Genomic DNA, 57671 nt, shown 5'->3' with positions numbered 1-57671 from the left:
GAGCACGGTCTCGAAGGCTCCCCCACCTTCGTGTTCCACACCACCGATCCGGCCGCCGAAGACAGCCCGTTCCGCTGGCTACTTGCCATCAATCCGCTGCCTTCGCGCAAGGCGTTCGCCGAGGGCGGGCTGCTCAGCCACCTGCATTTCCAGTACGCCAACGATCTGCACACGCTCGTCGCCACGGATGAGGCCACCGGCGTCGAGACCTTGCGCAATCCGCGTTGGTACGCCACCATGTGCGCCAACGAGGGAACCGTCGAGGACCGTTGCGCCATCATCCGTGCGTTGCACCACTTGCAGTAGACCTGGCAACATACGGCAGTATGGCGGCTCCCCGCTAGTGAAACTAGCATCGCTTCAGTAGCCGTGCGAGTGCAGATACTCGTCATCGAAGCCGAAATAATGGCCGATTTCGTGCAACACGGTTTTGCGGATCCGTTGGCGCAGCTCGGCCTGTGTTGAGCATACGCGTTCATGCGGCCCCTTGAACAGGGTGATGACGTCCGGTATCACGCCGCTGTAGCCCGTAGTTCGCTTCGTGATGGGTATGCCCTCATACAGTCCGAGCAGTTCACCGCACGGATTGCTCATTGTGGCCAGTTCGCGCTCATTGGGTTCGTCCGCAACGACGATGCCGACATTCTCCAGCACCCGCGCAAACCGTTCAGGCAAATCATCCAACACCTGTTCAATTGCCCGTTCAAACTCATCGTCACTGATGTGCATTCGCTCTCCACACGCGAAATGCCTTGGCACCAAGTATGTACCAAGGCGCTGAAATCTCAGACTAGCAGGCTCAGCTGTTGCGGTTGATCTCGATGTCGGTGACGGTGAGGTTGGCCTCGTTGATCAGGTTGAAGAGGATGACTTCAGCCAGCGGGCCGGGCTGCATGAAGGTGTGCTGCTTGGCCTCGGAGACGTAGTCGCGACTGTCACGGTAGAAAGCGGTATCAATGCCGCCCGGATAGACGGCGACCACCTTGACACTGGTGCCCTTGTATGCGGCCTGCAGGCTCTTGGTGTAGCCTTTCTCACCCCACTTGGTGGCGCAGTACACGCTTTCGTTCGCGTTGCCGCGTGTGGCGGCGGTGCTCATAATCTGGGCGATTTTCACGTTCTGCTCGCCGCAGGCCTTGAGGGTTTCCACCGTCCACAGAATCATGCCTTTGAGTCCCTTGAGACATTTGTCGACGTCGGCGGCCTCGTAGGCGGTGGGCACCTTGAACGAAGGCTGGCCGGCGTTGTTGATGAGCAAATCGATGTGGCCGAGCGTGGCGATATCCGCCACGGATTCCTTCACGAACGCTTCGTCGGTGATGTCGCCGACGTAGGCGCGGTAGGAGTCATCGGGCCACTGCGCGGTCAGTTCGGCCTGACGTTCGGCATTGAAGTCGACACCGGCCACCAGCCAGCCGTTGGCGATGAGCTGGCTGGCGAGCTCGTAGCCCAAGCCCAGCGCGCTGCCGGTGACGATGGCGATTTTCTTACCTGTTGTGGTTGGCATGGCAGACCTCTCCTACTACTATTCTTCGGCTACGAGTTTACTACTATTCTTCAGCTACGAGTTCGAGATACGAATCATTCCAGAGGTCTTCGTCGCCGTCGGGCATGAGGAGCACGCGCTCGGGGTTGAGCGCCTCGACGGCGCCCTCATCGTGGGTGACGAGCACGATGGCGCCCTCATACTTGGCAATGGCCTTCAGAATCTCCTCACGGGAAGCGGGGTCGAGGTTGTTGGTGGGCTCGTCGAGCAGCAGCACGTTGGCTCGCGAGGTGACCAGCGTGGCCAGAGCCAGACGGGTCTTCTCACCGCCGGAAAGCACGTGAGCCGGTTTCATCGCGTCGTCACCGGAGAACAGGAACGAGCCGAGAATCGAACGGGCCTGCGTGTTATCGAGCTCGGGCGCCACATGCTGCAGGTTCTCCAACACGGTGGCGTTCAGATCCAAGGTGTCGTGCTCCTGCGCGAAGTAGCCGATCTTGCAGCCGTGACCGTATTCCACGGAACCGGTGTCCGGCTCCTCGATGTGGGCCAGCAGGCGCAGCGTGGTGGTCTTGCCGGCACCGTTGTAGCCGAGGATCACCACACGCGAGCCCTTGTCGATGGCCAGGTTCACGCCGGCGAACACGATGTTGGAACCGTAGGCCTTGGAAATATCCTTGGCCATGATCGGCGTGCGGCCGCAGGGCGCGGGCTCGGGGAAACGGATGTCCGCCACCTTCTCGGCCTTCTGCGCCTCGGAGGTGTTTTCCAGCAGCTTTTCGGCACGGCGCATCATGTTCTGCGCCGCCACGGCCTTGGTGGCCTTGGCGTGCAGTCGAATGCCTTGCTTCATGAGACGGTCGGCCTTCTTCTCGGCCACTTCGCGTTCGCGGCGGCGGCGCTCCTCGTCCACCACGCGCTGGTGCAGGTAGGCCTTCCAGCCAAGCGAATACATGTCGATCTGGCCGAGCTGCGCGTCCAGATGCCAGACCTTGTTCACCACTTCGTCCAGCAGTTCGGTGGAGTGGGAGATGACCAGGAAGCCGCCCTCGTACTTCTTCAAGTAGCCGCGCAGCCATTCGATGGAATCGGCATCCAAGTGGTTGGTCGGCTCGTCGAGGATCAGGGTGTCGGCATTGGAGAACAGGATGCGCGCCAGCTCGATGCGGCGGCGCTGGCCACCGGAGAGCGTGCCGAGCTGCTGCTCCATGACCTCCTGCGGCAGGCCGAGCGAGGCGGCCATGGAAATCGCCTCGGACTGGGCCGCGTAGCCGCCGGCCTTGTCGAAGTCCTGCATGGCCTTGTCGTACCGGGTCATGGCCTTGCTCATCACGTCCGGATCCGGGTCGGTCATATCCTTTTCGGCCTTGCGGATGCGGTTGATGATGGTGGCGATGTCGCGCGCGCTCATCATGCGGTCGAGCGCGGTCTGTGTGGGATCGGAGGCATGCGTGTCCTGCGGCAGGTAGCCGAGCTTGCCGGAGACGCGCACCTTGCCGGCGGTGGGCAGCATGTCGCCGGTGATCACGCGGGTCAGCGTGGTCTTGCCGGCGCCGTTGCGGCCCACCAGACCGATCTTGTCTCCCTTGGCCACATGGAAGTTGGTGGGGTGAAGCAGCGTGCGCGCGCCGATCTGAATTTCAAGTCCCTGCACCTCAATAGCCATGAATAACCTACTTGCCTGTTACGAATACTGTCTCTTACCAAAGTCCGACTGTCCATCATAGCGAACACCATGCCGACCGGGCTCAGCCGACGCTCATGTGTCCATACGCAGCCGCGCAACTGATCGGCAAGGTGAAGAATGCGACGCCCGGTATGGTGATCGCCCTGTATGGTGTGATGCGTCTCGTGTCCGCCGCGTTCAACGTGAGTTTTGGTGGCGTGGCCGGGTTCGTGCGTCCGGTCATTATGCCGATGGCGGTGGGTGCGATTGAAGCGTCCGGTCACAAACCGAACGGCACGCCGACCATGGAAATCGCGACCATGGCGCACGGTATCGAAGCTGCCATCGAAGCCGCTGTGAGCACCGAAACCGACGCCACCGACATCATGGGCGAAACCCACTAACGTACAGACAGCGATGCCCCCGCCGACAACTTCTGTCAGCGGGGGCATCGCTATGCGTTGAACGTTACAGTTCGCGCAACTGGGCGGCGATCTGGATGGATTCGACGCTGGCCTCGGCCTTGTTGCGCGTCTCCTGCCATTCGGTGGCGGGCACGGAGTCGAGCACAATGCCGGCACCGGCCTGCACGCTCGCCTCATGGTCGCGCAGGAACGCGGTGCGGATGGCGATGGCCATGTCCATGTTGCCGGAGAAATCGAAGTAGCCGACGGTGCCGCCGTAGATGCCGCGGTCGGCCGGTTCCAACTCGTCGATGATTTCGACTGCGCGCGGCTTAGGCGCGCCAGACAGCGTGCCGGCCGGGAACGCGGACTTGAACACATCGAATGCGGTCAGCGAGGGGTCGACCTTGCCGGTGACCGTCGAGCAGATGTGCATGATGTGGCTGAAACGCTTGATGTCCATGAGCTGCACGACTTCCACGGACTGCGGCACGCACACCTTACTCAGGTCGTTGCGAGACAGGTCGACGAGCATGATGTGCTCGCTGCATTCCTTCGGATCGGCAAGCAGCTCCTTGGCGAATTTCTCGTCTTCCTCAGGGGTGGCGCCGCGAGGGCGGGATCCAGCAATCGGGAAGGTCATCGCGTGGCCGTTGTCCACCTTGATGAGGGTTTCCGGGCTGGAGCCGATCACGTTGAAGTCGCGGCCCTGAGCGTCGGTCAACGCCATGAAATACATGTACGGGCTCGGGTTCAGCGTGCGCAACACACGGTACACGTCGAACGGGTCAGCAGGCGAATCGATGTCGAGGCGCTGGGAGATGACCACCTGGAACACGTCGCCGTCGACGATGTACTGCTTGGCTCGTTCGACGGCCTGCTCGTAGTGGCTCTTCTCGGTGCGGAAGCGCAGCTCGGGTTGGGCGACCGTTTCGTCCAGGATGTTGACGCGGGACTCGTCCGGAGCCGGGGTGGCGGCATCGCGCTGCATCTGGTCGAGTCGAGCGACGGCCTCGTTGTAGGCAGCGTCGGCGCGAGTGGATTTATCATCCACATTCACCGCATTGGCGATGAGCCATACCGAACCGGATACGTGGTCGACCACGGCGATATCGGTGGCCAGGGCAAGCACGGTCTCAGGCTGGCCGGTCTCGTCCGGAGCTTCGGCGCGCAGGGTCGGTTCCCAGTGGCGGATGGCATCCCAGCCGACCGTGCCGACCAGACCGCTGGTCAGGTTCGGCAGGCCTTCCACATGCGGGGCCTTCAGAGTCTTCAACGTGGCGTGAGCGACTTCGACTACATCACCGGTGACGGGCACGCCGACCGGGACCTTGCCCAGCCAGTCGGCCTGACCGTTGTTGGAGCGCAGCTGGGCCATCGAGTTGACGCCGATGAAGCTGTAACGGCTCCACGTGCCGCCGTATTCCGCCGATTCGAGGATGAAGGTGCCGGATCGGCCGCCGGCGAGACGCTCGTAGAAGCCGACCGGGGTGAGCGAGTCGGCGAGCAGACGGCGCACGATCGGAATCACACGGTAGCCGGCGTCGGCCAGTTCGTGGAACTGGCCGCGACTGGGCCAGGTGGCGCCCCACTTCAGGTGTTTGACGCTGCATTCGCTCATATTCGCTCCTTTGCTTACAACTCGATGTCTTGTTTCGTAGTACGCGGTCGTTCGGCTTCCCCCAGTCAGGGAAGCCCGTTCTACTGCTCGGCCGGGCGATGGCCTTCGACCACGGACAGGGGGCCGCCTTCGAGGAAGCAGCTGCGCTTGCCGGTGTGGCAGGCGGCACCGACTTGGTCTACTTCGACGAGCAGTGCGTCTCCGTCGCAATCCAGGGACACGCCCTTGACGTATTGCACATGGCCGGAGGTATCACCCTTGCGCCAGTATTCCTGACGGGACCGGGACCAGAAGGTCACGCGGCCGGTGGTCAGCGTGCGGCGTAATGCCTCGTCGTTCATGTAGCCGACCATCAGCACCTCGTGTGTGTCGTACTGCTGGATGACGGCAGCGACCAGGCCCTTGGCGTCACGCTTCAGGCGTGCGGCAATACGGGGATCGAGTTCAGTGGAATTGTCGTATGTAGTGTCTGTCATACCTATCTTCTTTTTGTGGACCACCCTCAGTCAGCTTCGCTGACAGCTCCCGGATTATGTGCGACGTGCGCATAGCGCACTGCCACGAACAATTCACTGGATTGTTCGTCCAGCGGGAGCAAGGTGTATTCGTTTAGCGAACGGTGTAGCCGTGCTTCTTGAGTTCCGCCTTGACATCGGCGATGGTCAGGATGCCGTAATGGAATACGGATGCGGCCAGCACCGCGTCGGCACCTGCTTCGATGGCGGGCGGGAAGTCCTCGACCTTGCCGGCACCGCCGGAGGCGATGATCGGAATCTTGACTTCCTTGCGCACGGCGCGAATCATCTCGAGGTCAAAGCCTTCCTTGGTACCGTCGGCGTCCATCGAGTTAAGCAGAATCTCGCCGGCGCCAAGCTGCTCGGCGCGCTTGACCCACCAGATGGCATCAATGCCGGTGGATTTGCGGCCGCCCATCGTGGTGACCTCGAAGCCGGATTGCGTGTGTTGCTCGCCCTTTTCGCGGCGGGCGTCCACGGAGAGCACCAGCACCTGGTTGCCGAAACGGTCGGCCACGCGGCTGATAAGCGACGGGTCGTTGATGGCCGCCGTGTTGACACCGACCTTGTCTGCACCGCAGCGCAGCAGCGAGTCGACGTCCTCGGGCGTGCGTACGCCGCCGCCCACGGTCATCGGAATGAACACCTGTTCGGCGGTGCGGGAGACCACGTCAATCATCGTGTTGCGGTGGGAGCTGGATGCGGTCACATCCAGGAAGGTGATCTCGTCGGCGCCCTGACGATAGTATTCGGCCGCCAGCTCCACCGGGTCGCCCGCATCCTTGAGGTTTTCGAAATGCACACCCTTCACCACGCGACCGGCGTCAACGTCCAGGCACGGGATGACTCGTACCGCCAACGACATGCTTCACTCCCCTGTTCGGCTTTGCATTACAGTCCTTCAGACTACCTACCGCCCGTTACATGCGCCGCACCTGTTTCTGGAATATGAGAATCATCATATTGAGCACCGGTATGGCAGCCGCTCGGCATGAGAGAATGGCTCGTGGAAGTTGTTCGCCGAATCAAGGAGATTGACATGGCTGTCGAAAACAGCAGAGTACTGATCATCGTCAACAACTGGGGTATCGAGGAGACCGAGCTGACGCGCCCGCTGCGCGATCTCAAGGCCGCCGGTGCCAAGGTGACGCTTGCCGCCACTACCTTGGACCCGTGTGAGACGGTGCAGCACGACCGCTACGAAGGCGAGACGCTGACGCCGGATGCGCTGCTGAGCGACGTGCAGACCGCTGATTATGACCTACTGGTGGTGCCCGGTGGTACCTGCAATGTGGATCGTATCCGCGTCAATGAGGATGCGATCGCGCTGGCGCAGGAGTTCGCGCACGAAGGCAAGCCGATCGCCGCGATCTGTCATGGCGCGTGGCTGCTGGTCAACGCGGGTCTGGTGGCTGGCAAGACCGCCGCGCCCTGCCGCTATATCGCCGCTGATATCGAGAACGCGGGCGGCCATTACGTCGACGAGCAGCTGCACGTGGACGACGCCAACGGCTTCAAGCTCATCACGTCCCGCAAGCCCGACGATCTGGGCTACTTCGTGGACGCAATCAAGGATGCGCTGAAGTGACGGAATCGCCGCAGGCCGATTCCGTCACCGAAACTACCGCTCCTTGGCAGCAAGCTGGCCGCAGGCGCCGTCAATATCCTGACCGCGGGTGTCACGCAGTGTGGCGGTGATGCCCGCGCGGTGCAGGATCTCCAGGAACCGCTGTTCGTCTTCCGGCTTGGAGGCGGTCCACTTCGAGCCCTCGATGGGGTTGAGCGGAATCGGGTTGACGTGGGCCCAGTTGTCGCCGTAATGGTTAAGCCTCTTGGCCAGCAACTGCGCATGCTCGGCCTGGTCGTTGATGCCGCGCATCAGCGCGTATTCGATACTGACGCGGCGCTTGGAGGCCAGCCAATAATCGTGCGCGGCATCCAACACCTGCGCGGTGTTGAAACGCTTGTTCATCGGCACCAGCTCGTCACGCAGTTCGTCGCTGGGGGCATGCAGGGAAACGGCCAGACGCACGGGAATGCCTTCGGCAGTGAGCTTCTTGATGCCGGGGACCACGCCCACCGTGGATACGGTGATGTTGCGCGCGGAAATGCCGAAGCCTTCGGGAGGCATGGCGGAAATCTGTCGTACGGCGGACAGCACGGAGTTGTAGTTGCCCATCGGCTCGCCCATGCCCATGAACACGATGTTGCTCAGGCGGCCCTCTCCCCCGGCCACTTCGCCGTCGCGCATCATCTTGGCGGCCACACGCACCTGTTCGATTATTTCACCGGTGGACATGTTACGGGTCAGGCCAAGCTTGCCGGTGGCGCAGAACGGGCAGCCCATGCCGCAGCCGACCTGCGAGGAGATGCACAGCGTGGTGCGGGTCGGGTATCGCATAAGCACCGATTCGATGAGGGAGCCGTCGAACAGCTTCCACAAGGTCTTGATGGTGGTGCCTTCGTCCGCCACTTGGCGGGTCACCTCGGTGATGAGCCGCGGGAAAAACGCGGCGGCGGCCTCGCTGCGCTTAGCTGCCGGAAAATCAGTGAATTCGGCGGCATTCACATCGAAATGGCCAAAGTAATGGTTGGCGAGCTGCTTGACTCGGAACTTCGGCAATCCGAGTTCGGCCGCTTTCTCGACGCGCTGCTCGGGCGTCATATCCACAAAGTGCAGCGGCGGCCTACCACGGCGGGCATGGTCCTTGGATAGCACGTCACGGAAGGCACCTGATGTGCCGCCGGGAGTAATGCCGGTTTCCGGAGTGTCAGGATGCTGTGTGGTCATGATGGGTTCGCTTCGCTCTCAATATCAGAAAATAGTCAAACATGCAATAGAAATATCAGAATCCACCATACGGCGTGCCGCATACGAATCAGATGGCCCATGTCTTAGCCCATAGCGAACGCATATTGAACGATGATTTCCCCATATATGGCATGTGGCACCGTGCGATATACACACGATGCCACATTGTTCATGCACGAGACATGCGAATCACAGTCCGGTGATCCACAGCAAGGCGCAGGTGAACGGTGCACTCATCAAAATGGAATCCACACGATCCATCACACCGCCGTGCCCCTTGAGCAGATGGCCCATGTCTTTGATACCGATATCGCGCTTGAGCATGGAAGCACACAAATCACCGAACGTGCCCACGGCACCGATGAGAATACCCGCCACGATCGGCACCCACCAACGAGGGGCCCATTTCGAGGCATCATACGTGCATGCGAATACGGCAAATGCGCCAGCCATGGCGAAGAGCATCGAGCCGACAAGGCCCTCAACGGACTTCTTCGGCGAGATGCGCGGGCTGAGCTTGTGTTTGCCGAGCCAGGCACCGGCAAACAAACCGCCCGTATCGGATAGGGCGGGTAGGAACACCAGCATGATGGCGTGTGCAATCGGATGCCCATTAAAAGTCAGTGAGATGATGACGCAGCTGGCCAACAACGGAATATACAACACGGTAAGCACGGACACAGCCACATGGCTGAGCCGGGAATGATGCTGTTCCCCGCCCTCATGATTAAACGAGGATTCGAGGCGCGCGCTGGCATCCGTGTTGGACAGTTTGCCGGCAACCGCCAGAGATAGGCGGTTGCCGACGCTGATTTTTGCGCTGGCCGCGATGGCGACCAGAATAATCGACACGATGATACTCAGCGACATCGTGATGAGATGGTACGGGGAATAGTAGGTGGCAATGAGGGTGAAGGACGAGCACAGCCACAGCATAAACACCGGGAGGTGCAGGCCTACGGTGGCGAAGTCCACCCTGAGCTCCCACAGCGCCAGAATCATGAACACGACTACCAGCAGCACGAAGAGGTCGACGCTGAGCAGCAGGCACGCGACAATAAGGATGACCAGTGCCGCGCCTGTGGCGATGGCCTGCGGCATGTTGCGGCCGGTCTTCTTGTTGATCTGGTCGAGCGTCTCCTCGGCCTCTTCATGGGGTTGTTCGTTGCGTTCCATAATTCTCCGGACCTGGTCTGAATCAGACCTCCATGATCTCCTTCTGCTTGGTCTCCAGCAGAGTATCGATCTCGTCGGTAACGGACTTGGTGACCTTGTCAAGATCCTTCAGCAGGCGATCGCCTTCGTCCTCACCCATCTCGCCGTCCTTGACGGCCTTGTCGATGGTTTCCTTGGTCTTACGGCGAATGTTGCGCACGGCGACCTTGCCATCCTCGGCCTTGCCCTTGGCGAGCTTGACGTATTCCTTACGACGATCCTCGGTGAGTTCCGGCATGGTCAGACGGATGACGTTGCCATCACGGTTCGGGCTGATGCCGAGATCGGAGTTGCGCAGGGCCTTTTCGACGGCACCGGCCTGGGAAGCGTCAAACGGGGTGACGGACAGGGTGCGCGGTTCGGGAACGCCGATGGAGGCGACGGCCTTAATCGGGGTGGGGGCACCATAGTAGTCCACGGTGATGCCGTTGAGCAGGGCCGGGTTTGCGCGACCGGTGCGGATGCCGGAGAAGTTTTCCTTGGTGTTTTCCACGGTCTTGGCCATCTGTTCCTTGGCCTGGTCGATAAGAGACATATTCACTCCTTGTGTGTTGGTGTTCGTCAGTGTTGTTCGTCTATGAACGCTTGATTCGATTGTGGGCGTTTGCGGCTTACTCGGCCACGCGCGATTCGGCGGTGGAGACCAGCGTGCCGATTTCATCGCCGACGAGGGCGCGGGTCACGTTGCCCGGCTCTTCGAGGCCGAAGACGCGGATGCGCTTCTTGTTGTCGCGGGCCATGGACAGTGCGGAGGCGTCCATGACGGCCAGATTGTCCACGAGGGCGCGATTGTAGCTCAGGGTTTCAAAACGCTTGGCGTTCTCGTCCTTGCGCGGGTCGGCGGTGTAGACGCCGTCGACGCCGTTCTTACCCATAAGTACCTCGTCGCAGTGGATTTCGAGGGAACGCTGGATGGAAACCGTGTCGGTGGAGAAGTACGGCATGCCGGCACCGGCGCCGAAAATCACCACGCGACCCTTTTCAAGGTGACGGATGGCCTTGAGCGGAATATACGGCTCGGCGACCTGTCCCATGGTGATGGCGGTCTGCACGCGGGTGGCCTGCCCCTCCTGCTCCAGAAAGTCCTGTAGAGCGAGGCAGTTCATCACCGTGCCGAGCATACCCATGTAGTCGCCACGGGAACGATCGATACCGGCCTGCTGCAGTTCGGCACCGCGGAAGAAGTTGCCGCCGCCGACCACGATGGCCACCTGCACACCCTGTTGTACGGCCGGAACGATCTCCTCGGCAATGCGACGAATCACCTGGGTATCGATGCCGACCTTGCCACCACCGAATGCTTCGCCGGACAGCTTGAGCAGAACTCTGCGCGGATTGTCGCTATCAGTCATATTGTGCCTTTCTCAAAACCGAAAGTGCGAAATTATCCGTAGACAAGCGTATCGGTTTACGACGACACCCCCTAGCAACGACACCCTTGGAATAGCGAAACGCCATCCGATTATTGAATAACCGGATGGCGTTTCGTTGAAATTACGCTAAGCGCGTGGAGTAAGCCTTAGGCTCACTCCTCTTCGCCCTTGCCGACCTCGACACGAGCGAATGCGGTGGCGTTGCCACCGACTTCCTTGAACAGGTCGCCGACGGTCTTGGACGGGTCCTTGACGAACGGCTGCTCAAGCAGCACGACTTCCTTGAAGAAAGCGTTGAGACGGCCTTCGACGATCTTCGGAACGATCTTCTCCGGCTTGCCCTCGGCCAGGGACTTCTCGGTGGCCACGCGACGCTCGGACTCGACCACATCGGCCGGAACGTCCTCGCGGGTCAGCCACTTGGCGCCCATGGCGGAGATCTGCAGAGCAGCTTCGTGAGCCACGGCGGCGCCGGCCTTGTCGGTGGCGATCATGGCGACGATGCTCGGCGGCATCTCGGCGGACTTCTTGTGAGCGTAGACTTCGACGTGCTCGCCGGAGATCTTGGCGAACTGGCCGACCTTGACGTGCTCACCGAACAGGGCGGCGGCCTCTTCGACAGCCAGCTTGACGGTGGTGTCGCCAGCCTTGGCCTCGAGCAGCTCGTCAGCGGAGTTGGCGTCGGCGTCCACGGCGTAGCCGAGAACTTCCTCGGTGAACTCGACGAACTTCGGGGTCTTGGCCACGAAGTCGGTCTCGGAGTTCAGCTCGACGGCGTAGCCGGTCTCGCCATTGGCGGTCTCGACGACCTTGGAGGCGATGGTGCCTTCCTGAGCCTTGCGGCCTTCACGCTTGCCGGCTGCGGCGATACCCTTGGCGCGGATGATTTCCTTGGCGCGGGCGACGTCGCCTTCGGCTTCGGTCAGAGCCTTCTTGACGTCGAGCATGCCGGCGCCGGTGTCTTCACGAACCTGCTTGATCAGTGCGGCGGTAATTGCTGCCATTGATTATTCTCCTTGAGAAATTTTGCTTACCCGTGAACGATGGGAAGCGCTTATTCAGGCACTTCCCATCGTAGAGCATCACTCGGCCTTGGGGGCCTCGGCGGTTTCGCCCTCGGCGGCAGCCGGAGCGGCGGCTTCAGCGGAAGCCTCGGCAGGAGCCTCATTGGTCAGGAGTTCCTTCTCCCAAGCGGCCATCGGCTGCTCGGCGGCTTCGCCCTCGGCCTTGTTGGCGCCGGAGCGCTCCAGCAGACCTTCGGCGACGGCGTCAGCCATCAGGCTGGTCAGCAGTTCGATGCCGCGGATGGCGTCATCGTTGGCCGGGATCGGGTACTCAACGGTGTCCGGGTCGGCGTTGGTGTCGACGATGGCGACAACCGGGATACCCAGCTTGTGAGCTTCCTCAACAGCCAGGGCTTCCTTGGTGATGTCGACGACGAACATCGCGGACGGGGTGCGGTTCATGTTGCGGATACCGCCCAGCTGCTTGTTGAGCTTGTCCTTCTCGCGCTCGAGCAGGAGGAGCTCCTTCTTGGTCAGGCCGGAGCCGTGCACGTCGGTGAAGTCCATTTCCTCAAGTTCCTTGAGGCGGTTGACGCGCTTGGAGACGGTCTGGAAGTTGGTCAGCATGCCGCCGAGCCAACGCTCGGAGACGTAGGGCATGTTCACGCGGGTGGCCTGGTTGGCGATAGCTTCCTGAGCCTGCTTCTTGGTGCCGACGAAGAGCACGGTGCCGTTGTGGGCCACGGTGGTCTTGATGAAGTCGTACGCCTTGTCGATCATGTCGAGCGACTTGAACAGGTTGATGATGTGGATGCCGTTGCGCTGGGTGAGGATGAACTGCTTCATCTTCGGGTTCCAACGACGGGTCTGGTGGCCGAAGTGCAGGCCAGCCTTCAGCATATCGCTCATAGTGATCTGAGCCATGGTATTACTACCTTTCATTGTCGGTTCTTGCCTGGCCATGCGCACCTGCGTGCAGCTGCTCCCCCGGTTTCACGAGTTGTGCAGCCGACCGACACAAGCCGTCGCGAGCATGACGCGAATTTGTTGTGTGCCGGTTGACAATATTGGGTGGCTCTGGACACCAGCGACTGCGTCCGTTGCCGGGTGGCACACGAGTTTCGAGAATAGCACGGAGCCGGTACTAAAAAAACAGGCTCCCCTCTCTGAGGGGAGCTGTCGCCGTAGGCGACTGAGGGGAGTCACGGGCGGTACCGGCAGAACCACCCTCAGTCTCACTACGTTCGACGGCTCCAGCCAGCGGGAGCCGAGTATGGACTACTTCGCCTGACGATTGCGCATGTAGCGCAGGGCTTCGCGGCGTTCTTCCTTTTCCAGGCGATCCAAATACACGTGGCCATCGAGGTGGTCGCATTCGTGCTGAAGCATACGGCCCATCAGCCCGGAGCCCTCGAGCACGACCTCGTTGCCGTCCAAGTCGATGCCACGCACGCGAGCGTAGTCGGCACGACGGGTCTTGTACCACAAGCCGGGCACGGACAGACAACCTTCATCGCCATACTGCTCGCCGGACTTCTCCTCGAGTACGGGGTTCAGAACGTAGCCGACCTTGCCGTCGATGTTGTAGGAGAAGGCCCTCAGGCTCACGCCGATCTGGTTGGCGGACAGGCCCGCTCGGCCCGGATCGTCCACGGTTTCCAACAGGTCGTCAACCAGGCGGCGCACGGCCGGGGTGATTTCCTTGATCTCATCGCAGGGGGTGCGCAGGACTGGGTCGGGCACGACCCTGATCTCACGGATGGCCACTTCTCGTTACTCCTCATTCTTCTCGTCAGCCGGCTGGTCCGGCTTGCTGCCGGTGTCAGCGGCATTGTCAGCGGAATCGCCGGTCTCGCCCTCTTCGGGTTCGGCCTTCGACTTCTTGATCTTCTCCGACACGCTAGCAATCGAATCAGACACGCTGGTTTTCATCTGTTCCGAGGCCTGTTTGACCTGTTCGGACGCCTGCTTGACCGATTCGGAGGATTTCTTGACGGTCTCCAGCGTGCTGTCGATGATCTTGGCAGTGGCGGGCAGCGGCTTGTTGGATGGCTTGGGCGCGTACAGATCCTCCTCGATGACGGTGGCGTAGCGCTGCAATACCTTGGGACGCACCACTTTCATGCTCGGGGTGAGTGTGCCGTGCTCCTGACTGAATTCCTCATCCAGCACCGCGAATTTGCGCACGGACTCAGCGCGGGAGACATTGGCGTTGGCCTGGTCGATGTACTGCTGGATAAAGGCGCGCACCGCGTCGTTGTCGCTGGCCTCGGCGAGTGTCATGTCGGCATTGAGGCCCTGACCTTCCAGCCAGGAATGCAGCATTTCGGGGTCGAGCTCGATAAGTGCGGACACGAACGGCTTGCCGTCGCCGACTACTACTGCATGAGCCACGATCGGGCAGGTGTCGATGACATCCTCCATCGGGGCGGGGCTGATGTTCTTGCCGCCGGCGGTGATGATGATGTCCTTCTTGCGTCCGGTAATGAAGGTGAAGCCGCGGTCGTCGATACGACCCAGATCGCCGGTTTTGATCCAGCCGTCGGCAGTCATCGTCTGTGCGGTGAGTTCGGGCTGCTTGTAGTAGCCAAGGAACACGTTCGGGCCGGTCAGCTCAATTTCATCGTCTTCGCCAAGACGCACGCCCATGCCAGGCCCAGGCTTGCCGACCGAACCGATCTCGTTGTCGTCCTCCCAATTGACGAGCATCGGAGCGGCGGTTTCGGTCATGCCATAACCCTGGATGAAGGTGATGTCATTCATGCCGTTGAAAAAGTGGGCCAAATCCACGTTGAGCGGCGCACCACCGCAGGCCAGCCATTTGAGGTTCGGTCCGAGAGCGGAACGAATGGATTTGCCCACCGTGGCCATGTAGAACGAATGGCGCATGCGCTCGATGAACGAATGGCCGCGACCGGCCTGCTCATCCTTGCTCCACTTGACGAAGTGCTTGACCGACTGGGCGAAGATATGCCCCTGGATGCCGGCACCAGCCTTCTGCGAGGCCGCGTTATACACCTTCTCGAACACACGTGGCACGCCCAGCAGGTAGGTGGGCTTGAAGCTGCGGATATCGGCGAGCAGTCGCTTGGCGTCGGGAATGTATCCGACCACGCCGCAGCCACCGATGCACACGTACTGGATGTAGCGGGCGAAGCAGTGCGCCAGCGGCAGGAACAGCAGCAGACGGTTGTCGTCGTACAGCATGCCACGCAGAATCTCGTAGCCGTTAAGCACGATGTGCGTGTAATTGCGGTTGGAGAGCATCGCGCCCTTGGGCTTGCCGGTGGAACCGGAGGTGTAGACCACGGTGAGCAGATCATCGGCTTTGATACGAGCGATAGCCGCATCCAACGTCTCATCGGATACGCCATGCCCGAAGTCAACGACAGCGTCAAGGCCATCGGCCTTGAAATTGAACACGTATTTCATGCCCGGATGATTGACACGGATCTGCTCAAGCGTCTGTGCGCGCTGGAAGTCGCCGGCAAAGGCGATGGCGGGATCGACTTCCTCGACGATGCCCGCGGTCTGACGGGCGGAATCGGTCTCATAGACGGGCACAACCACAGCGCCGATTGCCGCGCAAGCGAAATCAGCCACACCCCACTCATAGCAGGTAGGCGAGTAAATCAGCACCATGGTGCCGGCTTTGACGCCAAGTCCCAACAGGCCCTTGGCCACCTCGCGTACGCGGGACAGCATTTCAGTAGCTGTGGCGCTGCGCCATTGGTGGGTGTTGTCATCCTGCCATTCCGCGATGATGTCATCCGGCGTGCGAGCTGCTCGTTTGGACAGCAGCGAGTAGACGGTGTCGTCATCGGTGGTGACATATCTGGGTTCTTCTACATGTTCACGCATGGTCACTACTATAGGCGAACCAGCCTATGACACGGCAGAACCGTCTTCCGCTACCAGCGTAGGAATCGGTGTGCGGGCGGGGCCGTCTGGTCAGCCCAAATCGGCATAGATGCACATCCATCGAGAACCGATGTACTTCAGTTTGAGGTTGACTCGCAGATTTTCCTGGCCGATGGTCATGAATACCGCCATTTCCAGCGTGTCCTTGCCGGTGATCATGCCGTCGATCAATGTGGGGACAGTGGGCAGATAGCAGAATTTCGCTTTGAGCTCCGGATGAGTGACCATGTGGATGCCGAGCAGGTATTGCATGGTTTGCAGCCGGTCCAGGCATGGTTTTGTCATGGCTCTGTTGAGATGTGCGACGCTGAGTTTGCCACGTATCGCGTCCGCCGATGTGCAGGCGATGCGGCATGCAGCCATGGCCATGGAATGACATTCCTTCGCATTCAGCCCGCCTATGAATGTGGGTTGGATGTGATACCGCACCGGGCGATCCGACAGCTCCACAACGATGAATCCGTCATAACTCGGCAACGGCCCGTACTGATATGTGCCGTGGAAAAATCCCGAATACTCCATGATGACCCCCTTCAAGCCCCCTTGCAACTCACCATCATCGGCGAGCGTCTGTACTACAACATCACGAAAGGCGCGCCAAGTCAAACTACTTGAGCGCGCCTTCGGGCAAGTTAAGCCTCCTGCATGGAGGGCAAACCCCCATTTTCAGGGGGCAATCGGGATTATCGTGCGGAATACGGGTTGACCACCATGCCGCAACGCTGGAAGTTCTTCACGTCGACGTAGCCGGTGGAGGCCATCGCGCGCTTGAGGGCGCCGATGAAGTTGGTCTTGCCGTCCGCCTGGTGGCTCGGTCCGAACAGCACCTGTTCGAGCGGGCCGACCGTGCCGACCGTGGTGCGGTAGCCACGCGGCAGCGTCTGGTGGCGGGCTTCAGAACCCCAGTGGGTGCCCTTGCCGGGGGCCTCGGTGGCGCGGGCCAGCGGCGCGCCGAGCATGACCGCGTCGGCGCCGAGGGCCAGGGCCTTGACGAAGCTGCCGGAGTCGCCCATGCCGCCGTCGGCGATGACCTGCACGTAGCGGCCGCCGGATTCGTCCATGTAGTCGCGGCGGGCCTCGGCCACGTCGGCGATGGCGGTGGCCATCGGGGCCTGCACGCCGATGGTCTGGCGGGTGGCGGAGACCGCGCCGCCGCCGAAGCCGACGAGCACGCCGGCCGCGCCGGTGCGCATCAGGTGCAGGGCAGCGGTGTAGTTGGATGCGCCGCCGACGATGACAGGCACGTCAAGGTCGTAGATGAACTTCTTGAGGTTCAGCGGTTCCTGGCCGGAGGAGACGTGCTCGGCGGAGACCACAGTGCCGCGGATCACGAACAGGTCCACGCCCGCGTCCACCACGGTGGAGTAGAACTGCTGGGTGCGCTGCGGGGAGAGCGCGCCGGCCACGGTGACACCGGCGGCGCGAATCTCGTGCAGACGTTGCGTGATGAGCTCCGGCTTGACCGGCTCGGCATAGATCTGCTGGATACGCTCGGTGGCCTGATCGGCCGGCAGTCCGGCGATTTCGTCCAACAGCGGGGTCGGATCCTCGTAACGGGTCCACAGACCTTCCAGATCGAGCACGCCGAGCGCACCCATCTTGCCCATGGCGATGGCGGTGGCCGGGCTGGTCACCGAATCCATGGGGGCGCCGATCACCGGCACATCGAACTCATAGGCGTCGATCTGCCAAGAGGTGGAGACGTCCTCGGGGTCGCGGGTGCGACGGGAGGGGACGATTGCCACATCGTCGAGTGCGTAGCCGAGACGGCCTTTTTTGCCCAAACCGATTTCAATTTCCTGAGACATGGTTTCCAGCCTATTGCCCGGGTGGGACGCCAACAAGGCCGTTTCCCACGGACCGGACGATTGCTTCAAGTCGTTACAAACATGCGCTATGACTAAATCATCTTCACACCATCTATCAGGAGGAAGCATGGCCAAAATCAAGGTCGAAGGCACTGTCGTCGAACTCGACGGCGACGAGATGACCCGCGTGATCTGGAAGGACATCAAGGATCGTCTGATCCTGCCGTACCTCGACGTGAACCTCGACTACTACGATCTGGGCATCGAGCACCGCGACGAGACCGATGACCAGGTGACCATCGACGCCGCCCACGCCATCCAGAAGCACCATGTCGGTGTCAAGTGCGCCACCATCACCCCCGATGAGGCCCGAGTCAAGGAATTCGGTCTCAAGAAGATGTGGAAGTCCCCCAACGGCACCATCCGCAACATCCTGGGCGGCACGATCTTCCGCGAGCCGATTGTGATGAGCAACGTGCCTCGTCTGGTGCCCGGCTGGACCAAGCCGATCGTCGTAGCCCGTCACGCATTCGGCGACCAGTACAAGGCCACCGATTTCAAGGTTCCGGGAGCCGGCCAGCTGACCGTCACCTTCACTCCGGACGATGGCTCCGAGCCGATTCAGCACGTGGTCTACAACTACGGCGAAGACGGCGGCGTGGCCCAGGTGCAGTACAACGTCAACGATTCGATCCGCGGTTTCGCTCGCGCCTGCTTCAACTACGGCCTGATGCGTCATTACCCGGTGTACTTGTCCACCAAGAACACGATTTTGAAGGCCTACGACGGCCAGTTCAAGGACATCTTTGCCGAGGTGTTCGAGACCGAATACAAGGACAGGTACGCCGAGGCCGGCCTGACTTACGAGCACCGCCTGATCGACGACATGGTGGCCAGCTCCCTGAAGTGGCACGGCGGTTACATCTGGGCCTGCAAGAACTACGATGGCGATGTGCAGTCCGACTCCGTGGCCCAGGGCTTCGGTTCGCTGGGCCTCATGACCTCCGTGCTCATGACCCCGGACGGCCAGACCGTCGAGGCCGAAGCGGCGCACGGCACCGTGACCCGTCACTACCGCCGCTGGCAGAAGGGCGAGAAGACCTCCACCAACCCAATCGCATCCATCTTCGCGTGGACCGGCGGCCTTAAGCACCGCGCCGATCTGGACGGCACGCCCGAAGTCCGTCACTTCGCCAAGACGCTGGAGAAGGTCATCGTCGACACCGTTGAAGGCGGTCAGATGACCAAGGATCTGGCCATGCTCATCGGCCCGGACGAACCGTGGCTCGACACCGACGGCTTCATGAACGCGCTGGACGAGAACCTGGCCAAGGCTCTGGCCGAGTAAATCATCGAACACATCGTGCGGACCTACATGGGTCATGTCATGTCGCAAACTGTCATGATTGTCGTGCTTCATCTGGAATGTTCCTCAGCACGATAATCATGACAGTTGTTCGATGCACGCACGTAATACCTCTAATTGTTCCCGGATATGTGGCGATTTGTCCACTGGTCCGGGACTTTTTCGTATACGGCCTACTAGAATCGTGATTCAGCTTGTTTTCACGCCCGCTTGAGGAGGTTTCGCCGCTTATGGTGTTCGCACGCCGCTCAACCACCCTGCTCGCCGCCATTATCGCATCCTGCGCGATGGTGCTGTCACTGACCGCGTGCACCTCAGACAATAAGACCGTTGTAGATGGTCAAACCACGGTGACGTCCAATTCTGCCGGCGGCGTGGCCGTGTTCACACCTTCGGACGGCATTACGCTGAACCAGCAGACGCCACTGAACAAATGGGCGAAGCTGGTGCCTGACCTAGCCAAGGCTCTGGCCGACGCCGGTTTCAAGAAAGGCGATATCGATCATACGACGTCCGACTCGTTGGCCAAGCAAAGCCGCGCCATCCAAGACTTTGTGGTCGATCATCTTTCGAATAACACCACGGACGATTCCGGCATTGCCATCGCGCCCGACAACATGACATTGCTCGTGGCTCCAGTAGTCGAGGCCGACGCTTCCACTCGCCAATACGGCGATTACATCAGCCAGAACCTGAGCACCAACGATGCCACGGATGGGGAAGCTACTTCTGACGGTGAATCTTCCGAAGACGACTCGTCCAAAGACGATTCGTCCAACACTGAGAGCGACAGCACTGCATCGGACGAGCAGGCGCAGGCCGTGGACCGGCTGGTCTCATCGCTCAAGCTGGCCAAGGAATCCGGCATGCATGTGGTATTGCTCGGCAACAGTATCGAGGGATATAAGCCGGACGCCTTCGTCAAGTTCTCGGACGCCCAGACCATCGGCAAGCTACAGGCGGAAAAGATGGTGTCCAAACTCAAGTTGGATAAGGCCAGTAAAGACAACCCCAAATACATTGAGGTGCTGCTGCCATACACCGCCGTGGACGAAAAAGGCAACGCCAACGATTCCACGTTCGCCCAAGAGGCGTTCCGTGGTATCTGGCAGGTACTGGGCTCCTACTATCAGAAGGGCGTTGTGGAAAGCCCTTCAGGCACCTTGGACGGCAAATCCACGGAAAACGATTGGCAAGCCGTGGCCTACGATGCCGCTAAGGAAGGCTCCACTGCGAAAGTGCTTGACAAGCGTCTGGCAAAAACCGACGGACAGTCCACACTCACCCGTATTGACGGCATCATCACGATGAACGACTACATCGCCTCCGAGGTCGTCAAGGAATTGGACGATCTGGGATACACCGGCTCTGCCGCCGATATCAATCCGCAGATCACCATCTCGGGCATTGTCGGCAATATCACCGGCAAGAAGGATCTCAGCCGCGACGCCGTGCCGGACCCGATCAAATCCCCTGAAAACGACAACGCAAACGACTCATCCAGTTCCGATGACGATGCGGACGAGGACACCTCCGCTTCCGACAAGGACCGTGACTCGCAGTGGCCTCTAGTAACCGGATACGGCGCGTATGTCTCGAACATCCCATCCATCGTCAATGGCAAGCAATGGATGACCGGCATGGAAGACAGACAGACCATCGCCACGGATATCGCTCAGGCCTGCGCCAAGCTCAACAAGGACGAAGCGCTGAATTCCATGCCTTCAATCAGGAACTCCGAGGTAGGCGGCGTGAAGAAGATCCCGACCATCAGCGAACCGTTGCTGGCTGTCAGCGCCAGCAATCTCAAGTCCGCGCTGATCGACCCCGGATATATTTCCTTGGCCGATGCCGGTCTGTGATTCATACTCGTCACGCCGCTAGCCGCCTGCGATGTCTCTTCCGTACGGCCCTGTTCCGGCCGACAATCACCGTTAAATCATGACGGTTTCAGTACGATTTTTCGACTCCCCGCATATTGCTGTGGATCAAGATAATCGGCCGTTCCTCGCTTGAGGCCCCAATGCAGGCAACGGTCTTCGCAATGGTCCGAGCTGCCTTCAACGATGCCTACGGGCTGTCTGCGGGAGATCGTATCCCCCACTGAGAGCTCGGTAACGGCCGGTTCGAATGTCGACGTGACACCTCCACGATGCCGTACACTCACCACATCTTTGCCAGCTACTTTGCCAGCAAAACTCACGGTCCCTGCCTGTGGTGACAGAATTACGGTACCTTGCTCCGCAACAAGATCCACTCCACGATGACCTGGTGCCCACGGGTTGATCGGCCGCTCGAACTGTTGTTCGACCTGTGGATCGTCGACCGGCCAGTCGAATCGGGATTCGCACTGATTGCCATTGCGCCACGCCAAATCAGACATATCGGTGAAATCCTCCACCGTGTATGCCGCATCTCCGGTCACCGCAGTATCCGCATGCGCAACATGCTGAGGCGTGGATGCCAGCCCTACTCCCAAGGCAAGCAGCAGGCCGATAACGGCGGCCAACGCGATTATGGCATCCATACGCCGTTGCCGTTCCTGAGCCCGCTGACGCGCCTGCTGACGCCGCCGGCTGGCACGTCGGGCTTCGTCGCGACGCCAATCAAACAACAGTGGTGCATTCATGAGATTCCTCCCCATAGTGTGAGTGTGATGTGATTCCGGCTTCTTTGCCGGTGATACCCACCTTGAGGGGTCCGAAACAGGATGTCCAGCCAAAACGACCTATGTGGTTCTAGCTTCCGAAGTTATCCACAATGAAATTTCGCGTGACAGTATCGCCGCATCGTCATGTTGTTCGACCTTCAGCCGCGGCCGATCCATGTCACAACCGCTGCCATGCAGTGACAGCGGAACATCAGAACTCTTGTGATTGTTCCCACTGGGTTCGCATACTCAGACGGTTGTTCCGTTTCACCGATTCCAGTATTTGCCAAGCAGACACCAGCTCCTCTACCGTTAGTCGCTAGTGTATATCCGTGTTCGGTTTTTGGCTGTATGAGATAGTATTCGATGAGTCCGATTCTGCGGAATTCAGCGCGACATGCCCTACACGCATGTAATTTGCTTTTTCGTGGCAGGCATGTAAGATATGTGACTTGTGCGCGAGAGAAATCTCAAACACAGCAGACATTCCTGCGTAGCTCAGTTGGCAGAGCATCCGACTGTTAATCGGACGGTCACTGGTTCAAGCCCAGTCGCAGGAGCTCACCTGAACGGGTAACTCCGGTCGGGATGAAAATTGAATATTCCTGCGTAGCTCAGTTGGCAGAGCATCCGACTGTTAATCGGACGGTCACTGGTTCAAGCCCAGTCGCAGGAGCCATCGAAAGCCTCGGTTCTCCGAGGCTTTTTTATTTTCATCGTATTGGTGGCCAGACACGACACCCCATCATCAACCGGGAAATCCATGGCGAAGACCTCACCACTACTCACATCAGGCAGACAGGTCACTGTCAATTCACCGATGAGAGGCACGGTATTCCCAGTATCAGTTTGGGAATACCGCGCAAATCTTACATCGAGACCTTGGTCAGGGGCATGGCGGAGTCAATCGGGAAGTCGGGGGCGCTGGGGGCCACGCCGGCTTCGACCAGGTTCACGCCGAGCATGGCGACCATGGCACCGTTGTCGGTGCAGAGCTTGATTTGCGGGATACGGACGTCGACGCCGTAGTTCTCGCCGAATTCGAGCAGTTTGGCGCGCAGCTGCGAGTTGGCGGAGAAGCCGCCGCCCACGATCAGCGTGTTGGAATCGTACTGCCGGCAGCCGCGCATGGCCTTACGGGCCAGCACGGTGGCCACGGAATCGGCCAGGGATGCGCACACGTCGTCCACCGGAATCTCATGGCCGGCGGCCTGCTCGCTTTCCACCCAACGGGCCACGGCGGTCTTGACACCGGAGAAACTGAAATCATACGGGTGCGCGGCACCGGCCTTGCCTTGGGTCAGACCCATCGGCACCTTGATGGCGTGCGGGTCGCCGTTCTGACCATGGCGGTCGATGTGCGGGCCGCCCGGATACGGGAAGCCGAGCAGGCGGGCGACCTTGTCGAAGCACTCCCCCGCCGCGTCATCCAGCGTGGTACCAACCACGTCGATTTTGCGCGGCATGTCTTCCACGTGCAGCAGCGAGGTGTGGCCGCCGGAGACGATCAGCGCCAGCGTGTCCTTGGGGAACGGGCCGAACTGCAGCTGAGTGACGGCGATGTGCCCGATCACATGGTTGATGCCGTAGATCGGCTTGTTCGCAGCCCAGGCCAGCGCCTTGGCGCCGGACACGCCCACGGCCAGGCAACCGGCCAGTCCGGGACCGGCGGACACGGCGATGGCGTCCACATCCGCCAACGTCATGTTCGCGTCGGCGAGCGCCTTGGACACGCATGGCACGAAGGCCTCGGCGTGCGCACGGGAGGCGATTTCGGGGATCACGCCGCCGTATCGCGCGTGTTCCTCCATGGATGAGGCCACGACGTTGGAGAGCAGTTCGCGGCCGCGTACGATGGCGGCTGCGGTTTCGTCGCAGGTGGATTCAATACCCAGTACAACCGGTTCGCTCATCGTGCTTCTCCGTTCTTCTCCGTTTGCTTGCTGGTGATGTCTTCAATGTCCGCCGATGCCGTCTGCGGGGCGGCAAAGCCCACGACCCTCGGCTTCAGGTCCAAGCTCATGGTGTATGCGTCGATGCCTTCGGGCTGGTAGTAGCGTTTGCGCAATCCCATGCGTTCGAATCCGAACCGCTGATATAGGGCCAGCGCAGGGTCGTTATCCACACGCACTTCGAGCAGCATGCGCGAGGCGCCCTGACGTTTCGCCTCGTCGACCAGTGCCTGAAGCAACGCAGCGGCGATGCCTTGCCGCTGGTATGCCTTGCCCACGCCGATGGTCATGAGCTCGGCGTCCTCGCCGTCATACCAGAAGCCGGCGTAGCCGCGGACAACCGCCTGTTCCGCCTCCCCCAGCACATCCAGCAGATACGTGCGGGCCGGTGCGTCCAGTTCCTCTCGCACCATGTTCGCATTCCATGCGCCGCGGCCGAACAGTTCGCCTTCCAACTGTGCAATGGAACGAACCGCAAGATCACGACTTACGGCAGTGATATCAACAATCATCGGACACAACCCGCCTCACGCTTTATCGGCACCGGCATGGCCGAGCACGTGCTTCAGCGGGTTCGGCACTTCGGCGTCCGGCCGGCGCAGGTACAACGGTTCGATCGGCACGACCTGGTCGCCGCGCAGTTCGCAGCTCAACGCGGTGGTCGCAAAGACGGCGAGCCCGGCTTTCCCGGCATCCAATACCGATCCGTCCACCACGGAGCCCAGCGCACGCAGTCCCTGCCAGACGGACGCGTATTTGGCCGCGCCGTGGCCGGCCACATCCACCACATAGCTGACGCCGTCGCGTTCGCCGTGTTCCGCGAGCGCCGCGTTCACCCGTTCGACGATATGCTCCGGGTAGTCGATATCCATCTCGATCCAGCGTCGTTCGGCGGCGTCCTCGTCCGGCAGGCTGATGCTGCCGTGGTTGAGCGAGAAGTACAGCTGCTTGCGGCGCGCATCGTTGACGCACAGCGTGACGTGGCGGTCGAGTTCGTGTTCCTTGGCCTCGGCGTCCGGGACGTCACCATCCGATTGGCGCGAACTCAAGCGCGGCACGTCGGCCAGGAAATCGATGCCGTCGAACATGGCGCTGTCACCCAGCACGAAGCTCATCATCTCGCCTTGCGGGTCGAGTACGTTCTGTCCGACGAGCTTGGCCCCGGTGGCGAAGGCCAACGCCTTGGCGGCCACGATGCCGGCGCGCAGGCCGGTGAATGGCGCCGGGCCGATGCCCACGACGATCTCCTCGATATCGGCAGGAGTCAGGCCGGCCTCCTCGACCGCGCGCGCGATATTGACCTGCAGTTTCTCCACATGGGTGCGCGAATCGGTCTCTACAATGGGCTCGCGCCCCACAATGCCGACCGTCGAGCCGAATGAGGTGTCAATCACCAACGTGCAACCCATGAATCCTCCTAGTCGTAAAGCCTCTAGAGAGTGTACATCGAGGAGTCTATGGGCGCATGGCTTATTGCAGGTCGAACGCGGCCCATCGCTTGCCGACTGGGACGAATGCGACGGTACGAGTGCCGTTGCTGGTGAGTTCGCCGTCTGATCCAGCGGATGCGACATCGGAGGAATCGAGAGGTCGATCGATATGGATTTCAAGTCGTTCTGGTGCCAAGGCGGTGGCCATTTGTTCGCCCCACTCCATAAGCACCACCGTGTTCTCGCCGGGGTCTTCAAGTTCTTCGTCCAATCCCAGCGATTCCAGCTCGTCCAACAAACGCCCGATGGCGTCCTGCCCCGGCGCATAGGCTGAGCCGCCCAGACGGTAGGCATCCACATGCACCAGATGAGCCGGAGTGCCGTCGGCGAAATGCCCGTCAAGTTCGCGGGCAATGGTGAATGTAGGAGACACGATGGGTTCGGTAATGTCCAGCCCCGCGCCGAAGCCCTGGGCGAATGTGGTTTTGCCGGCACCAAGAGGGCCTGAGAGCAGCAATACATCGCCGCCGTGTACCATTCCGGCCACGCGGCGGCCGAGCTCCTGCATGGCCTCGCTGGTGGGAGCCGCAATAGTGTGTTCGCTCATAAATACCCCTTTATCGACTTTTACCGACCTTTATGACTGATGTCTTCAATGCAGCGTTCCAGCGCATATACCGGGTCGCCGCCGTTCGTTTTGCTTTGCTCATCCGCCCAGGCGAGCATACGGATGCAATGCGCGAGTCCTGCCGAAGTCCAGCCGCCAAGTTGGCGCATCGCATTCTTCAGCACCCACGGATTGGTTTTCGCTTCGGCCTGTGAAATCGTGCCGGCCCGGACCGCCGAGGCTTTGGCAATGGTACGGAGCTTCATGGCCAACGCGCCGATCAGCGCGATGGGATCGGTCCCTTGTTCCACAGCTGCACGCATCATGACGATGGCTTCTGCGGTTTTGCCTTCCACGGCCTTGTCTGCCACGGCAAAACCGGTGACCTGCGGATTGGCGGTCAAATACTGGTTGACACGGTCGAGCCCCATCGGATTATCGTCAAAGTCGAAACACAATTGCTCGCACATGGCGGCGAGTTCGCCGGTTTTGCCGCCGAGCACGGATACCAGCTGCTGCGCGGCCATCGGTTCGACTCTACGACCGCGTTTCTCGAATTCTCCGAGTACGAAATTGAGTTGGGCATCCGGTTTCTTCAAATCCGGCACGTCCTCTTTGCGAGCGCCGGCTTTCACCAGTTGGTCGATGATCTTGCGCCCTTTGACGCCGCCCTCGTGCTGGCAGATCACCACGCTGGAGCCGTTCGGATCCTTGGCGGCCTGCTTGGTGTACGTCACCAGAGCTTCGGCGAGCTTTTCGTCGGCATTCTGCAGGTTGACGAGTTTGACCACGGCAACGTCGGAAAGCAACGATGGGCTGACGGCTTCATCGAAGGCATATTGGTCGGCCGATGTGGCGTCGAGCTCGATGAGTTCGGCGTCGGGTCGCGCCTTCAACGCTTGTGCGCACAGTGCCTTGGTGCGCGCGTCGTTCAAATACGAGTCGCCTCCGGGCACCACGGTTACCGGTACGTTCGCTGCTGTTTTCGCCATGCCCCCATCTCGCCACACAGGTTGGACAATGACCTGCCGGCATAACGGCCCGGCAGCACTCCGCGATTAGGCGTATGCCTCATCCAACAGGGCGTCGATATCCGCGAAACGCTTGGGAGCGGGACGCCATACCGGGTGACCGGCCGCGATGACCAGTGCCGGGTGTTCCAACGCGCGCAGGTCGTCCAGCGGATTGGCATTCAGCACAAGCAAATCAGCGGATTTGCCGACTTCCAAAGAACCGGTCTCGGCATCGACGCCGAGAATGGAGGCGTTGACGGCAGTGACTGCGTGCAGGGCCTCAGCCGGGCTGAAACCGGCGTATGCGACCAGCAGCTCCAGCTCACGCCATGTGGCGTACTGCGGCACGAATGTCATGCCTGTATCGGTGCCGACGCCTATCATCAATCCGGCCTCGTGCGCTTGACGGGCACCTGAAACCATGCCGCCGACCACATTCTTGGAATTCTCCAATTGGATGTCGGTGATGCCGGTCGCGTCCTGTCCAAGCAAGGTCAATGGCAGGCCGGCGGACAGTGTCGGAATCAATGCCGAGTATCCGCGCAACGCATTCGGATTGTGCCGGAACATGCCGATCAATTCGTCGTCGAGCACGCTGCCGTGTTCGATGGTATCGACGCCGGCCAGCAGCGAACGCCGCACGCCTTCCGGGCTTTGCGCGTGCGCGCCGACAATAACACCGTACTGATGCGCCTCATCGCAAATCGCCCGCATCTGTTCCACGCTCATCTGCGGGCTGCCGGCCTCGCCGATTTCCTGTGCATCGGTTACGCCGCCGGTCGCGGCGATTTTGATGGCGTTGACGCCAGCCTTGAGATTCTGCGCGACTGCGGTACGCGCCTCTTCCGGGGTGCCGCTGGTCAGTGCGATAAGCGGGGCGCCATGGCCTTCGGGAATCGCCATCAGCGGTCCGGACGCCAAGATACGCGGTCCGAGGATTTGGCCTGCATCAATCTGATCGCGTAATGTCACGACTTCATATCCCACGTCGCCAAGCGTGCGGATCGTCGTAACGCCGGACTCCAGCAATGTTGTGGCGTTGTGTTTTACGGTTGCGGCCATGTACGGCTTGCCCAATGGCGAATGCGCGAATGTGGCGACCATACGTTGGCCTTTGGGCGTCGCCAGCTTCGGATTGAGCGGCTTGCCTTGGGAGAACAGATGGGTATGCGCATTGATCAGCCCCGGCATCACGATTTTGCCGGTGCCGTCAAGATAGTGGTATTCGGCTGGGATACTGGTTTCGATGCTGGGTGCAACCTGTTCGATACGTCCGTCGGCTCCGACCACGATCGTCATGTTACGCAGTATGGTTCCGGCTTTATCTCCGGTGACGATGGTGGCGTGGGCCAATGCAAATGGTTCGACTATCGGATTATGAGACAACATCATCGCCGGCACTCCTTCATGCAGCTGGTTGAACTGGTCTCAACTGTATCGCAGTTTTACCGGCTGATGGTTTATGCCGCGCGGCCTATCGCATAGGTTCGGCTGGCTATTGCGATGGTTGCTGCACCGAATACCGCATTGGCTATTCGGCTTGCCGCCGCGTAAAGAGACGTCTCGTCTCCTCGCACCAGAGACTGAGGCGGACATGCCAAGCGGAACCGAAGCGCACGCCAGGCATTCCGGCCTCATAACGACGGACATGCTGGAGGCAACGGCTGACGAACACCAGTAGCATGCCGATACCGATTTCCACCGCCACAATCAGCACGGCACCCGTAACGCCATCTTTCCATGGGATGACGGCCATCGTGCTGCCACCCAGCCACAACGCCACCCGTTCCATCACCAGCGTGCCCCATGACGATATCCACGCGAATACGCCGGCCAGCCATGGCTCGCACCATGCGCAGGCCAATGCCATCAATCCCGCCATCGTGGCCAATCCCACAAACGGCGACACCAACAGGTTCGCCGGCACGGACAGCAACGGCAACTCCGGTTCCATCAACACCTGAATCGGCAGGGTGAACAACTGCGCGGCCACGGTCATCGCCATCATTTCGGCGATGCCGTGCGGCATCGCTCGCTCAAAGGCACCGGCCAGCCGCCCCGCAAACAGCACGATACCCAGTACGGCGGCCGAAGACAAGGCGAATCCGTAGCTGGCCGACATATCCGGATTCACCGCCAATACACCGATTACCGTCCAGCACAGGGCGCTCAACGCTTGCGTACGCCGCCCCATCGCATACGTCAACGCACCTATCAATCCCATGATGAACGCGCGGGTGACCGAATCACTGGGGAACATCGCCAATGCCAGCAGCACATATACTCCAGAGACCAGCAACGCCGTCAGCCGCCGATCAAGCAGCATCCACATGCATAACCGGCGCACCAATCCCGCCACCAGTACAAAGTGGCCGCCGGATACGGCCATGAGGTGCATGATGCCGGACTGGCGGAACTGATTCTCCAACGTTTGCGCATACGTGCTGTTGACCGGCATCGGACCGGTCTCGCCGCCGATATAATCCTGGCCAAGCACACCCATCGTCAATCCCGGCACCAACACACGCCCCTGATCGGACAATTGTTCGGTCACGGTGAAAAACGCCTCCTGCACATGCGCAATCGCGGCGAGATGCCACGGCGGAGCCCGCACCTGTGCTACCGGCTGTTTTCCTTCCAAGAGCAGCCATAGTGGTATGCGTCCATATCGCGCTTGCTGCAATACGCCTGTCAGCAGATAGACCGCGCCTCGACGCAACTGCCCACAATACGATTCGTCGGCGTATACACGCACAGCGACCGTGGAACGTACATCCGTACCATCCACAGTGATGCCGCTCAGCCGTATGTCCGTCTGACAATCGTATGTGCGTTGGTCCGAAGCGATCACGGGCGTCGTCACCGTGGCCATGACTTCGTGGTATGAACTGGATTGGCGAGCTTGTGCGGAGGCAGGATCATGCCAGGCAATGGTGTCCGACGCGATTGCCGTCATACTGCCGATGCACGCCACCGCAACGCATACGGTCAATGTTCCCGTCCACCGGATCCGCAGGCGGAAAGACACCACAATCATCGCCGCCACGGCAGCACATGACGCCACTGTTATAGGCAATATTCGTGTGACAGGCCATTCCATGCCGATTATGGTGACGTCAATGCCAGCTCCGGCATCAGCCTTTGCCTGACCGGTGCCGAGTCCATCAGACATCCTCCATGCGAATAATGCGTGCGCTCCCAGACTCGCCGCCCACATCACTATGGCGATCGGCAGCATCCTCCAATCGCGGCTCCCCTGCTCGCGCAGTATCCAATCCCTGCTCATCCGACCGTCACCTGCCCTCGCATGGTCTCCAACGTCTTGGAGCCGATGCCTTTGACATCCAGCAGCTGATCGACTGATGTATACCCGCCAATCGCCGTGCGATGATCAATGATCCGCTGAGCGGTAACCGGCCCAATACCTTTGATGGATTGCAATTCCTCAGCGGTAGCCGTGTTGAGGTTGATAAGACCATGCGTGGAAGCGCCGGCATCGCTGCCGTCCGTCTGCATGTGCGGAGATTGCGTGGTATCCGATTCGGGGTTCGCTGTGGCATCGGAATGCTCCGACTGCTGCGGATCCGTGCGTTTCTCGTCCGTGGTGTTCTGCGATGGCATCGTCTGATCTCCAGCGGAGCCGCCCGTGGTCTGCATGGCGGTCGGTTGAGACAGCATGGCCATATTCATCGACTGTTGGACCAGCAATGCCAAGCTGATGCCAAGGGCGACGATCAGCAGCAATATCACGGCCAAGGCATGCCCAATGGTGAACGACAATCGCGGCTGATCCCGGGTGAGTCTGGCTGATTCGCCGACGGCATCGGCGGAACGTACGCCAATCAGATCCGATAACGCACGTTTGTCACGGGTCGCCTGCCGCAGGCCGCTCTGCGCCCTTTGGGGCGGGTGGCCAGCCGGACGGATCCGTGCATGGCCAGGAGGCGGCGGAGGCGTCGTGGGCCGTTCCACTCGCGGTTGGGGCATGGCTGCGCTCTGCCTGCTGAATGCGCGCAAACGGTTGGCGGCATGGTCTGCGCGATGGTTATGAGAAACGCCCATGCATCCACGCTGATGGATTCATGGGCGTTTGTCCAGCTGAAACGGGGTATGTGGTTCTAGCTTATGAAGTTATCCACAATTGAGGTGGGCGGTTGACGCTCCCCTCAGTCTCGCTACGCGAGCCAGCTCCCCTCAAAGAGGGGAGCTGGCTCGCAACAAGTCACTCCGCGGGAACGATGGAGACGATCTTCGGGGCCTTGACGATCACCTTGCGCGGCTCCTTGCCGCCAAGACGGTCGGCGACGGCGGCCAGCGCCTGCTTCTCGAGATCGGCCGGATCGATGTCGACCGGCACTTCGAGCTTGGCGCGCACCTTGCCCTTGATCTGCACCACGGCGGTCACGGTGTCGTGGCCCACGTAGCGTTCGTCGGCCACCGGCCACGGCTCGGCGGACAGGGATTCGGCGTGACCGAGCTTGCTCCACATCTCCTCGCAGATGTGCGGGGCAATCGGCGCGAGCATCAGGATCAGCGGCTCCACGGCGGCACGCGGCACAGCCTTCAGACCGGTCAAGTGGTTGTTGAGCACGATGAGCTTGGCGATGGCGGTGTTCGGGCGCATGCCTTCCATTTCCGCGGTCACTTCGGCAATCGTGTTGTTGAGCAGCTTCAGGGTCTTTTCGTCCGGCGTGTCCTCAGTCACATGGGCCTGGCCGGTGGTCTCATCGACCACATTGCGCCACAGACGCTGCAGGAAGCGCATGCCACCGACCACGTTGCGGGTGTTCCACGGGCGAGACTCGTCCAGCGGGCCCATGCTCATTTCGTACAGGCGGAAGGTGTCGGCACCGTAGTTCTCGTACATGTAGTCCGGGGTCACGATGTTCTTGAGGGACTTGCCCATCTTGCCGAACTCGCGGTTGGCATGTTCGCCGTTCCAGGTGAAGGTCGGCTCGCCGGAGGCGTCGGCCGGGCCTTCCACGACCTCGTCGGCCGGCACGTACTGGCCGCGGTCGTCGGTGTAGGCGTAGGCCTGGATCATGCCCTGGTTGAACAGCTTGTGGAACGGTTCGGCCGAGTCCACGTAGCCGAGGTCGAAGAGCACCTTGTGCCAGAAGCGGGAGTAGAGCAGGTGGAGCACAGCGTGTTCGACGCCGCCGATGTACAGGTCCACACCGCCTTCATCACCCGAGTACTTGTTGTGGTTCGGGCCCATCCAGTAGTCGAACTCGTCCTTCTCCACCATGTGCTTGGTGTCGGTCGGGTCGATGTAACGCATGTAGTACCAGCAGGAGCCGGCCCAGTTCGGCATGGTGTTGGTGTCGCGGTAGTAGGTCTTCTTGCCGTCGCCCAAGTCGAGCTCGACCTTGACCCAGTCCTCGTTGCGGCTCAACGGTGCCTCCGGGTTGGACTCTGCGTCCATCGGATCGAAGGTGCGCGGCTCATAGTCGGGCACGTCGGGCAGGTTGATCGGCAATGCGGAATCCGGCAGCAGGTGCGGGGTGCCGTCTTCGCCGTAGACGATCGGGAAGGGCTCGCCCCAGTAGCGCTGGCGGGAGAACAGCCAGTCGCGCAGACGGTAGCTTACGGTGCCCTTGCCCACGCCGGCGGATTCGAGCCAGGCGTTGACCTTGGCGATGGCGTCGTCCACGCGCAGGCCGTTAAGGCTCAGCGCGTCGCCCTTGGCTTCGGTGGCCTCGACGGAGGAGTTGATCACGATGCCGTCATGGGAGACGAACGGCGCCTTGCCCTCGTAGTTGGCCAAGTCGTCGCCGGAATCCGGCAGAGGCGTGACGGTGTAGATGACAGGCAGACCGAACTTCACGGCAAAGTCGTAATCGCGCTGGTCGCCACCAGGCACGGCCATAATGGCACCGGTGCCGTAGTCCATCAGCACGTAGTCGGCAGTAAACAGCGGGAGCTTCGCGCCGGTGATCGGGTTGGTGGCGTACAGGCCGGTGAACAGACCGGTCTTCTCACCGGCCTCGTTCACGCGGTCCTTGGCGGTCTTGGCTTCGGCGGCCAGACGGTAGGCCTTCACCGCCTCGACCGGGTTGGCATAGCCGCCCTTCCAGTCTTCGGGTACATCGGCCGGCCATTCGGCGGGCACGTTCTCCAGCAGGTGATGTTCCGGGGAAACCACGGCGAACGTGGTGCCGAACAGCGTGTCGGGACGGGTGGTGTAGATTTCCATGTCCTTGTCACCGTCGGCAGTGGCCACGGTGAAGTGCACGGAGGCACCATGGGATTCACCGATCCAGTTGCGCTGCATGAGCTTGACCTTCTCAGGCCAGTTGATGCCGTCAAGATCGGCGATGAGGCGGTGGCCGTACTTGGTGATGCGCATGGACCACTGGCGTAGCTCACGCTGGAAGACCGGGAAGTTGCCACGCTCGGACTTACCTTCGGCGGTGACCTCTTCGTTGGCCAGCACGGTGCCCAGACCCGGGCACCAGTTGACCGGGGACTTGGAGATGTAGGCCAGGCGGAAGTCGTTCAAGATATCCTGCTGCTCGGCGTCAGTGAGGTCGGACCACTGCTTGCCGTCGGACTCGTGGCCCGGAATGGCCTTTTCGCCGGATTCGAACTTGGCCACGAGCTCGGCGATCGGGCGTGCGGAGCCCTTGGAGCCGGACGGGTTGGTGGCGTCCTCGTCGTACCAGGAATCGTAGATGCGCGAGAAGATCCATTGGGTCCAGCGCACGTAGCCGGGGTCGATGGTGGCGAACGTACGACGGTTGTCGAAGCTCAGGCCCATACGGTGCAGCTGGCGGCTCATGTTGGCGATGTTCGCCTCAGTGGTCACGCGCGGGTGCTGGCCGGTCTGGACTGCGTACTGTTCGGCAGGCAGGCCGAAGGCGTCGTAACCCATGGCGTGCAGGACGTTCTCGCCCTTCATGCGGTGGTAGCGGCTCACCACGTCGGAGGCCAGGTAGCCCAGCGGGTGGCCGACGTGCAGGCCCTTGCCGGACGGGTAGGGAAACATGTCCATGGCGAAGTAGGCGGTGCGGCCTTCGGCGTTACGGCCCTTGCCGTCCTTCAAATCGCCGTTGACGTTGGCGGCCCAGAAGGTGCCTTGCTCGTCCCAAATCTTCTGCCACTTGTTTTCGATGTCCTGCGCCAGTGCGGCGTTGTAGCGGAAGTTGGGCTCTTCGGTTTGCGTGCTCTTCTCGTTGTCACTCATAAATCAGCAAGGTAGCCTCGCAACTGGACACGTCGTCAATCGTTATTCAGCATCCGAGACGATGGCTTTGGGGTCGCCGTTCAGCGAAACCGTGAGCTTTGTTTGGCTTGTGAACGTATCCTTGGCGGCCGTCCAGCTGCCATCCTCAACCATGTCTTCCAATGCTTCCGCGATTTTCTGCGCCAATTGGCTGGTGCCTTGACTCACGGCGATGCCATAACCGACCTCGCCCTTGTCCGCAATCACGTCCATATACTGGGGCCCGTTGGCCGCTTGAAGACCGGAAAGCACCGCCATATCGGAGGCTATGGCATCCGCCGACCCTACTTGCACGGCCGTGACGCACTGCGCATAACTGCTGCGCTCCTGAATCCGAGCCTGCGGGTGGTTGCCGCGGAAGATGCCGACTGTCTCGTCACCTTTCACTGCGCACACCGTGCCGTCGCCTACGTCACCCACCGAACCTGCGTCATTGGTGAATCGGCCACGCTCATCCGACCTGACCAGCAAACCGACGCTGGTCGTGAGGTATGGTCCGGCAAAATCAACGATCGCACTGGACCCATCGGTGATAGGCCAAGAGGCGACGACCATGTCGACCTGTCCATTGTCCAGCATGGAGCGCCGGTTTTCGGGGCGAACCTGTTTGAAGACGATCTGCTTGTTCGCATAGCCGAGTTTGGCGGCCACGTATTTGGCGATGGTGATGTCGAAGCCCTGGTATGTGCCGTCATGCCATGCTCCCACCGATGGCTCGTCGGCTGCGACCCCAATGGCGATGGTGGGCCCCTCCGGCGCTCCGGAGACGGTGGTGACTTGAATTTGGCCGCAACCGGCCAGACCGGATAATGGCAATATCACGCCAAAGGCCGCGGCGAATCCTGCCATCAGTCGGGAGCGAAATCCGCGCCGCATCGGACGGCGAGCGCGGAGCATGCTACGGCTGGCGAACGATGACCAGTGGTGCATAACCGTCAAACGCCTTACTTGAACATGCGCGAACGTGTGAGGAACCAGGCAACCGCACCGGAGAGCACCATGGAAATCACGATAATGAGCATGAAACCCCACGGCTTGTCAGTGAACGGCATACCCATCATGCCGCCATCGAAGTTCATGCCGTACATCGAGAAGATCAGGGTCGGGATGGACAGTGTGATGGAGATGATGGTGAAGATGCGCATCACGTTGTTCAGGTTGTTGGACACGATCGAGGCGAAAGCGTCGGTCATGTTCGCAAGAACGCCGCTGTAAATGTTGGCCATCTCGATAGCCTGCTTGTTTTCGGTGATGACGTCGTCGAGCAGGTCCTCGTCGTCCGGGTATTGCTTGATGCGTTGCAGGGTGGTGAGCTTCTCCATCACGATTTCGTTCGATTTCAGCGATGTGGTGAAATACACCAAGGTCTTGCTCAGCTCCATGAGCATCACGATCTCGCGGTTCTGCATGGAGTGGCGCAGCTTCAGTTCAAGCTTGTCGCTTTCGCGGTCGATGATGCGCAGGTAACGCAGGTACATCGTGGCGTTGCGGTACAGGATCTGCAGGATGAAGCGCGAACGCATGAAGGTGTTGAAGCCTCGGATCGTGCCTTCCATGAATGGGTGGAGCACGGGCGTGTCCTGCATGCAGACGGTGATGATGAGGTTTTCGGTGACGATGATCGACAGCGGGATGGTCTCGTACCAGTCGCGTCCGCCACGCTCTTCCACGGTGGGAATGTCGACGATGATCATCGTGTAATCGTCTTCGACGTCTACACGTGAACGTTCCTCGTCATCCAAAGGGGCACGCAGGTCGGCCAGGTCGATGCCGGTTTGCGAGGCGACGGTGGCGAGCTCCACATCAGTGGGTTCGCTCAAACATAACCAGGAGCCGTTTTCCGGTTTCTCGATCTGCTCCACTTGGCCATTGATTGAGCTGAAGATTCTCAGCATGTCGTCTCACCCGCCTTCCGCGCTTTCTTACTGTTCTATCGCTGTACGGTTCCAAACCGAGATTAGTCTAGACCCACCGTTCGAATTTGCGAGCGGGGTTTCGCATAGCGACCATCACCAGACGATTGGCTGCCAACTTGGCATGTGCGGTCCTCGCAGATCGGTCGGCCCGTTCTCCCAGTCGGCGCTGTCGGCGATGGCGGGAGCCTTGTTGTATTCCTCCAACTCCCACAGGGGCTGTTCGATGGGGGTGCCGTTGACGCTGTGGCGCACTTTGAGCCGGCACCAACAGGCGTTGCGCATGCCGCCGAGTGCGTTCATGCCGTCCGGGTCAAGTTCGAGCAGGTTGGAGATGGTGGCGGTAATCCATGAGCCATGGGTGACGAGCATCAGCGTGGTGGGCGTGCTGTCTGAATAGGCGGAGTCGATGACCAGTGCGCGCACGGCATCGGCACCTCGCTGCCCCACGGCGGCACGGCTTTCCACACCATGCTTGGTTTCGCCCCCAGTGTGCTGTTTCCAAGAGGCGTAGTCGTCGGCTGCCACGGCTTTGATTTCGGCGCGGGTCATGCCTTCCCACTCGCCGAAGCTGCGTTCACGCAGTCGTTGGTCACAGGTGACTGGCAATCCCAAAATATCGGCGAAGGCGTGTGCGGTCTGTTGGGCACGGAACAGGTCGGAGGTCATCACCACCATGCGCCGGCCGGCGGCGGGAGCCTCCTCGAACTGGCGCGTATCAGTGCGTTCGGCGGCGTCAGGACCGGGCTGGGCGATGGCTTCGGGATGCTCGGCAAGTCGGTTCACCTTGGCCCAGTAATACCGTGAAGCGAGCGCGAATCCGGTCTGGTCAACCTGCCATTGGCCTACGATGTCGAGCGGCACATCGATCTGGCCTTGCAAGCGATGTTCGAGATTGTATTGCGTACGGCCATGACGCAGCATCATCACTTCATCGATCATCGGTTTTCGCCACCTCGTTCTCTTGCGGTTTGCCATACTCATCTCAGCACAACCCCTAGAATGGCGGCATGGAGATTTCTGAGTCGACTTGGGCGTTCATCGCCAAACACCGCCGTGAAGATGTGCGTGATGTGGCCTTGCACGCCAAGCATGATGGCGACGTGGATGTGCCGTTCGCGCTGGAGCAAATTGCCGGCTGGCAGCGCGCTTCACTCAAGCTACCTGACTGGGCGTCCCATGATGGGCTGATTTTCCCGCCGCAAGTCCCAATGGAACAATGTTCCAGCCAATTCACCGCACAGTACAAGGCTCGGCTGGCACAGCGATTGTTGGCCGAAGAAGCAGTCGACGACGACTCCCCGACATCCCTAGTCGATCTGACCGGCGGTTTCGGCGTCGACTTTTCTTACATGTCCCGAGTGTTCAATCGTGCCATATATGTGGAACAACAATCCATTTTATGTGATATCGCTCGCCATAATTTCCCGATACTCGGCCTTGACCACGCCGAAGTCATCAATGATGATTCAACAGCAGTGCTTGACACGCTTGGCCGAGTCTCCATGATCTTCCTCGATCCGGCCCGCCGTGACGATCATGGCTCGCGTACCTACGCGATTGCCGATTGCATGCCGGATGTGCTGACCCTGAAGGATATGCTGCTGGCCAAGGCACCAACGGTCATGGTCAAGCTCTCCCCCATGCTCGACTGGCATAAGACCGTCGCCGATTTCGCCGGCGCGGTACATGAGGTGCATATCGTCTCCACCGGGAATGAGTGCAAGGAATTGTTGCTGGTGTTGGGGCGCGGCCGTTACGCCTCACCGCTCGTGGTATGTGCTAATGACGAGCAGGTGCTGTCGTACAAGGCCGGCGATAACAGCGACAATCACACCACTATCAGCGATTCTGCCTTGGCTGCACGCAATACTTGCAATACCGAAGATTCCCTGTCTGAGGAAAGCGCGAACGACTTCGATTCCTCGCATTGGAAGTACCTTTACGAGCCCAACGCCTCAATCATGAAGGCCGGATGCTTTGATGTTCTCGAACAGCGCTTCGCCGTGCATCACATCAGCCCGAATAGCCACCTGTTCGTGGCGGCCGAACCTATTGCCGATTTTCCAGGCAGGTCATTCGCCATCGAATCCATCGCCACCATGAACAAGAAAGAACTGAAACAGCTATTGGCCGGCCTCACGCACGCCAACATCGCCGTACGCAATTTCCCCCTAACCGTGGCCCAGCTGCGCAAAAAACTCAAACTCAAGGACGGTGGTAGCACCTACCTCTTCGCCACCACCGACGCCCAAGGCCGTCACCTAGTACTGCGCACTAAAAAGCGAAAAAGTGGCTCCCTCTGACGAGGAAGCCACCAATACGTCAGCTAATCAGTCCTTGGCGATGGTCTTGCCGGCGGTCGGACCGGAGGCAAGGTCCTGGATCTCGGTGACTTCGAGAACCGGAATCACGGCCGGCTTCTTGGTGCCCTTTTCCTCGGCGACCTTGACCTGCTCGTTGTAGATGTCGTCGTCAACGTGCAGCACCACGTTGCCGCGGAAGCGGTAGCCCTGCTTCTTCTCGAGGTTGGCGAAAGCGATGACCAGCGGGGAACCGTTCTTGAGGTTCTCATAGTGCTGGCCGGCGGTGCGCTCGTGGTAGGCGATGTGCGTGTCGTCCAGCACGAACAGGGACATCTTCGGGCCGAGATCCAGTTCGCCGTCCTTGGAGACGGTGGTGATCCAGCCGAGGTTGTTCTTGATGAATTCCTTGATTTCCGGAGTAATGACTGCCATGTCGAATCCTTTCATGATTGATACGGATAACGTATCCTTACTCTTTCCAGAGTACCGGTTTCGAACGCGACTAGCCCGGATGTTCGCTGTGAGGAACCTCACCTTCGCACAGCTTTCATCCGGTTTTTGCCTGCTTGGCGATGCCATGCCCCGGTCGCGCACCAGCCACACACCTGTCACACACCCGACGCCCATCGACCGGTCGATTTTGGCCGGTAGTTCCCGTAATCTGTGAGCCGAGAGAGCCACAAGTTTTCCTAACTGTCCTGAGGTGCACCATGGGTTTGGTCGAACGTTTCAGCAAGCTGCGCAGCCGCTGGTCCCGCAACTTTCCCCCGAATCTCGCCCGACTCATGTTGCTGGGCTGCGCTGCATTATGGGGTGGCAGCTATCTGCTCGCCAAATTCGCCATGGAGGCGATTCCGCCCCAATGGCTGATGGGTCTGCGCATGATCGGCGCCTGCCTGTGCATGCTGGCCTTGTTCCATAAGCACATCGTGCCGTATCTGACGCCGAAAATCATTGTGCCGGCGCTCGTGGTGGGCCTGACCTACTGGGGCACGATGGTCACCCAGACCATCGGCCTGCAGACCATTGAACCGGGCCGCAGCGCGTTCCTGACGGCCGCCTACTGCGTACTCACCCCGTTCGCCACGTGGATTATTTCAAAAAACCGCCCGAAGGCCATCAATCTGGTCGCCGGCGTGATCTGTCTGATCGGCGTCGGCTTCGTCTCGCTGAAGCCGGGCGGTTCGCTGTCGCTGAGTGCCGGCGACTGGCTGACCATCGCCACCGCGGTCATCTTCTCGTTCAATCTGACCTGCCTTGGTGTCTACACCAAACGCTTCGACCCTATCGCCGTCACTTTTGTGCAGTTCGGCGTTGCCGGCGTATTGTTCATCATCGGCGCGTTGTTCACCGAACCCATGCCGAACGCCAGCTGGCTGGCACCCTCAGTAGTGGCCAGCGTGCTCTATCTGTTCCTCGGCGCCACGATGAGTGCCCAGATCATGCAGAACATCGGTCTGGCTCACGTGCCTGCCTCGCAGGCGTCAATCATCATGTGTACGGAAAGTCTGTTCGCTGTCACGTTCTCCGCGCTGTTCTGGGGCGAGACAATCATGTGGAGTTCACTGGTGGGCTTTGCGCTGATCTTCGTCGCCGTGCTGATGTCGGTAATCAAGCCGACCAAACAGTCGCTGCACCGGAACTGACGATTCAGTTTCGGCCATGGATGGTCATGGGTTCTCCATTGCCCTGAACCGTTACGGTGAAGGCCGAGGCTCTTGAAGGCGTGCAATCGGAAATCGGACTTGGCATCGCCAAACTGCATTTCGAGTTGGGTGCCGGCAACGGCAGCTTCGCTTGGGCTGCATGACGTTCTGCTGAACGTCGTTTTCGCTCCAAGCGAACCAATTTCGGTTGTTCTTTGCGCTACTTTGCGCCACTTTGCGCTGATTCCCACTGCTCATCGGCACCATATTTTTGAGTCATTCCACATTCCGCTGGCTAGGTTTTGAAGGTCTCGTGTAGGCATCCTCTCGGTATCACCGAGCCTTAAGCAACCTTCCAGCCCGACACTTTACGGTCGTGTCTTGTGAAGAAGTTTTTCGAAGGTCTTTCCCTCTCATCCATCGTGGCGGGCACCCTTGCCGCCGTCACCTCATTCTTACTGGCATCGAAAATCGGTATCGCCGGCTCGGTAATCGGCGCGGCAGCCAGCTACATCGTCTCCGCGGTGGCCACCAAAATCTATCAAAACATACTCACCGCCTCCGGTGAGAAACTACAGTCGGCCTCGTCTTCCGGCAATGACGATGACACTACGGATAATAAGTCCGATAAGGCAGCCGAATCCGAGTCCGATACGACGATGACCGGCATGGTCAATACCGTTTCCACCGCGCGCAAGCCGCGCGAAGTCGTGTCCAATCGAGCGAACGGACGAACCTATTCGGTCAATGAACTGCGCAAGGCCCGCTCCCATAATTCGAAGCGCACCGCCATTATCGTCACGCTGGTATCCGGCCTGCTCGCCGTGGCAGTAACCGCCGGCATCGTCATGCTGGTCACGCAGGGCCGTGGCACGGACCATATCATCACTCCGTCCACCACGCCCACGCAAACCGACACCAAAACGCAGACCGACACGTCCAATCAGAATAACGGACTGCCGCAGCCGGGCATTACCGACGGTTCGAATGATTCCAACACCAAGGACTCCACATCCGGCTCGTCCAACGACGGCACCGATTCAAGCACGTCCGGCTCAACCGGCACCGACTCCTCAACCGATTCCAACACCAATGGATCCACCGATGGTTCGACCGGCACCGATTCCTCCACTAATTCGGGCACGACTGGCGGTTCCACCGGTTCCGGCACCACCGGAGGCACCACCGGCACCGGCAACGGTTCAACCGGATCGGGTTCAGGATCAGCCAATGGCTCCGGTTCCTCTTCCAGCTCCACGGGCGGATCATCCAGTTCAAACTCCGGTAATAGCGGTTCGAGCGGCTCCTCAACCGGTAGCAGCAGCGGAACCGGCATCAAATTCATTGGCTGACAATCGCCGACTCGATAGCAGCGATGGCGGCAATGCCAGTCAATGACGTGGGGCAATGAGAACATGGAACGTATGACTACCATCATTATGAATACCTCTGAGGGCAGCATCACCATCAACCTGTTCGACGACAAGGCTCCGAACACCGTGGCCAACTTCCTAGGCCTCGCCACCGGCGAGAAGGAATGGGCGGACCCGTACACCGGCCAGCCTTCCCACGGCAAGTTCTACAACGGCCTGACCTTCCACCGCATCATCAAGCAGTTCATGATTCAGGGCGGTTGCCCGCTGGGCACCGGTACCGGCGGCCCTGGCTACGAGTTCGACGATGAGATCGACCCGAGCCTGAAGTTCGACAAGCCGTACCTGTTGGCTATGGCCAACGCCGGTCTGCGTCGCGGCATGGACGGTAAGGTCCATGGCACCAACGGCTCCCAGTTCTTCATCACCACCGTGCCGACCCCGTGGCTGGACGGTCACCACACCATCTTCGGTGAGGTCGCCGATGACGACTCCAAGAAGGTCGTCGATAAGCTCGAAGCACTGGACACCGATCCGATGGATCGCCCGCTCGAGCCGGCCGTGATTCTGTCCGTGGACGTGGCGGAGTAAGACCGACAACATATACGAAAAGGTCCTGATTCTGAACCGCACCCCGATTGTTGGACTGAAGTAATTCAGATTCGATGATCGGAGGTGCGGTTTCTCATGTGTAGGGATCGCAGGCGTCATTACGATGACGGTTTCATGCGGGTCGTCGCCGACCTGATCCGGGGCGGGGCCGGGAGGCGTTCTCTCGCCCGCCGGCTTGGCGTGCCCGTCAGTACCGCGGGAAAATGGGTGTTGTCATACCGGTTTGGCGGGGAGGCGGCGCTCATGGGAGAACGCGAAGGCAACAGGAGATACGACTACGAGACGAAGCTCGCGGCGGTGCGCGACCATGTGGAGCATGGGCTGACGAAGGCCGAAGTCATGGAGAAGTACAGGATCGCGGGTCCCGCCCCGTTGGAGCGCTGGTGCCGCGAGTACCGGTCCGGCGGCCCGGACGCGCTGCGTCCGAAACCGAAGGGCAGGCCCAGGGGCGCGAAATCCAAGCCGAGGCCGGCTCCCACAAGGGAACAGCTCCTTGAGGAGGAGAACGCGTACCTCAAGGCGAGGGTCGCGTACCTGGAAAAAGTCGACGCCCTGCTGGCGTGGAGATCGGCAACCGGGACAGAACGGTGATCGTCTCCATGCTGGCGGGGCTGGGACATCGGCTCCGGCACCTGCTCAGGGCGGCCGGACTGGCGAAAAGCACGTATTACCATCTTCTGTCGCATCCGGCCGCCGTGACCCGGCCGGACATCGAGCCGATGGTCGCCGAGATATTCGCGCGCACGCCCAACGGGTGCGGCCACCGGCAGATACGCATGTGCCTCGTGCACGAGTTCGGGGTGCGGGTGAGCCACAAGAGCGTGCTGAAGGTCATGAGGCGCATGGGCCTGGAATGCCGGATACGCAGGCCGAACCCGTACCGGAAATACAGCTCGTACCGGGACGAGACGGGCGCGAGGGCGGAGAACCTGCTGAACCGCGACTTCACGGCCGACCGGCCGTGGGTGAAGCTGGGCACGGACGTCACCGAGTTCAGGGTCGCCGACGGCAAGGCGTATCCGGCTCCCGTATACGATATGGGATCCAAGGAGATCGTGGCCCGGGACGTCAGCCGGCATCCCGACATGGCCCAGCAGCGGCGCCTGCTCGCCATGCTCGAGGAGAAGCTGCCCGAAGACGCCGACCCGATCCCGCACTCCGACATGGGCTGGCAGTACCGGCACCGGTGGTGGCGCGACCGGCTCGCGGGACTGAACATCCGCCAGTCCATGAGCAGGAAGGGCAACTGCATCGACAACGCCGCGACCGAGCAGGTGTTCGGCCACCTCAAGGACGAGTTCCACGCCGGACGCGAGTTCGCCTCATACGAACAGTTCAAGAACGAACTGGACGCGTACATCATCCACTGGAACACCAAACGCCGCCAGATACGACTGGAGGGACACACCCCGGAGGAATTCCGGAACATGTCCCCCACAGCCTAATCAGGTACCCTTAATAAACCACGTCCAACAATCGGGGCGCAGTTCAGGTATTCCAGTCAGGACCTTTTCGTGTTCTTGGCTCCCCTCTCTGAGAGGGAGCCAGAGTAAGGTAACGGCCTACTTCATCTTGCGCAGTCGAGGTTCGGCGGATTCCTTGGCACCAGTGATGCGGTACACGTCGAACACGCCATCAATCTTGCGCACGGCTGCCAGCAACGAGTTGAGATGCTGCGGATCGGCCATTTCGAAGCTGAACTGGCTGGTGGCCACGCGATCGGAACCGGTGGCGATCGTACCGGAAATGATGTTCACGCCATGGTCGGAAAGCACACGTGTCACGTCCGAAAGCAGGTTTCGTCGATCCAGCGCCTCGACCTGAATCTTGACCATGAACAGGCCCTTGGTGCTGGTCCATTCGACTTCGACCACACGCTCAGGCTGCTTGTTTTTCAGATCGATCATGTTCTGGCAGTCGGTGCGGTGCACGGATACGCCCTGATTACGGGTGATGAAGCCGATGATATTGTCACCGGGCACCGGCATGCAGCAACGGGCCAGCTTGATCCACACATCGCCCACGCCCTTGACGGACACGCCGGTGGAGCTGCTGGAGGCCTTGCGTTCCATGGGCTTCAGCGGCAGGACTTCCTGCTCGACTTCCTCATCGACCTCGTCGGCACCCGCATCCTTGACCAGATGCGAGATGACGTTCTGCGTGGAGACCTGTCCGTCACCAATGGCGGCGAACACGGCGTCCGCGTTCGGGAAGTTAAGGTCGTCGGCCACACCCACCAGTGCTTCGGGCGTAAGCAATGTGTTGACCGGCAGATTGCGCTTGCGCATCGCGCGGGTCAGCTCGTCGCGGCCCTCCTCGATGGCTTCAGTACGACGCTCCTTGGAGAACCACTGACGAATCTTGTTGCGGGCCTTCGGGCTCTTGACGAAGCTCAGCCAATCGCGTGACGGGCCGGCTGTATCGGATTTGGACGTCAGAATTTCGACGGTATCGCCATTATCGAGCGTGGTGTCGAGCGGCACCAAACGACCGTTGACGCGCGCGCCCATCGTACGGTGGCCCACTTCGGTGTGCACGGCGTACGCGAAGTCGACCGGCGTGGCGTGAGCGGGCAGGGATACGATTTTGCCTTTCGGCGTGAACACGTAGACTTCGGACGAGCCAAGGTCTTCCTTGAGCGAGCCCAAGAATTCGTTGGAATCAGGGGTTTCGCTGGTCCAGTCGGCGAGCTGCTGAATCCATTTGAGGTTATCGACCTCGGAAAGCTCCTGATTGTTTTCATCACGCTTTCGATCGGACTTGTCCGGCGAGCTCAGGGCGCGGCCGGCCTGGCCGTTTTCCTTGTATTTCCAGTGCGCGGCGATGCCGAATTCGGCGCGGCGGTGCATGTCCCAAGTGCGAATCTGGATTTCGACCGGCTTGCCACCGGGGCCCACCACCGTGGTGTGCAGCGACTGGTACATGTTGAGCTTCGGCATGGCGATGTAGTCCTTGAATCGGCCGGGAACCGGGTTCCACCGCGCATGCACGGCACCAAGCGCCGCATAGCAGTCCTGAATGGTGTCGACGATGATGCGCACACCGACCAAATCGTAGATGTTCGCGAAATCATGGCCGCGCACGATCATCTTCTGGTAGATGGAGAAGTAATCCTTCGGGCGTCCGGTGACGTATGCCTTGATGTTCTGCTCGTCGAGATCCTCGTTGATCTCCGCCAGAATCTGCTTCAGGTACACATCGCGCTGGCCGGCTCGGCGAGCCACCAGCACCACGATCTCGTTGTAGATCTTCGGGTAGAGCACCTTGAAGCTCAGTTCCTCGAGCTCCGTCTTGATGGCGTTCATACCGAGTCGGTTGGCCAAAGGTGCGTACACGTCAAGGGTTTCACGCGCCTTCTTCTGGGCGGACGTGGTCTTCACATAGCGCCAGGTGCGAGCGTTGTGTACGCGGTCGGCGAGCTTGACCACCAAGGTACGCACGTCGCGGCTCATGGCCACCACGAGTTTGCGAATGGTTTCGGCTTGGGCGGAATCACCCACTTCAAGCTGACTCAGCTTGGTAACGCCATCGACCAGACCGGCCACGGTGTCGCCGAATTCGGCGCGGCATTGATCCAACGTATAGTCGGTGTCTTCCACCGTGTCGTGCAACAGGCCGGCTGCCACCACGATCGGGCCCATGCCCAGATCCGCGAGAATCTGGGAAACGGCCAGCGGGTGGATGATGTACGGCTCGCCAGACTTGCGGCGCTGGGCGGAGTGCTGGATGACGGCACGCCGGTAGGCACGGTCAAGAATGGACAAATCCTCATCGGGGTGATGGGACTTGCACACCTTCTTGATTGGATCCAGCGGATTGAGCGGATCGGCACTGATCTCACAACCCAACTTACGGGCGGCGTACTGCTCGCCATCAATCTCTGCCATGCCAGTCACCTCCCTCGTCATGAAGTTCATTGTAGCCGCGAACCGGAGCCTTGTGCATTCACCTGTTCGCCATCATTGGTTCCACAACCGTTGTTGCCGTCATCACCTTAGTCATTCAACCGGCCTAATCCGGTCAGGACGCCACTCCCGTCGAACCGAACCCGCGTTCGGCGCGATCGGATCCGGGCAGTGTCTCGGCCGGGATGAACCGAGCCTCAACATACCGCTGAATCACCAATTGAGCGATGCGATCGCCCGGATGGAAGACGGCGGTGTGCTTCGGATCGAGGTTGATCAGAGGCACCTTGATCTCGCCACGGTAGCCGGCATCAACGGTGCCAGGCGCGTTGAGCACGGTGACGCCCTGCTTGGCGGCCAGCCCGGAACGCGGATGCACCAACGCCACGTAGCCCGCAGGTAGGGCGATGGCCACGCCGGTGGGAACCAGTGCCCGTTCAAAAGGCTTCAGCGTCACATCGACGGTGGTGATGAGGTCGGCACCGGCATCGCCCGCGTGGGCATAGTGCAGCTGGGCCGGATGTTCGGGGTCGAGGCTCTTGACCAGGACCTCGGTGGATTCGGGCTCGTTGTAGGTCTCGTCGAACGCCATCAGGCGGCGCACTCCTCACACACCGGCTGGCCATCCTCGTCCGTGTAGGCGAGCTGGCTGCGATGCTTGACCAGGAAGCACTGCGAGCAGATGAACTCGTCACCCTGCATGGGGATGACGGTCACCGAGGAATCCTCGTTGCTCAAATCGGCGCCCGGCAGTTCGTAGTCTTCGGCGATGGCGTTCTCATCGTCGTCGATGTCGCTCGAGGCGTTCTGCGAGGACTTCCCCAGCGCCTGCAGCGATTCCTCGTCCTCATCCTTGTTGCGGGGGGAATCATAATCCTGAGCCATCATGGTCCTTTCGTCGTCTTTGGTTCGTAAGTCGATATATATAGCACGGTCAGCGCCGTACTCGCCCATAGGATACACGATTTGAAATACTCGTAAAGTTCGACACGTGGGGCATACTTAAAAGAAGTAATGTCTTTGCGACGGAAAGTGGTGCGAATATGCCAGATGATCGGCTTGAAAAAGCCCGTTTCGTGCGCGTGAGCAAGACGGGGGACCTCGTATTCTCCCTTGGCGGCAGGGAAATGGCTGTGAGCGTGGACGACACGCTCGAACGGGCGATTCTTGAGGCCAAGCAGGTCAGAAGCGAGATGCGACAGGCTCCCCAGCCGCATCAGCAGTCCACTTTGCCGATTTCCCAGATACAGTCGCTGATTCGCGCCGGTGCCGATCCGGCCCGTGTCGCGGAGAAATATCATCTGAGCGAAATGCTGGTACGTCGTTTCTCCATGGCTGTGGAGACCGAGAAACAGTATGCCATCGAACAGTTCCTTGCCGTGGCGGCACCCAAAGACAGCAGGGTGCGCACCATCAGCGAACTGGTGGAACGCACGCTGGCCTCTGCGGGAATCGGCATGGAATCAGTGACCTGGAAATCCACCCGACGTGGACTTGAGCCTTGGCGCATCGTGGCGATATTCACTTCCGCGGGCCGTGAGATCCATGCCGAATGGACGTGGAATATGCACGACAATTCCGTGATGAGCCTGAACAATGCCGCTCGAAAACTGCTCGGCGAACAGAATCCGGAATCAGCCACGGATTCCAAACTCAAGCCGACGATTCCCGAACTGCCCGGCGACTCCGTACGCTCCGCGCGTATCGAGCGCGCCGTGTCTGCTTGGGCGGCTCCTACGCCTTCGATTCCGGCCGCACGGCCTGCCGCAATCCGGCCCTCTGTCACTTCCACAGGTTCCATGCCCCCAGTGGATCTATCCACGTCCATCTCACCGGCCACGACCCAGGCTCATGGCACTACGGCCCCCAGTCCGGTCTCTTCGCAGACCGCCGGATCTGTTTCGCCATCTGCCGCAGGATTACAGCAATCGCCTGCCACGGCACCAGAGCAGGGCTCTGACAATGTTTCGGACAAGACCATACGGAGTGGCCCCAATGCACAGCTAGTAGCCACCGAGCAGGAGCGGGCGGCCGAATCCGCCGCCACCGAACATGAGGCACCAGCCAAACCGGCCAAGCGTAAATCAGGACGTTCGGCCGTACCAAGCTGGGACGAGATTCTGTTCGGAGACTGAATTTCCGAATCAGGCCATATCGATCAGGCAGGGAATATCCATTTCCAATGCTGTTTGGGAGCCATGCACGCTCGGCAGGTGGGTGGCCTTGTCTCCTTGCGTACGCGAATCGACGAGGGTCACGGCTCCCGCTGCCTGCACGACCACATCGCCGAGCATTGGCCGGACTCGCTCGCAGACCGGTCCAAACAATCCGTCCGCGATGGCCTCATCCTTGGTCCGCACCAAGGCTCGGTCTTGCAGACAATCGCGCCACCGGCAAGCTATATCCTCAGGTCGTTCATCCGGCTCGGCATACAGCATCAGCGAGCGCGGCTCCCCCCCGACCAGTGACACGCCTCGGGTGAGCTGCGGTTCAACGGCGATGTCAATCCGCTGGTCCATGTCGGTTTGCACCATGCCGTGGTCGGCTACGATGACGATCAGTGTGCCTTTGGGTGCGCTGCGTTTCAGGAGCGCGAGCTGGGCGTCGATATGTTCGAATGCGGCCACCCAGTGTTCGGAATCCCACCCGTAATTGTGGCCGACTTTGTCGGCGTCACGGATGTACAGGTAGGTCAGGCCGGGGGTGCGGGAGGCGCGTGCGGCGGCCAGCACACGATCGCGTGGGGTGACGTTGCCTTGATAGTCGGTGCCTCGCAATGCGGCTTCGGTCAATGGCGATTTGGAGAACTTGGGCAACCCCGAGCTCGTGACGCGCACCTCTTGAGCCGCAAGTTTCTCGAACACCGTCTCCTCGCGCTGCAGGTCGAGCGGATCGACCATGGGCGGCACAGGAATGTGCGGATTGGCTGGTTTGGGTGCCAGCGCGTCTTTGAACTGGATGAGTTGGATGAGCTTATGGCTGGCGGGTTCGAGCTGCGTATAGCCCGCCATTGCGGTCAGTCCCGGGCAGGTTCCGGTACCGAATGCGGCCATGGCCGCCACAGTGGTGCTTGGAGCGCAGGTAGCGATGGGACGCTGATTGGCGCTTTCGTTCATCAGCGAACGCAGATAGGGCGCGTGGCCGAGGCGCATGGCGAGGTTCCAGTAGCCCAGGCCGTCCACGAGCACCACGATGGCCGATTCGGCATCGGGCAGCCCCAACGCGCGCTGGCATGCCTTGGGATCGGCGTGGACCTTGGTGGGGGCCGGATGTCCGATGGCGGCGGACAAGGCGGGCAGCACGGCGGACAGGTGCAGTGCTCCCCCACGCCGATCGGCCGGGGCGTCATCCCCATAGCCCACTGTGGGCACCAGCCGCAGCAACTCGTCCATATCCGGCGTCTCAACACTCATAGTTGCCCATTCAAGTAGCACCCCTCCCCTTGGCTCAGTGCGCAGAGAACGGTTCTCAATAACAACTGTGCGCTCCAACGCACATAATCAAACAAACGCACATCGACTGAAACACTGGAATCACGCCGTTTTATCGGCAAACATGTGCGATTGGCGCACCGAAACCAGCGCACAGTTGTTATCGAGAACCGTTCTCTGCGCACTGTTTCGCGCCCTCCCGCTAATATGGGGGCGTTCGAAAGGGAGTTTCATGGCATCACACCGCAAACCGTCCGCGCAAACCTATGATCCGCGCACGGTCAAGGAGCATATCGTCGAGACGCCGCTGAACGAGGAGATGAGCAAGTCCTTCCTCGAGTATGCGTATTCGGTGATTTACGCACGCGCACTGCCCGATGCGCGCGATGGCTTGAAGCCGGTGCAGCGCCGCATCGTCTACCAGATGGGCGAGATGAATCTGACTCCCGACCGCCCGTATATGAAGTCCGCCCGCGTGGTGGGCGAGGTGATGGGCAAGCTCCACCCGCACGGTGATTCCGCGATCTACGAGGCCATGGTGCGTTTGGCACAGCCGTTCGCGATGCGTCTGCCGCTGGTAGACGGCCACGGCAACTTCGGCTCGCTGGATGACGGCCCTGCGGCCTCCCGTTACACCGAGGCCAGGCTTGGCCCGGCCGCTCTCGGCATGAACGCGGATATCGATGAGGACACCGTCGACTTCACGCCGAACTATGACAACAAGCTCAAGGAACCGACCGTGCTGCCGGCCGCCATCCCGAATCTGCTGGTCAACGGCGGCTCGGGCATCGCCGTGGGCATGGCCACGAACCTGGCCACCCACAATCTGGGCGAGGTGGTAAACGCCGCCAAGTTCCTCATGGCGCATTCGGACGCCACCCTGGAACAGCTGATGCGTTACGTGCCCGGCCCCGACTGGCCCACCGGCGGCACGATCATCGGCCGCGACGGCATCCGTGAGGCCTATGCCACTGGCCGTGGTACGCTCACCACGCGCGCCGCCACGCATATCGAGCATGTCACGGCCCGCAAGCAGGCCATCGTGGTCACCGAGCTGCCGTACATGGTGGGCCCGGAGAAGGTAATCGAACGTATTTCCGACGGTGTGAAGAACCGCAAGCTGGAGGGGATTTCCGGCGCGTTCGATCTGACCGATCGTCATAACGGCACGCGTATCGTCATCGAGATCAAGACTGGTTTCGACCCGCATGCGGTTCTGGTGCAGTTGTTCAAGCACACACCGTTGCAAGACAACTTCGCCATGAACAACGTGGCGTTGGTGGAGGGCCGCCCGCACACGATGGGTCTGAAGGAGATGCTTCAGGTGTGGGTGGACCACCGCCGTGTGGTGATTCGCCGCCGCAGTGAATATCGCAAGAAGAAGGCGCTGGAGCGCCTGCACCTGGTCGAGGGCCTGCTGCTAGCCATGTTGGACATCGACGAGGTGATTCAGGTAATCCGCACCTCGGATGATGCGGATGCCGCGAAGAGCCGTTTGATGGTCGTTTTCGATTTGGACGAGGTCCAGGCTCAGTACATCCTCGACCTGCGTCTGCGCCGACTGACCAAGATGAACCGTATCGAGCTTGAGGCCGAACGCGATGATCTGAAGAAGCGTATCGAGGAGCTGACCCGGATCCTGGCCTCCGCCGAGGCGCTCGACCAGGTGGTCACCGACGAGATGGACGAAGCGGTCGCCAAGTGGGGCTCGCCGCGCCGTACCGTGCTGCTGGATGCCGACCCGGATGGCACGTTGACGCCGGTCGTGGCGCAGGGTGCCGGGGCTTCGGGCGTGTCCAAGTCCGCGCTCGAAGCGGTGAAGGCCGCCACTACGATCTCCTCCGCCGAAGCCGATGTGGCCGCAGCCGCAGCTGCGGCCAAGAAGACCGGCGAACAGTCCACGCTGACCGGAGCCTTGAAGATCGAGGACGAGCCGTGCGTGGTGATGATGAGCGCTACCGGTTTGATTGCCCGTACCACGCCAAGCGCGATGGACGTGTTCAATGCACGATCCACTTCCGATGAGCGTTTGAGAGACGATCAGATCACCACAATCTTCGAGACTTCCACGCGCGCTACGTATGGGCTGGTCACGTCGGCCGGCCGCCTGGTGCTCGCGCATGTGGTTGATTTGCCTGCCTTGCCCGCTACCGCCACATTGTCGCTGAAGGGAGGAGTTCAGGCCGACGAACTGATCGGCATGACCGAATCCACCGATCCGATTCGCGGTGAGCGTGTGATTACGGCGATTGCCATGGAGCAGCCGACGTCCGGCAAGACCAGTGCCAAGGACGAGAGCGAGGATGGCGGGGCCGCCGAGGCCAAGCCGTTGCCGTCGCTGGCTATCGGTACCCGTAACGGTGTCATCAAGCGTTGGAATCGTGAGGCACCCACCACCATGGATTCTTGGCCCGTCATTGATCTGAAAGATGGCGACGAAGTGGTATTCGCCGCCGTGGCCGAGGATGACGACCGTCTGGTGTTCATCTCCTCCGATTCCTCGCTACTGACCTTTGAGGCGAAGAACGTGCGCCCGCAGGGTCGTACTGCGGGCGGTATGGCCGGCATCAAGCTGGCCGAGGGCGCCCGTGTGGCGGCCTTCAACGTGGTTCCCGCCGGCAAGGTGGCATGGACCTATGAAGAGGGCGAGAACGGCTTGACTTCCGGATCCGGTGCAGTGGTGCTCACCGTGGCCGGCGATTCCGATGCACTGCCCGGCACCGAAAACGGCGCGGCGAAGGTCACTCCGCTGGAAATGTACCCCACCAAGGGTCGCGCTACCGGCGGCGTGCGTTCCCAGCGATTCCTGAAGGGCCAGAACACGCTGATTCTTGCCTGGGTGGGCCTCTACCCGTTGCACGCCTCTACATCCGCAGGCTCTCCGGTCGAGCTTCCCAAGCCCGATATGCGCCGAGACGGTTCCGGAGTAGACCTCGCCTCCCCCATCGCCTTCATTGCGTAACCTCAATTAAGCTCCCTCTGATGGGCCGAGCCGTAAAGCAAACACCCCAGTGGGGTGTTTGTAGGCGAGGAGCGAACGATAGTGAGCCAAACAATAGAGAAGAGACCCTAAACCCGGCCTACACTAAGCATTAAGGAGGTGGCGATGAGACTACTGGTTGCCGTATCCAATGAACCGTTGGCCCACGCCATTCATGGTGCCCTGCTTGCCGGTCGTCATGAGGTGTCTTTGGCAAGCACCGGTAGTATCGCGCTCGCCGCTGTCGCCAAGGAGTCATTTGACGCAGTGATTCTTGATGAATCCCTGCTCGGCATTTCCACCGAGCAGCTCATCGAATCCCTACGCAATGCCCGTGCCTCCGTCAAGATTCTGCTGCTGACTTCGACGCCACTCAGCAAAACCATTGGTGAAGGCAGCCGCTGGCGAGCGCTGCCTGACGAGTACGCCCCTATCGAAGAGACGCCCTACAGCTCCTTCAGCGCGAATTCACGCGCAAACAACTCAGATGCCGAAGCCGAACAACGCTCGGACAATGCTGCCTCTAGCGCACAAGCTAACGTACGACGCCCAGATGCCGCGCTGAGCAAACCATTCTCCGATGGCGAACTGCTCTCATACGTCGGCTCGCTTGCCACCGACTCCCCCGCCATGATCATTCGTGGCAATCTCACGTTGGACACCACGAATCACAAGGCCTACTACGCATCCACTCACAGCGCAATCTCACTGTCCCGTCTGGAATACAGTTTGCTTGAAGCGCTGGTCAAGGCTGATGGCCAGTTCGTCAACACCAGCGAGTTGGTCAAACTTATCGGCGGCCCATTCTTCGAGCAACAGGGCTTACTCAAGAACGCCCTCTACACACTGGATAAGAAGCTCACCCGCGCCGGCCTCATCATGACCCAACGAGGCTCCAACTACCGCATTCGATAGCTGGGCTCAATCAGTACAGCCGCATGCCTTGGGGAACGGGGGTGAAGCCGGACTGGTGGAGGATGCGGGCGAAGGGGTGACGGGCGTTGAGGGGTTCGCCATTGATGTCGCTGAATGTCACGGAGCCGGTGCCATTGCGTTTGAGGGCGTAGGCCAGTTCTGTGGCGGCCTTGCGCATTTGTTCGTCGGAATCATTGACAGCGGCTTCATGGCCGACCGATTGATCGAACGCTGTCAGGTGCTTGGCTTTGGCGGCCGCGTATAGTAGCGCGCCTTGCGCATTGAGCACGACCGTGGCTCCGATACGGCGTGCCGGTTTACCCGCACCGGCAGGCGCGTCCGGCCACGCGATGGCGGAGCCACTGAGATTTGCGGGGTCGAGCACACTCAATGCCACCACGGACTGGCCGCGATGCTCTGACGGATGACGCAACGCATCCACGGTGTCGCGCTCGGCAAATTGGGCCGCGCCGAAACCACGGACGAACATGCCTCGTACCAGTCGACCATGCTCCTCCATGCGATTCAATACCGGATACAACGCTGAGTAGCCACCCGGGATATTTTCCTTGTCAATCACCGGCTGCGCGATGACGCCATACCTGTCCAGCAACGTCTCGACCAGTGCGAGTGCCCGTTCGGTCTGGTCGGTGTCTTCGGCTTCAGCTTGCCCGATTACGGCGGACCACAAACCTCCTAACGTCATATCCGTAGTGGCTCGGCGAATCGGAGCGACACGCCCACGACGACGTGATGTAGTGGATTTACGCGGGCTTGCTGCGCCTGCGGTTAATGCACGCACCGGCGCGAAGCTGGAATTGGTGACCTTACCTTGCCAGACCAAGCTCCACAAGGCATCCTTGAACTGCTGTTCGCTCCACTCTTGCGGAATGATTTCGCCGGTGTTTGGATTGATGTCCGGCTCCGCGGTCTCATTCCACGCACGTTTGGCGGCATCCATCAGTTGACGGGCATGGAACGCTCCCCCTGAGTCCAGTGCGGTCAGAATCGCTTCCGGCATGGTGGCGTCTGAGGCGTTCGATGTCGTACCATGTTCCACACCGCTGAACAATATTGAATCCGCCGGATAGAAAGCAACCTCACCGGGGTCCATCGCACTGGTTCCCCCGGTTTTTGAGCCGACCCAGACCACATCGCCGCTGGTCAGCAACTCATCCAGCAATGCAGGTTGGTAGTCTCGTACTCGTGCGGGGAATACTGCCGACTCCCAGAGTGCAGTGGGCAGTGATATGCCCTCCAGCTGCTCGATAACGCGCATGAGCCCGTCAGCACCTTCATATCGTTCGCCGCCGACCGGCCCGATACCTTGTCGGTCGATAAGAAACATCTGGAACGCCTCTGATTCTACTGGCTTGACTGCTTTACGCGCCTTGGCCAATGAGCGAGACCGAATACGGCGGAATACGTCCTTATGGAGCCACTGTTGGCCTTGCTCGTCATCATCTACAAAGTGGCCTTGCAGCAACTCGCCTTTGGCAGCCAGCACATCCAGAGTGTGCACGGCATCCGTAGCATCGAGGTGTAGATCGGCTATGAGCTGATCGGCGGTGAAAGGACCATGGGTTTTGGCGTAACGGGTCACGCGACCAGTCACATCATCGTCGGCAAGCTCATTCCAGAAAGTGTGCTCCCCCAGTTCCTGTTCGACTTCGCGAATCACGTCCGGGTTGAGCACTTGTGCCATATCGGTGGTGCCGAGCAAGCGTTCGAGCACGTGCGGATCGAGAGACAGCAGTTGCGCGCTACGCTCGGCCTGAGGTTGGTCATACTGGTACATCACCACGCCGACGAAGCCAAAGAGAATGTTCTCGGCGAAAGGCGATGGCGACTCGGTTTCCACGTCCTTCACGGTAATGGTGCCGGCTTGCAATCCGGTCATCACCTCGTTCAGGGCGGGCATGTCGTATACGTCTTGCAAACATTCGCGCGCGGTTTCCAGCAGCAGCGGAAAGTTCTTGGCCATACGTGCGGATTGCAGGAGCTGTGCGGCGCGCAGTCGCTGCTGCCATAGGGGCACGCGACGGCCCGGGTCGGAACGAGGCATGAACAACGACCGAGCGGCGCACTCACGGAATCGAGCCGCGAATAATACGGATTCGCCCACCTGACGTTCTACATCCGTTTGAAGATCCTCGGAATCGAAAAGGAACAGATCCTGAGCGGGAATATGTCCGTCACCGTCCGGTAGCTGAATGACGATACCGTCATCGGCGGCATATACCTGCCCGTCGAAACCGTAGCGTTGGCGCAGTCTGCGGCTGATGGCCATGGACCACGGTTCGTGAACGCGGCGGCCGAAGGGGCTTAACAGCACGATGCGCCATCCGCCGTCTTCATCGCGTGTGCGCTCCACGATAAGGGTTTGGTCGCTGGGGACTGCACCAGTGGCGGCTTGTTGCTCGGAGAGTAGGCGGGCCAAGTTGGTGATGGCGTTGGCATCTAGGCCATCGTGGTGGAGACGGGTGAGGATTGTTGGGATGAAGGTTGGGACAGCTGGACCTTCTGCGGCAGACCTCCCCTCAGTCCGCTTCACGTCTAATCCGGCGGCGATTTCTCGGGTGAAGCGGGCTATGGTACGGCTGAAACCGTAGTCACGGCCAGCGCCTTCACCGTGCCAGAACGGCAGGCGGGCGGTGCGGCCCGGAGCCGGAGTCACGACCACACGATCACGGGTGATTTCCTGAATCTGCCATGTGGAGGTGCCGAGCGTAATGACATCGCCCACGCGCGATTCGTAGACCATCTCCTCATCCAACTCGCCGACGCGACGCTGGCCTTTGCCGGCGTCCGCCTCAGGCAGGACCACGGTGTACAGCCCTCGATCGGGAATCGTACCGCCAGAGGTAACGGCCACTTTCTGCGAACCGGGACGGGCGGAAATCAGGCCATTATCCCGATTCCATACCAGTCGCGGCCGAAAGGCCGAGAATTCCTCGCTGTTGTATTCGCCGGACATCATGCCGATTACCGCATCGAACATGTCACGTGGCAGTTCGGCAAACGGCGCAGCACGGCGCACCGTGGCATACCAGTCATCAGCGTTCAAATCGTGCATCGCGGCAGCGGCCACGGTCTGCTGGGCGAGAATATCGAGCGGATTGCGCGGCACGGCCAATGGTTCTATATCGCCGGCAATCATGGCTTCCAGACTTGCGGCCCCAGTGACAATCTGCTGACGGGTGAGCGGATAGAACAATGCGTGAGAGACGCCACCGACCTGATGATCGGCACGGCCTACACGCTGCAATCCGGAGGAGACCGACAACGGCGTATCGACTTGAATCACCAAGTCGACCGAGCCCATATCAATGCCGAGCTCCAAACTGGAGGTGGCCACCACGCAGCGCAATTCACCACGTTTAAGCCGTTCCTCAATCATTTTGCGGCGATCTTTGGAAACCGACCCATGATGAGCCATGGCGATGACATCATCGCCCTCATGTGAGCCGACAAGCATGGTGGTGGAGCCGACCACAGCATCGTAATGCGTGGAGAACCCTTCGCGGCCTTCCGGAGAGCCCGGATCCCGCACAGTGTCGGGATTGGTGCCATGCCGGGTCTGCGCATACAAATCGTTCAAGCGCGCAGTGAGTTTCTCAGCCACACCACGCGAATTAACGAACACCAATGTAGTGCGGTGCGCGAGAATCTCATCCAAAATACTGCGTTCCACCACAGGCCAAATGGAACCGGAGGTACGGTCGCCCGCCGCTCCAACCAACGCGGAAGAATCAAACTCATCACTCGCATCAGAATCGTCCCCAGAAGTGGAAGAAACATCTCTATCATCCACCGGCACAATGCCCCTGCGTTCAGCAAGTCGCTGCATGGCCGGCGTGACACCACTGATATGCGGAGCGGACCGTTCAGCATCCACGCCACCGACACGCTGCTTGGCATTCGCGGACTGCAAATCACGCATGTTTTCCAACGGCTCAATCATGCGCAAATCCATTGCAGGCCGCCCACCGGGATTCACGATGGTAACCGGTTGCCCGCCGCCCAGGAATCGCGCCGCCTTTTCAGGCGGATTCACCGTAGCGGATAGACCGATGCGCTGCATATGACGATCGCCGCGGCCAGCATCAACGGCGGCATCACCGCCCTCATCAGCATCTGCATCGATTGCATCTCGCTTGCGCGATTCTGCGACAAGGTTCTCCAGCCGTTCCAGACTTACCGCCAAATGTGCGCCGCGCTTGGTGCCCGCCACTGCATGAATCTCATCGACGATCACCGTATCGACAGTGCCGAGAATCCGCCCTGCCTTCGAAGTGAGCAACAAATACAACGATTCTGGCGTGGTAACGAGGATATCCGGTGGATGGGAGGCTATGCGCCGCCGCTCCTGTGCGGTGGTGTCGCCTGAACGAGTGGCGACCGCGATCTTCGGTACGGGCAGCCCTTGCGCCTCGCATTGTGCAGCAATGCCCTCCAAAGGCTGTTCTAGGTTCTTGGCCACATCGGCCGCGAGCGCCTTTAACGGCGAGATATACAGCAC

Annotated in this window: 49 protein-coding genes and 2 tRNA genes (2 of these 51 only partly in view); 16 read left to right on the top strand and 35 right to left on the bottom strand. The window is 60.4% G+C overall.

The window, feature by feature from the left end; all coding sequences use genetic code 11:
- Nucleotides 1-306, top strand: partial view of a hypothetical protein gene (locus tag AB5287_RS04850; protein WP_007054306.1) — the final stretch only. It extends 366 nt beyond the left edge of the window; the window shows 306 of its 672 coding nt (coding positions 367-672); its start codon lies beyond the left edge, outside the window; it ends in the stop codon at nucleotides 304-306.
- A gap of 54 nt (nucleotides 307-360) precedes the next feature.
- Here AB5287_RS04850 and AB5287_RS04845 read toward each other — a convergent pair whose 3' ends face one another.
- From AB5287_RS04845 to AB5287_RS04835, 3 genes are all read right to left on the bottom strand, one after another.
- The gene (locus AB5287_RS04845; protein WP_008783321.1) at nucleotides 361-729 is read right to left on the bottom strand and encodes a metallopeptidase family protein; all 369 of its coding nucleotides are present in this window, start codon (nucleotides 727-729) and stop codon (nucleotides 361-363) included.
- 70 nt (nucleotides 730-799) lie between these two features.
- On the bottom strand, nucleotides 800-1507 hold the full coding sequence (locus AB5287_RS04840) for an SDR family NAD(P)-dependent oxidoreductase (protein ID WP_007052766.1): 708 nt from the start codon (nucleotides 1505-1507) through the stop codon (nucleotides 800-802).
- 43 nt (nucleotides 1508-1550) lie between these two features.
- Nucleotides 1551-3152, bottom strand: a complete 1602-nt coding sequence (locus AB5287_RS04835) for an ABC-F family ATP-binding cassette domain-containing protein (protein WP_007052765.1) — start codon at nucleotides 3150-3152, stop codon at nucleotides 1551-1553.
- A gap of 95 nt (nucleotides 3153-3247) precedes the next feature.
- Here AB5287_RS04835 and AB5287_RS04830 point away from each other — a divergent pair, with 95 nt between their 5' ends.
- Nucleotides 3248-3556: a 5-oxoproline transporter, DUF969 family subunit gene (locus AB5287_RS04830; protein ID WP_032735485.1), complete on the top strand. Its 309-nt coding sequence runs from the start codon at nucleotides 3248-3250 to the stop codon at nucleotides 3554-3556.
- Nucleotides 3557-3620: 64 nt separating this feature from the next.
- Here the strand turns inward: AB5287_RS04830 and trpE are convergent, their stop codons facing one another.
- From trpE to hisF, 3 genes are all read right to left on the bottom strand, one after another.
- Nucleotides 3621-5177 carry an anthranilate synthase component I gene (gene trpE, locus AB5287_RS04825; RefSeq protein WP_075662120.1) on the bottom strand — a complete coding sequence of 519 codons (1557 nt, stop codon included), beginning with the start codon at nucleotides 5175-5177 and terminating at the stop codon, nucleotides 3621-3623.
- Nucleotides 5178-5257: 80 nt separating this feature from the next.
- A complete protein-coding gene (gene hisI / locus AB5287_RS04820) occupies nucleotides 5258-5653 on the bottom strand; it encodes a phosphoribosyl-AMP cyclohydrolase (RefSeq protein WP_013140808.1) in 396 nt (131 codons plus the stop codon).
- A gap of 133 nt (nucleotides 5654-5786) precedes the next feature.
- Nucleotides 5787-6557 (bottom strand): imidazole glycerol phosphate synthase subunit HisF, encoded by a 771-nt coding sequence (hisF, locus tag AB5287_RS04815; RefSeq protein WP_007052761.1) that lies wholly within the window; start codon nucleotides 6555-6557, stop codon nucleotides 5787-5789.
- Nucleotides 6558-6731: 174 nt separating this feature from the next.
- Between hisF and AB5287_RS04810 the strand changes: the two genes are divergently transcribed.
- Complete coding sequence (locus AB5287_RS04810) at nucleotides 6732-7280, top strand: type 1 glutamine amidotransferase domain-containing protein (protein WP_053495657.1); 549 nt, start codon at nucleotides 6732-6734, stop codon at nucleotides 7278-7280.
- Between the two features lie 33 nt (nucleotides 7281-7313).
- Here AB5287_RS04810 and rlmN read toward each other — a convergent pair whose 3' ends face one another.
- The 10 genes from rlmN to AB5287_RS04760 all read right to left on the bottom strand — a co-directional run bounded on the left by rlmN (nucleotide 7314) and on the right by AB5287_RS04760 (nucleotide 17825).
- Nucleotides 7314-8483, bottom strand: coding sequence for a 23S rRNA (adenine(2503)-C(2))-methyltransferase RlmN (gene rlmN, locus AB5287_RS04805; protein ID WP_053495655.1), 1170 nt, complete (start codon nucleotides 8481-8483; stop codon nucleotides 7314-7316).
- A gap of 210 nt (nucleotides 8484-8693) precedes the next feature.
- Nucleotides 8694-9680: a phosphatidate cytidylyltransferase gene (locus AB5287_RS04800; protein ID WP_053495653.1), complete on the bottom strand. Its 987-nt coding sequence runs from the start codon at nucleotides 9678-9680 to the stop codon at nucleotides 8694-8696.
- A 22-nt stretch (nucleotides 9681-9702) separates the two neighbouring features.
- Entirely contained in the window at nucleotides 9703-10254 is a 552-nt protein-coding gene (gene frr / locus AB5287_RS04795; RefSeq protein WP_007052756.1) for a ribosome recycling factor, read from the bottom strand.
- Between the two features lie 76 nt (nucleotides 10255-10330).
- A complete protein-coding gene (gene pyrH, locus AB5287_RS04790; RefSeq protein ID WP_007052755.1) occupies nucleotides 10331-11071 on the bottom strand; it encodes a UMP kinase in 741 nt (246 codons plus the stop codon).
- A 173-nt stretch (nucleotides 11072-11244) separates the two neighbouring features.
- Nucleotides 11245-12096 (bottom strand): translation elongation factor Ts, encoded by an 852-nt coding sequence (tsf, locus tag AB5287_RS04785; protein WP_007052754.1) that lies wholly within the window; start codon nucleotides 12094-12096, stop codon nucleotides 11245-11247.
- Between the two features lie 78 nt (nucleotides 12097-12174).
- Nucleotides 12175-13020, bottom strand: coding sequence for a 30S ribosomal protein S2 (gene rpsB / locus AB5287_RS04780; protein WP_007056702.1), 846 nt, complete (start codon nucleotides 13018-13020; stop codon nucleotides 12175-12177).
- 354 nt (nucleotides 13021-13374) lie between these two features.
- Nucleotides 13375-13863 carry a peptide deformylase gene (gene def, locus AB5287_RS04775; RefSeq protein WP_007052751.1) on the bottom strand — a complete coding sequence of 163 codons (489 nt, stop codon included), beginning with the start codon at nucleotides 13861-13863 and terminating at the stop codon, nucleotides 13375-13377.
- 6 nt (nucleotides 13864-13869) lie between these two features.
- Nucleotides 13870-15957, bottom strand: coding sequence for a long-chain fatty acid--CoA ligase (locus AB5287_RS04770; protein WP_015512206.1), 2088 nt, complete (start codon nucleotides 15955-15957; stop codon nucleotides 13870-13872).
- Nucleotides 15958-16047: 90 nt separating this feature from the next.
- Complete coding sequence (locus AB5287_RS04765) at nucleotides 16048-16539, bottom strand: hypothetical protein (RefSeq protein ID WP_008783319.1); 492 nt, start codon at nucleotides 16537-16539, stop codon at nucleotides 16048-16050.
- 161 nt (nucleotides 16540-16700) lie between these two features.
- The gene (locus AB5287_RS04760) at nucleotides 16701-17825 is read right to left on the bottom strand and encodes a GuaB3 family IMP dehydrogenase-related protein (protein ID WP_007052748.1); all 1125 of its coding nucleotides are present in this window, start codon (nucleotides 17823-17825) and stop codon (nucleotides 16701-16703) included.
- Nucleotides 17826-17952: 127 nt separating this feature from the next.
- Here AB5287_RS04760 and AB5287_RS04755 point away from each other — a divergent pair, with 127 nt between their 5' ends.
- Both AB5287_RS04755 and AB5287_RS04750 read left to right on the top strand, forming a co-directional pair.
- Complete coding sequence (locus tag AB5287_RS04755) at nucleotides 17953-19173, top strand: NADP-dependent isocitrate dehydrogenase (protein ID WP_008783318.1); 1221 nt, start codon at nucleotides 17953-17955, stop codon at nucleotides 19171-19173.
- A gap of 248 nt (nucleotides 19174-19421) precedes the next feature.
- Nucleotides 19422-21053, top strand: coding sequence for a substrate-binding domain-containing protein (locus AB5287_RS04750; protein WP_011068096.1), 1632 nt, complete (start codon nucleotides 19422-19424; stop codon nucleotides 21051-21053).
- A gap of 77 nt (nucleotides 21054-21130) precedes the next feature.
- Here the strand turns inward: AB5287_RS04750 and AB5287_RS04745 are convergent, their stop codons facing one another.
- Nucleotides 21131-21820: a M23 family metallopeptidase gene (locus AB5287_RS04745; protein WP_007054320.1), complete on the bottom strand. Its 690-nt coding sequence runs from the start codon at nucleotides 21818-21820 to the stop codon at nucleotides 21131-21133.
- A 508-nt stretch (nucleotides 21821-22328) separates the two neighbouring features.
- On the opposite strand from AB5287_RS04745, the gene AB5287_RS04740 reads away from it, so the two are divergent.
- Nucleotides 22329-22401, top strand: a tRNA-Asn gene (locus AB5287_RS04740).
- Nucleotides 22402-22444: 43 nt separating this feature from the next.
- A tRNA-Asn gene (locus tag AB5287_RS04735) sits at nucleotides 22445-22520 on the top strand.
- Between the two features lie 190 nt (nucleotides 22521-22710).
- On the opposite strand, the gene tsaD is transcribed toward AB5287_RS04735, so the two are convergent.
- From tsaD to AB5287_RS04675, 12 genes are all read right to left on the bottom strand, one after another.
- Nucleotides 22711-23754, bottom strand: coding sequence for a tRNA (adenosine(37)-N6)-threonylcarbamoyltransferase complex transferase subunit TsaD (gene tsaD / locus AB5287_RS04730; RefSeq protein WP_013410820.1), 1044 nt, complete (start codon nucleotides 23752-23754; stop codon nucleotides 22711-22713).
- On the bottom strand, nucleotides 23751-24305 hold the full coding sequence (gene rimI, locus AB5287_RS04725; RefSeq protein ID WP_012471827.1) for a ribosomal protein S18-alanine N-acetyltransferase: 555 nt from the start codon (nucleotides 24303-24305) through the stop codon (nucleotides 23751-23753). The genes tsaD and rimI overlap by 4 nt, the downstream gene beginning before the upstream one ends.
- Before the next feature lie 15 nt (nucleotides 24306-24320).
- Nucleotides 24321-25202 (bottom strand): tRNA (adenosine(37)-N6)-threonylcarbamoyltransferase complex dimerization subunit type 1 TsaB, encoded by an 882-nt coding sequence (gene tsaB, locus AB5287_RS04720; RefSeq protein WP_010080741.1) that lies wholly within the window; start codon nucleotides 25200-25202, stop codon nucleotides 24321-24323.
- Nucleotides 25203-25263: 61 nt separating this feature from the next.
- Nucleotides 25264-25830, bottom strand: coding sequence for a tRNA (adenosine(37)-N6)-threonylcarbamoyltransferase complex ATPase subunit type 1 TsaE (gene tsaE / locus AB5287_RS04715; protein ID WP_007052688.1), 567 nt, complete (start codon nucleotides 25828-25830; stop codon nucleotides 25264-25266).
- A gap of 20 nt (nucleotides 25831-25850) precedes the next feature.
- On the bottom strand, nucleotides 25851-26822 hold the full coding sequence (holA, locus tag AB5287_RS04710) for a DNA polymerase III subunit delta (protein ID WP_007057620.1): 972 nt from the start codon (nucleotides 26820-26822) through the stop codon (nucleotides 25851-25853).
- Nucleotides 26823-26888: 66 nt separating this feature from the next.
- Nucleotides 26889-28235 carry an amidohydrolase family protein gene (locus AB5287_RS04705; protein ID WP_131215601.1) on the bottom strand — a complete coding sequence of 449 codons (1347 nt, stop codon included), beginning with the start codon at nucleotides 28233-28235 and terminating at the stop codon, nucleotides 26889-26891.
- 139 nt (nucleotides 28236-28374) lie between these two features.
- Nucleotides 28375-30129: a ComEC/Rec2 family competence protein gene (locus AB5287_RS04700; protein WP_013410814.1), complete on the bottom strand. Its 1755-nt coding sequence runs from the start codon at nucleotides 30127-30129 to the stop codon at nucleotides 28375-28377.
- On the bottom strand, nucleotides 30126-30623 hold the full coding sequence (locus AB5287_RS04695; protein WP_007054369.1) for a helix-hairpin-helix domain-containing protein: 498 nt from the start codon (nucleotides 30621-30623) through the stop codon (nucleotides 30126-30128). Before AB5287_RS04695 ends, AB5287_RS04700 begins: the two co-directional genes overlap by 4 nt.
- Before the next feature lie 442 nt (nucleotides 30624-31065).
- Nucleotides 31066-34029: a leucine--tRNA ligase gene (gene leuS, locus AB5287_RS04690; protein ID WP_010080746.1), complete on the bottom strand. Its 2964-nt coding sequence runs from the start codon at nucleotides 34027-34029 to the stop codon at nucleotides 31066-31068.
- Between the two features lie 42 nt (nucleotides 34030-34071).
- Complete coding sequence (locus AB5287_RS04685) at nucleotides 34072-34917, bottom strand: glutamate ABC transporter substrate-binding protein (RefSeq protein WP_007054370.1); 846 nt, start codon at nucleotides 34915-34917, stop codon at nucleotides 34072-34074.
- Between the two features lie 95 nt (nucleotides 34918-35012).
- Nucleotides 35013-35963, bottom strand: a complete 951-nt coding sequence (locus AB5287_RS04680; protein ID WP_007054371.1) for a magnesium transporter CorA family protein — start codon at nucleotides 35961-35963, stop codon at nucleotides 35013-35015.
- Between the two features lie 114 nt (nucleotides 35964-36077).
- On the bottom strand, nucleotides 36078-36923 hold the full coding sequence (locus AB5287_RS04675) for a histidine phosphatase family protein (protein WP_007052680.1): 846 nt from the start codon (nucleotides 36921-36923) through the stop codon (nucleotides 36078-36080).
- Nucleotides 36924-36991: 68 nt separating this feature from the next.
- On the opposite strand from AB5287_RS04675, the gene AB5287_RS04670 reads away from it, so the two are divergent.
- The gene (locus AB5287_RS04670) at nucleotides 36992-38287 is read left to right on the top strand and encodes a DNA methyltransferase (RefSeq protein ID WP_007054373.1); all 1296 of its coding nucleotides are present in this window, start codon (nucleotides 36992-36994) and stop codon (nucleotides 38285-38287) included.
- Nucleotides 38288-38314: 27 nt separating this feature from the next.
- On the opposite strand, the gene AB5287_RS04665 is transcribed toward AB5287_RS04670, so the two are convergent.
- Nucleotides 38315-38719, bottom strand: coding sequence for a pyridoxamine 5'-phosphate oxidase family protein (locus tag AB5287_RS04665; protein ID WP_007052678.1), 405 nt, complete (start codon nucleotides 38717-38719; stop codon nucleotides 38315-38317).
- 278 nt (nucleotides 38720-38997) lie between these two features.
- On the opposite strand from AB5287_RS04665, the gene AB5287_RS04660 reads away from it, so the two are divergent.
- From AB5287_RS04660 to AB5287_RS04640, 5 genes are all read left to right on the top strand, one after another.
- Nucleotides 38998-39933 (top strand): DMT family transporter, encoded by a 936-nt coding sequence (locus AB5287_RS04660; RefSeq protein ID WP_007052677.1) that lies wholly within the window; start codon nucleotides 38998-39000, stop codon nucleotides 39931-39933.
- A gap of 383 nt (nucleotides 39934-40316) precedes the next feature.
- Nucleotides 40317-41285 carry a hypothetical protein gene (locus tag AB5287_RS04655; RefSeq protein WP_007052675.1) on the top strand — a complete coding sequence of 323 codons (969 nt, stop codon included), beginning with the start codon at nucleotides 40317-40319 and terminating at the stop codon, nucleotides 41283-41285.
- Between the two features lie 72 nt (nucleotides 41286-41357).
- Entirely contained in the window at nucleotides 41358-41897 is a 540-nt protein-coding gene (locus AB5287_RS04650) for a peptidylprolyl isomerase (protein WP_032682381.1), read from the top strand.
- Nucleotides 41898-41993: 96 nt separating this feature from the next.
- Nucleotides 41994-42509 (top strand): helix-turn-helix domain-containing protein, encoded by a 516-nt coding sequence (locus AB5287_RS04645; RefSeq protein WP_007054376.1) that lies wholly within the window; start codon nucleotides 41994-41996, stop codon nucleotides 42507-42509.
- Entirely contained in the window at nucleotides 42509-43363 is an 855-nt protein-coding gene (locus tag AB5287_RS04640; protein ID WP_131211232.1) for an IS3 family transposase, read from the top strand. The genes AB5287_RS04645 and AB5287_RS04640 overlap by 1 nt, the downstream gene beginning before the upstream one ends.
- Before the next feature lie 117 nt (nucleotides 43364-43480).
- Here AB5287_RS04640 and AB5287_RS04635 read toward each other — a convergent pair whose 3' ends face one another.
- The 3 genes from AB5287_RS04635 to AB5287_RS04625 all read right to left on the bottom strand — a co-directional run bounded on the left by AB5287_RS04635 (nucleotide 43481) and on the right by AB5287_RS04625 (nucleotide 46708).
- A complete protein-coding gene (locus tag AB5287_RS04635; RefSeq protein WP_012471819.1) occupies nucleotides 43481-45805 on the bottom strand; it encodes a bifunctional (p)ppGpp synthetase/guanosine-3',5'-bis(diphosphate) 3'-pyrophosphohydrolase in 2325 nt (774 codons plus the stop codon).
- A gap of 133 nt (nucleotides 45806-45938) precedes the next feature.
- The gene (dut, locus tag AB5287_RS04630) at nucleotides 45939-46415 is read right to left on the bottom strand and encodes a dUTP diphosphatase (protein WP_007055963.1); all 477 of its coding nucleotides are present in this window, start codon (nucleotides 46413-46415) and stop codon (nucleotides 45939-45941) included.
- Nucleotides 46415-46708 carry a DUF4193 domain-containing protein gene (locus AB5287_RS04625; protein ID WP_007052669.1) on the bottom strand — a complete coding sequence of 98 codons (294 nt, stop codon included), beginning with the start codon at nucleotides 46706-46708 and terminating at the stop codon, nucleotides 46415-46417. Before AB5287_RS04625 ends, dut begins: the two co-directional genes overlap by 1 nt.
- A gap of 158 nt (nucleotides 46709-46866) precedes the next feature.
- Between AB5287_RS04625 and sepH the strand changes: the two genes are divergently transcribed.
- Nucleotides 46867-47958 (top strand): septation protein SepH, encoded by a 1092-nt coding sequence (gene sepH, locus AB5287_RS04620; RefSeq protein WP_007056777.1) that lies wholly within the window; start codon nucleotides 46867-46869, stop codon nucleotides 47956-47958.
- A gap of 9 nt (nucleotides 47959-47967) precedes the next feature.
- Here the strand turns inward: sepH and AB5287_RS04615 are convergent, their stop codons facing one another.
- Complete coding sequence (locus AB5287_RS04615; protein ID WP_007054496.1) at nucleotides 47968-49236, bottom strand: alkaline phosphatase family protein; 1269 nt, start codon at nucleotides 49234-49236, stop codon at nucleotides 47968-47970.
- A gap of 250 nt (nucleotides 49237-49486) precedes the next feature.
- Here AB5287_RS04615 and AB5287_RS04610 point away from each other — a divergent pair, with 250 nt between their 5' ends.
- Together AB5287_RS04610 and AB5287_RS04605 are read left to right on the top strand one after the other, a co-directional pair.
- Nucleotides 49487-52216: a DNA topoisomerase (ATP-hydrolyzing) subunit A gene (locus AB5287_RS04610; protein WP_007052666.1), complete on the top strand. Its 2730-nt coding sequence runs from the start codon at nucleotides 49487-49489 to the stop codon at nucleotides 52214-52216.
- Between the two features lie 144 nt (nucleotides 52217-52360).
- Nucleotides 52361-53149, top strand: a complete 789-nt coding sequence (locus tag AB5287_RS04605; protein WP_007054494.1) for a response regulator transcription factor — start codon at nucleotides 52361-52363, stop codon at nucleotides 53147-53149.
- Nucleotides 53150-53159: 10 nt separating this feature from the next.
- Here AB5287_RS04605 and AB5287_RS04600 read toward each other — a convergent pair whose 3' ends face one another.
- Nucleotides 53160-57671: the 3' portion of a DEAD/DEAH box helicase gene (locus AB5287_RS04600; protein ID WP_368220763.1), read on the bottom strand. 222 nt of this gene lie beyond the right edge of the window; 4512 of the gene's 4734 nt are visible here — the last part of the coding sequence; the start codon falls outside the window, past its right edge; its stop codon occupies nucleotides 53160-53162.

This window comes from Bifidobacterium sp. RTP21102st3_E2_RTP21102_210122 (genome assembly GCF_040916945.1).
In the GTDB taxonomy this organism is placed as follows: Bacteria; Actinomycetota; Actinomycetes; order Actinomycetales; family Bifidobacteriaceae; genus Bifidobacterium; species Bifidobacterium longum.
Note: the sequence above shows the minus strand (reverse complement) of the source record. Positions and strands in the feature narration are given on the sequence as shown.

Excerpts from the sequence above, each read along its gene's own strand:
- AB5287_RS04760 (WP_007052748.1), bottom strand. The coding sequence starts at position 17,825 with ATGTCTCAGGAAATTGAAATCGGTTTGGGCAAAAAAGGCCGTCTCGGC.
- AB5287_RS04835 (WP_007052765.1), bottom strand. The coding sequence starts at position 3,152 with ATGGCTATTGAGGTGCAGGGACTTGAAATTCAGATCGGCGCGCGCACG.
- AB5287_RS04625 (WP_007052669.1), bottom strand. The coding sequence starts at position 46,708 with ATGGCTCAGGATTATGATTCCCCCCGCAACAAGGATGAGGACGAGGAA.
- AB5287_RS04615 (WP_007054496.1), bottom strand. The coding sequence starts at position 49,236 with ATGAGTGTTGAGACGCCGGATATGGACGAGTTGCTGCGGCTGGTGCCC.
- AB5287_RS04650 (WP_032682381.1), top strand. The coding sequence starts at position 41,358 with ATGACTACCATCATTATGAATACCTCTGAGGGCAGCATCACCATCAAC.
- tsaB (WP_010080741.1), bottom strand. The coding sequence starts at position 25,202 with ATGGGTTGCACGTTGGTGATTGACACCTCATTCGGCTCGACGGTCGGC.
- AB5287_RS04845 (WP_008783321.1), bottom strand. The coding sequence starts at position 729 with ATGCACATCAGTGACGATGAGTTTGAACGGGCAATTGAACAGGTGTTG.
- holA (WP_007057620.1), bottom strand. The coding sequence starts at position 26,822 with ATGGCGAAAACAGCAGCGAACGTACCGGTAACCGTGGTGCCCGGAGGC.
- tsf (WP_007052754.1), bottom strand. The coding sequence starts at position 12,096 with ATGGCAGCAATTACCGCCGCACTGATCAAGCAGGTTCGTGAAGACACC.
- pyrH (WP_007052755.1), bottom strand. The coding sequence starts at position 11,071 with ATGACTGATAGCGACAATCCGCGCAGAGTTCTGCTCAAGCTGTCCGGC.
- AB5287_RS04645 (WP_007054376.1), top strand. The coding sequence starts at position 41,994 with ATGTGTAGGGATCGCAGGCGTCATTACGATGACGGTTTCATGCGGGTC.
- rpsB (WP_007056702.1), bottom strand. The coding sequence starts at position 13,020 with ATGGCTCAGATCACTATGAGCGATATGCTGAAGGCTGGCCTGCACTTC.
- AB5287_RS04800 (WP_053495653.1), bottom strand. The coding sequence starts at position 9,680 with ATGGAACGCAACGAACAACCCCATGAAGAGGCCGAGGAGACGCTCGAC.
- AB5287_RS04670 (WP_007054373.1), top strand. The coding sequence starts at position 36,992 with ATGGAGATTTCTGAGTCGACTTGGGCGTTCATCGCCAAACACCGCCGT.
- AB5287_RS04660 (WP_007052677.1), top strand. The coding sequence starts at position 38,998 with ATGGGTTTGGTCGAACGTTTCAGCAAGCTGCGCAGCCGCTGGTCCCGC.
- AB5287_RS04765 (WP_008783319.1), bottom strand. The coding sequence starts at position 16,539 with ATGGAGTATTCGGGATTTTTCCACGGCACATATCAGTACGGGCCGTTG.
- AB5287_RS04840 (WP_007052766.1), bottom strand. The coding sequence starts at position 1,507 with ATGCCAACCACAACAGGTAAGAAAATCGCCATCGTCACCGGCAGCGCG.
- AB5287_RS04830 (WP_032735485.1), top strand. The coding sequence starts at position 3,248 with ATGTGTCCATACGCAGCCGCGCAACTGATCGGCAAGGTGAAGAATGCG.
- AB5287_RS04610 (WP_007052666.1), top strand. The coding sequence starts at position 49,487 with ATGGCATCACACCGCAAACCGTCCGCGCAAACCTATGATCCGCGCACG.
- rimI (WP_012471827.1), bottom strand. The coding sequence starts at position 24,305 with ATGATTGTTGATATCACTGCCGTAAGTCGTGATCTTGCGGTTCGTTCC.
- AB5287_RS04605 (WP_007054494.1), top strand. The coding sequence starts at position 52,361 with ATGAGACTACTGGTTGCCGTATCCAATGAACCGTTGGCCCACGCCATT.
- AB5287_RS04700 (WP_013410814.1), bottom strand. The coding sequence starts at position 30,129 with ATGAGCAGGGATTGGATACTGCGCGAGCAGGGGAGCCGCGATTGGAGG.
- tsaD (WP_013410820.1), bottom strand. The coding sequence starts at position 23,754 with ATGAGCGAACCGGTTGTACTGGGTATTGAATCCACCTGCGACGAAACC.
- AB5287_RS04685 (WP_007054370.1), bottom strand. The coding sequence starts at position 34,917 with ATGGCAGGATTCGCCGCGGCCTTTGGCGTGATATTGCCATTATCCGGT.
- hisI (WP_013140808.1), bottom strand. The coding sequence starts at position 5,653 with ATGACAGACACTACATACGACAATTCCACTGAACTCGATCCCCGTATT.
- AB5287_RS04665 (WP_007052678.1), bottom strand. The coding sequence starts at position 38,719 with ATGGCAGTCATTACTCCGGAAATCAAGGAATTCATCAAGAACAACCTC.
- AB5287_RS04750 (WP_011068096.1), top strand. The coding sequence starts at position 19,422 with ATGGTGTTCGCACGCCGCTCAACCACCCTGCTCGCCGCCATTATCGCA.
- leuS (WP_010080746.1), bottom strand. The coding sequence starts at position 34,029 with ATGAGTGACAACGAGAAGAGCACGCAAACCGAAGAGCCCAACTTCCGC.
- AB5287_RS04745 (WP_007054320.1), bottom strand. The coding sequence starts at position 21,820 with ATGAATGCACCACTGTTGTTTGATTGGCGTCGCGACGAAGCCCGACGT.
- AB5287_RS04675 (WP_007052680.1), bottom strand. The coding sequence starts at position 36,923 with ATGATCGATGAAGTGATGATGCTGCGTCATGGCCGTACGCAATACAAT.
- tsaE (WP_007052688.1), bottom strand. The coding sequence starts at position 25,830 with ATGAGCGAACACACTATTGCGGCTCCCACCAGCGAGGCCATGCAGGAG.
- AB5287_RS04810 (WP_053495657.1), top strand. The coding sequence starts at position 6,732 with ATGGCTGTCGAAAACAGCAGAGTACTGATCATCGTCAACAACTGGGGT.
- trpE (WP_075662120.1), bottom strand. The coding sequence starts at position 5,177 with ATGAGCGAATGCAGCGTCAAACACCTGAAGTGGGGCGCCACCTGGCCC.
- AB5287_RS04680 (WP_007054371.1), bottom strand. The coding sequence starts at position 35,963 with ATGCTGAGAATCTTCAGCTCAATCAATGGCCAAGTGGAGCAGATCGAG.
- AB5287_RS04755 (WP_008783318.1), top strand. The coding sequence starts at position 17,953 with ATGGCCAAAATCAAGGTCGAAGGCACTGTCGTCGAACTCGACGGCGAC.
- frr (WP_007052756.1), bottom strand. The coding sequence starts at position 10,254 with ATGTCTCTTATCGACCAGGCCAAGGAACAGATGGCCAAGACCGTGGAA.
- rlmN (WP_053495655.1), bottom strand. The coding sequence starts at position 8,483 with ATGACCACACAGCATCCTGACACTCCGGAAACCGGCATTACTCCCGGC.
- dut (WP_007055963.1), bottom strand. The coding sequence starts at position 46,415 with ATGGCGTTCGACGAGACCTACAACGAGCCCGAATCCACCGAGGTCCTG.
- sepH (WP_007056777.1), top strand. The coding sequence starts at position 46,867 with ATGCCAGATGATCGGCTTGAAAAAGCCCGTTTCGTGCGCGTGAGCAAG.
- AB5287_RS04770 (WP_015512206.1), bottom strand. The coding sequence starts at position 15,957 with ATGCGTGAACATGTAGAAGAACCCAGATATGTCACCACCGATGACGAC.
- hisF (WP_007052761.1), bottom strand. The coding sequence starts at position 6,557 with ATGTCGTTGGCGGTACGAGTCATCCCGTGCCTGGACGTTGACGCCGGT.
- AB5287_RS04635 (WP_012471819.1), bottom strand. The coding sequence starts at position 45,805 with ATGGCAGAGATTGATGGCGAGCAGTACGCCGCCCGTAAGTTGGGTTGT.
- AB5287_RS04705 (WP_131215601.1), bottom strand. The coding sequence starts at position 28,235 with ATGATGTTGTCTCATAATCCGATAGTCGAACCATTTGCATTGGCCCAC.